The sequence below is a fragment of the Engelhardtia mirabilis genome (genome assembly GCF_007748095.1).
GTDB lineage: Bacteria > Planctomycetota > UBA1135 > UBA1135.
In genome coordinates, this window is record NZ_CP036287.1 from 2,825,236 (window position 1) to 2,882,906 (window position 57,671).

The following is a 57,671-nucleotide window of genomic DNA, read 5'->3' on the forward strand; positions in this document are numbered from 1 at the left end:
CACACCCGGACCATGCGGGGGAACCCGATCCTGGTGGTCCAACGCCACCTTCGGCTGGTGCCTTGATCGCCTCGGGGCGGCGCCGCTTGCGCGTCGTCCTTCGTGCGCCTACCTTGCCGCGATGGTCGACCTCGCCAGCCTGCCCGCCTTCGCGAGCCCACCCGTCGTCGAGGGTGGCTGGTCGGAGGTCGATTGGACGGCGCTGGGCCTGACCCTCTCGATCGCCGGCAGCTTCCTGCTCGCCAACGCCATCCTGCTGCGTCACCCGCGCGACCTGGTGGCCGAGCACTTCGGCCAGACCCGCCAACGGCTGGGGTCGATCCGCGGCTACGTGTTCCACCGCGTCCAGGTCGCCCTCGGCTTCGGGTTGCTCCTGGCCGGGTTCGGACTGCAGTTGGTGGGGCGCTACACCCCGGGGTCCGAGGGCGCGGTGGGTGCGGCGGTCGTCGGCGACGGCTCCGGTGAGTTCCCGATCGGTTGGGTCGGCTTGCTGGTGGTCGGTGTCGGGTTGTTGCAGCTCGGGGGGTGGTGGGTGTCCCAGCGGCTCTTCCGTCGCTACGTCCGCGACTACCTGGTCGAGCGCGAGTCCGATATCGAGACCGACTCGAAGCTGGCGCGTGAGGTGGGCGAGCTGTTCGGGCTGGAGATGCTGCCTGAAGACACGGTGCAGAGCTACGTGGCACGCCTGCGACAGCGGCTGAACCTGCCGCGTCGCGAGGCCCACAGCGCTGGCGGGCGCCGAGCAGCCACCGCGCGGACGGTCGCGGCTGCCGACGACTTCAGTTGAGCTGACCGCGCGGATTTTGCTCACAGGGATGTAACCGGCGCGCGTCCCACTCGTTCGTGGGGTGTGGGGACCTTGACCGCCATTCGAAGGCGCGGCGCGGAGCTCGGGCGGCAAACGCTGCGAGAGTTCGTGGACGTGCTCTACCCGCCACGCTGCCTGGTGTGTGGCAGGGCGACTGGGGGAAGGTCGAAGGGAGCGTTGGGGCCTGAGCTGAGCGGTGCAGGGGGAGGGCGCAGGGGGCGCGGCTTTGCCCTTGCGGGCGGTTTCGATCTGGACGGTTTCGATCAGGGTGATGTCTGCGCGGATCACCGGCTTCCGGATCCTCGGGGTTGGTCGAGCTGTGGACGCTGCGCGGCCGGACTGCCGCGCGCGGTGCCGGACGGCGAGTTGTGTTCGCCTTGCCGGCGGGGGGAGCGCTACCCCGCGCCCGTCGTGGCCCTGGGTGACTATTCGGACGAGGTGCTGCGCGAGTGGGTCCTGGGGCTCAAGCACGGTCGTAGACCTGACCTGGCCCGTCCGCTGGGGCTGCGCCTCGCGCGAGAGTTGAGCTACAGGAGGCGGCCGGAGATCGGGAGCGGTGCGGGCCTCGGCGCGGACCCGAACCGACAGGCAGGGCGTGGGCTCACCTCCCGGGCCGACGAACCGACGCCGAGCGTTGGCATCCTGTCGACCGGATACAGATGGCAGTCGGCCACTGGATCCGCAGTCGTGGTACCGATTCCGCTCCACCCCTTGCGACGGTTGGAGCGCGGCTACGACCAGGCGCGTCTTCTGGCGGATGGCGTCGCGGAAGGGCTGGGCCTCGAGTTCGCCGAACTCTTGCGTCGAACCCGGGCGACACCGCCGCAGGGATCACCGGGTGTAGCCAGTCGCGCCGCAAACACCAGGGGCGCCTTCGCCGGGCGGCGCGGAATCCCACCCTGGAGTGGAGCCGGCCGCTGGAGGGGTGCGGACGCGATCCTCATCGACGACGTCATGACCAGCGGCTCGACCCTACGGGAGGCGTCGCGAGCCCTACGTCGGATGGGGCTGCGGCCCGTGGTCCTCGCTGTCGTGGCCAGGGCAGGTCGACGTCGATGAGCGCGCAACTGGGGCTCTCGTCACTGTCGCCCCGGCATCTCGCCCGGCGCGCTCAGGTTCGTTCCCCTGCTCTCGACCCCATCCGCTCGGCGAGAGTCCCCGCCGGCGTGCGCTGGCTCAGAACGTCGGGACCGTGCGCGGCTTCTCGACCAGGTGCCGCACGAAGCGGTTGTCGCCGTCGACCAAGATGCAGCGGGGCTCGGAAGGCCGCTCGGCCAGGTTGTAAGTCATCAGAATGACCTCGTCGCCGGCCTTGACCAAATGGGCGGCGGCGCCGTTGATGCCGATCACGCCCGAGCCGCGCTCGCCCCGAATGGCGTAGGTCACCAGACGGGCGCCGTTGGTGTTGTCGACGATGTGGATCTGCTCGAACTCCTGGATATCGGCCAGCTCCATCAGCTCTTCGTCAATGGTGACGGAGCCGACGTAGTCGAGGTTGGCCTCGGTCACCCGGGCCTTGTGGATCTTGGAGTGCAGGTAGGTACGCATGGGATTCGCCCTGGAGGAGGAATAGGGCGACTCGAGGGCGAAGTGTAGCCCCTGTCCCCGAAGGGTCCATCGCCCGCCGCCGGAGCTGGGGCGATCGTCTCCGCCGTGGCGAGCAGGTCGGGGCCGCCGAGGGTGGGGGGCGGGCCAGAGGAAGGGCATCGGGGGGCCTCGCGACTCGGTCCGGCGAGGGGCCTCGGGCCGACCGCGCCCTGGGGCTGGATTGGGGGCGGAGCGCCTCGCGATGGCGTGTAGCATTGCCGCCCGACCAGTCCTCCCGGACCCACTCGCCATGCGCCAAGACCGACCCCTCGACCGCCTTCTCGTTCACTCTTCGCCCGCCTTGCTCCGCGCTACTGGGATCCGCGCAGCTGGGATCGGGGACGACGGCTCCTCCCGCTGCTTCCGCGCGAATCGCCCCGTCGACGGGGCGCGCGCGGCCAGGTGGGCCGGGCTGGCACTGATGGCGGGTCTGGGTCTGGTGACGTCCGCAAGTGCGTCAACCTCCGGTCCCGCCGGGGGCTCGTCGTCCTCGATCGCCGCAATTGGCTCCGTGTCCTTCAAGCAGGGGGCCTCCCAGGGGGGCTCGTCCACGACCGAAGGCGCCGAGTCTGAAACGGTGCGGCCGATCTTGCGCTACGTCCGCGCCCGCGAGGGCGGGGCCACGGCGCGCAACATCTACGACGTGAAGGGCGTACCGGTCATGGAAGTCTCCGGAGGGGGGCTCCTGTCGGTCTACGACGAGCGCGGTGGCTGGCTCAAGGTGGACATCCCCGGGGGCTTTCCCGCCTGGGTCTTCGGACGCTATCTACGGGCCACCTCGACTCCCGACGTCTTCGAGGTTACCGAGAACCAGATCCTGATGCGGCCCACGCCCGGCACTGGCGGCTATCCGCTCTCCGAGCGCTTGCAGGCTGGTGATCGGGTGACGGGGATCGAGACCGAGTCCGGTGCGAGCCTGAACGGAATCGACCTCTCGCGCACGTGGGTCAAGATCTGGAGCCCGCCGGGCGCCTGCGTCTGGGTCCAAGAATCGCGCACCGAGTCGCTCGGAGCCGACGAGGACGGCGCCGCCATGTGGCGCGCCGCAGAGGCCGCTCTGCTCGAGGCCGCGATTGCCCGCGGCGACACGAGCGCCCCGGTAGGGGCTCCGGCCTCCACTGCCGCATCGGGTGCCGATCCCCGTGCGACCGTGGCCGAGGGCGCGGCCCCCGTCGAGCCGCGGCCGTCCGTACGGGATGCGTCGCTAGCCGATCCGGATCGAGCCCGTGAGGCTCTCGCCGGTGCCCGTCGCTTGCTGTCGACCGAGCGCGAGAAGCCGGTCCCCGATTGGGGGGCCGTGCGACAGGCCCTGGAGGGCGTCTTGGCCCTTGGTCCCGATCCGGTGACCGAGACCGCCACTCGCAACGAGTTGGAGAAGGTCGATCTCCTGGCCGAGGTCGCGCGCCTCGACGGGCAGTTGGCCATGCGCGACCAACAGCAGCGCGAAGCCCTTCTGCGTCGCCAAGAGGATGTCTGGAGTCAGATCGAGGCCAACCATCCCTTCTACGGTCGATTCGAGCAGCGCGGGGTGTTGGAGCGGTTCCGTGCCGCGTCCGGCGATGTGAGCTACCGGGTCGTGCGCGCGGGTCAGATCCAAGCCGAGCTCGTCTCCCGGGCCGGTCGCTACGACCTCGACCTGTTCGTGGGCGCCGAGGTCGGCGTGCGCGGCGAGGGGCTGGGCAACGCCCGTCATGCCCCGGGCGTCGCCCAGGTCGACGCCACGCGGATCGAGGTCCTCGCAGCGCCCCGACGCTGATCGACGCCGCGACGCTGAGTCGCTCAGTCCGACGCGGGACGGCCAGCTCGCCGGTCGCGCCGACCTGACGAGCACCGACCGCACAGGCGGCCGAGCAGACGATCTGCTAGGCCGTCGTCCGTTGGATTGCGCCCAGGATCTCTTCGCGCAGGGCCACGAAGGTGCCGCCCTCGATCGCGGCGCGCATGCGCTCCATCATGCGATGGAAGTAGCGCACGTTGTGGATGCTGAGCAGCACCCCGGCCAGCATCTCGCCGGTCGTGCACAGATGTCGGATGTAGGCGCGGCTGAAGCGCTGGCACACGGGACAATCGCAGTCCCCGTCGAGGGGGGCTCCGTCCCTGGCCCAACGCTGGTTGCGGAGGTTGATCCGACCGATGGGGGTATAGGCCTGGTGGTTGCGGCCGTGGCGCGTGGGCGTCACGCAGTCGAACAGGTCGACCCCCTCGGAGACCGCCAGGAAGAAGTCCTGGGGGGTTCCGACTCCCATCAAGTAGCGCGGCTTGTCGGCTGGCAGGTGGGGCGCAGCAGCCGCCACGGCCGATCGCACGGACTCGCGATCCTCACCGACAGAAACACCGCCGATCGCGTATCCGGGCAGGTCGTGGGCCACGACGGCGTCCACGGACCGGCGCCGCAGGTCTTCGAAGGCACCCCCTTGGCAGATCCCGAACAGGGCCTGGGGACCGTGCGGGGAGTCCTGGCTGCGGAAGTGCTCGACGCAGCGATCGAGCCAGCGGTGGGTGCGGCCGGTCGCGGCCTCCACCTCCGCGCGGTTGGTCGGATCGGAGGGGCAGTGGTCGAAGGCCATGATCACGTCGGCGCCCAGGGCGCGCTCGATGTCGATCACCGATTCGGGGTTGAGCAGCACGGGATCGCCGTCGACCACCGAACGCAGGACGGCACCGTGCTCGGTGACCTTGGTCAGGTGCTTCAGGCTGAAGACCTGGAAGCCGCCGGAGTCGGTCAGGATCGGGCCGTTCCAGCCCATGAAGCGGTGCAGGCCGCCGAGCTCCGACACGACGTCCTCACCCGGACGCAGATGCAGGTGGTAGGTGTTGGCCAGCACCATCTGCGAGCCGATCACCTCGAGCACATCCGGCGTGATGCCCTTGACCGTGGCCTTGGTGCCGACCGGCATGAAGGCGGGTGTGTCGACCGGGCCGTGGGGCGTGTGAAAGCGACCGCGACGCGCGCCGGTCTCGGCGCAGGTGGCGATCAGCTCGTAGGAGAAGTCGTCGCTCAAGGTCAAAGGGGGTCCAAGGCCGACAGGTCGGCGATCGAAGCGCCGGCGTAGTAGTGGGCGAGGATGCGTCGCGAGGTCCAGCCATCGTCCGCCAGGTCGCGCGCGCCCCGTTGGCAGAGTCCGACCCCGTGCCCGGAGCCGAAGCCGTCGAGGCGCATGCCGCCGGTGATCGAGCTGCCGCTGCGCGGCCAGGTGGAGTGAATGCGACCGCTCTTGACCTTCGACCAGCCGATCTGGCGGCGCAGGTCGACCATCGACATCTCGCTGCGACCGCGGTCGCCGACCAGGGCTACGCCCAACCAGCGGCCCGTCGCGTCGACCCTGCTGGGCTCGAGGAAGCGCAGTTGCGCTCCGACGCCGGCCTTCGCGGCCAAGGCACCCAACTCCGCAGGCGTGGCGGTGTAGGCCCAGTAGAGGTCCGAGGTCCCCGGCGGAAGCTCGGCAGCGCCGCGCGACAAGGCGGCGATTGCCGCGGCGGCGTCGGTGGAGCAGCCGATGCAGGGCCGTGGAAGTTGGGCGGGGGCCACGGGAGCGCCGAAGACGTCTACGAAGGAAGCGGTGCTTCCGCCACAGGCTCCGTGGAACCGGGCGTCGACGACCCGGCGGGCCACGGACAGGACCTGGCCGCGCGTACTGTCGATGGCCGCGCGCAGACGCTGGTCGATGCCCCGGTTGCGGGCGGCGGCGTCGGGTTCGAAGGTGCCCCGGTAGGCCTGGTCGAGCACCCCGTCGATCAGCGTCGGGCGGCCCCGCCGCGCGCGGTCAGCGAGACTGGCAACGGCGTAGGAGCGCGCGGCGATGGCTTGGGCCTCGAGCAGTGCCGGCGGCGCGCTCCAGAGCACGACCTCGGCCGCCACGACGCCTTCGACGTAGTCCTCCAGGTCGAGCCACGCGGTGACGCGTAACCCACCGTTCGGCGCCGGCTCCACGCACAGGGGGCCCGGATAGAGGCGGCCGTTGATGCGCCATCCGTCGCTGCCGCGGGCGGGCTCGAGCACGTGGAAGGGCGCGCGACGCAGATCGCTGCCGTCGACGGCGGACCCCTGACGCCAGAGCTCGACGCGCTCGCCGCCCGACTCGAGGGCGACCGAGACTCGCCCGTCGAGGTCTGAGATCCTCAGGGGGACCCGACGCGTGCTGCTCCAGGGGTCCGGCGGGACGGCGGACTCCGCACGCACGATCGAGCCGACGCCGGGCGGGCTCAGGCTCCCGGCGATACACGCCCCGGTGGTCAGTCCTGCGAGCAGCACCAGCGCACTCGCGGCGATCGATCTGCGCTCGCTCACGGGGACGCGGTACCGCCCGACCCGGGCGCTTGGGTGTCAGGCTCGACACCAATGGCACGGCAGCCGTCCGCCGTCGCGACCCGACCGCGGGCCGTGCGGTGCAGGAACCCGAGCCTGAGCAGGTGGGGCTCGAAGACGTCCTCGATGGTGTCCTCGGCCTCGCCCACCGCCGCAGCCAGGGTCTTGAGGCCGATCGGAGTCGAGCCGTTGCGGGCCAGCACGTGGAGGATGCGCCGGTCGAGTTCCTCGAGCCCGTGGGCGTCGACCCCGATGCGGGTCATGGTCTCGTCGGCCAGGGTGGCGCTGAGTCGGCGCTCCTGGCGGACCTGGCCGAGGTCGCGCACGCGGCGCAGGAAGCGGTTCGCGACCCGCGGTGTGCCGCGTGCGCGGCTGGCCAAGAGGGTCGCTGCGTCTGGCTCGAGCTCGACGCCCAAGAGCCGCGCCGAGCGCTCGAGGATCCGAACCAGATCCTCGGTGGGGTAGGGGTCCAGGCGCTCGAGCAGGCCGAAGCGGGCCCGGAAGGGGCTGCTGAGCAGGCCCTCGCGGGTGGTTGCGCCGACCAGGGTGAAGCGCTCGACGGTGAGCGGGATGACCCGGGCGTGGGGCCCCTCGTTGAGGGTGAACTCGACCCGGAAGTCCTCCATCGCGCCGTAGAGGTACTCCTCCACGCCCGCCGGGACCCTGTGGATCTCGTCGATGAAGAGCAGGTCGCCCCGTTGCAGCTGGGTCAGGATCCCGACCAGGTCCTTGGGGCGTTCGAGGGCCGGCCCGCTGGTGGCGTGCAGGTGGGTCCCCAGCTCGGCCGCCAGGATCCGCGCCAGGCTGGTCTTGCCCAGCCCCGGGGGGCCGGCCAGGAGCAGGTGGTCGGGACTCTCACCCCGGCCTTTGGCGGCCTGCAGGGCCACGCGCAGGTTCTCGACGGCCCGCCGCTGACCCACGAATTCGTCCAGGCTGCGGGGCCGCAGGCCGAAGTCCTCCTCGCCCTCGCCGAGCAGCGTGGCCGGGTCGGTCCAATGCCCCTCGGGCGGGGAAGTGGCCTCACCCGCGGACCCCGCCGCGGGGGCCGGGGTCCACTCGCGGCGGTGCCCGCCGTCCTCGGTGCCCCTTGATTGGCTCATGGGGGGCGATCGTAGCCAGCGGATGGGCCGGCTCCTCGCCCCCGGACGCCATTTCGGCTCGGGCGGGGCCGGACGCCGATCGCAGCCGTCCGGGTGCCAGGGCGGATGCGAGAAACAGGAACTCGGGCGAGGGGTGACCGGGCCGGTCGCGGCAGCTAAACTCCGACCGCTCCGTCGCTTTGGTCCGGTGAGGTCTGGTGCGTTCGCGTCCTGACCCCGCTCGCGGACGTGCGACTACGCACACCCCACCTGTGCCCCTATGGGTTCTTCGGCCTCCCGCGCATCGCTGGCGGGAACGAAGCGACCCGGAAGGGTGCGACCCGTTCACTGAGAATCAACTCCAACTCCTTCCCCCAAAGGGAGTTGGGCACGCGTATCGGTCCTCGGCCCGCAATGGCCGCTGGGCTGGCACGCCCCTTGTCCTGTATCCAGCGACGGCCCCTTCTCCAGACCGGACCTCGGCACGAAGTCGGGGTTCGATCCACCTACCGGTGGAGCCCGCCGCTGGGTTCCGCTCCGAGTTCCCAATCCGATTCGCTTGGCCCCTCGATCCGACCGGGATCGAAGCCAAGACCCGGTCCTCGCGGTCCGCATCGTCACTCGCTGGCGATCGGCCACGGCGGCCGCGAATCGTGGTCGGGTGCGAGGGGTGCCCCGGACTCGCAACATCCCCACTTTCGACATGCGACTCGACCTGTATCGAGCACCCGTCATGAACGATCCCCACGTCGAGCTCTTCGGCGCGCCCGCGCGCTCCATTTCGCTGGCGGTCCTCGCCGGCTCGGCCGCCCTGTTCCTCGGGGCCTGCGGCGGCGGAAGCTCGTCCGGTTCGAGTGCGACCAAGGACATGCAGATCCTCGAGGTCAGCAACGGCTTCGGGCTCATGCTCCCGCACCGAGTGCTGAAACTCGAGAACGGCGTGCCCAGCCAGCAAGTCTTGGCGATCCGCTCGATCGGCGACCTGATGGCCAACGTCACGCCGACCAACCCGGTCATGCCGGTGACGGCCTGGGACGAGAACCCGGTCCTGCCGACGGGGGCTCCGGGCAACCACTTCATCTATGCCCGCTTCACCCAGCCGATCGACCTGAACTCGGTCTTCGCGCCGGGTTCGGCGATCACCTCGGACCTGAGCGGTAGCGTCTCGATCGTCGCCACCGACCCGGCTACGGCCACGTCGCAGTCGATCTCGGTGCGCGCATTCGTGGGCGGCATCACCGCCGACACGGGCGCCGGCGACGGTTCGCTCAGCTTCGTCAAGTGGGTCGGCAAGGACGCCGGCAAGCCGGTCGCTCTGGACGTCGAGGGCGAGCAGCCGGGCTTCGGCTTCCCCGGGACCGACGGCAGCTTCCCTGGCGACGTCGACCTGGTGCGCGCCGACACGCTGGTGATCGTGGCGGACTCGGACGACGACCTGTCGACCTACGAGACCTTCCCGGCGGGGCTGCAGATCGCCCTGACCCTCGGCGTCGGTGTGCGCAGCACGACCGGCAACGCCCTGCAGGCGACGGGCGTCGGCGTGGCCAGCGGCACGGTGGGCATCGACCAGATCCGGCCCGAGGTGGGCATCGACCTCTCCGGCGCGGGCTCCTTCCCGCAGATCACGCCGGGTGGCGGGGCGATCGAGGTCGATCCGCAGACCAGCATCAAGATCAAGCTCACCGAGGCGATCCAGCCGACCACGCTCGGTCCGCTCGACAACGGCCAGCCGGCCGGGGTCGGTTCCGCGGTCCTGGTGACCTTCGGTCCCGATGCTTCGAAGACCACGGTGCCCTTCACCGTGCGGCCCTTCAGCCCCTTCGACCTGACGACTTTCGAACTGATCCCGGGCTTCTCCTTCCCGGGCACCGGTCCGACGATCGCCTCCTGCGGCACGTTCAGTCGCGTCGACATCTCGATCACGACCCAGCAGATCGGTGACCTGACCGCGAACGTCAACGCCCAGGCGGCGAACACCTTCTTCGAGACAGGCCAGGGTCCGGGTCTGATCAACGCACCGGTGGCGCCCGACGTGGTCTACATCGGCCGCACGGGTTCGGTCCCCGGTATCTCGGTGATCGACCTCAACGGCTTCGGTGGTGGCACCGGAAACCCGACCTACGACGAGTTCAACCCGATCGTTCTGGGCAACTCGAACTTCCCGAACAACCCGAACGTCAAGACCCAGGGCAACCTGCTGCTGCCGCCGCTGCAGCCGGGGACCTGCACGTTCAACGGGGGCTCCCAGGGCGTCTTCACCCTGGCGCTCGACAGCTCGCTGAACGACAAGCTGATTCGCCCGCCGCTGATCGACTCGGTCGGCGACATGGCGATCGGCCAGCCCCTGGACGTGAACTTCAACAACGGGCCGCCGCCCTTCGGTTGCCAGGCCGGCTTCCCGAACGTCTGCGCCTCGAGTGGTCTCAAGCAGCCCACGCCGGTCGTCGGCAACTTCGGCTTGTCGCCGTCCCAGCCGGGTCAGTTCAGCTCGGTGCCCCCGGGCGCCGGCAACTTGATCGCCTGGGCTCCGCACCCCAACCCTCCGCCGCTGATCTTCCCGCCGCCGTGCATTTCGCCCTTCATCGGCGGACAAGAGCCGACGTCGGTCGAGGTCACGGGCTCGGGCGCCCTGGGTCTGACCCTCTCGAACCTGCTGCCGCCCCTGGGCGATCCCTTCGGTAACCCCGCGAACGGCATCCCGCCCAGCGGTCTGCTCGGCACCGAGCAGAACGCCTTCTTCGTCGGCCCCTCCCTGCCGGCTGCGTCGGTCTCGAGCTGCTCGGCCTACCAGATCCGTCAGCAGGTCGGCCACTTCCTCTACATGATCGATCGGGTCAGTAGCGAGGTCGTGGTGATCAACTCGAACCGCTTCACGGTCATCGACCGGATCTCGCTGCCGGATCCCACCAGCATGGCCATGTCGCCCAACGCCGACTTGCTGGCGGTGACCAACCGGACGGCGAACATCGTGTCGCTGATCGACATCGACCCGAAGTCGTCGGCGACCTTCCACAAGGTCGTGGCTTCGATCCCGGTCGGCAAGGGTCCGAGCGGCATCGCCTGGCAGCCGGACAACGAGGACATCCTCGTCTGCAACGAGCTGGGCAACTCGGTGTCGGTGATCAACACCTTCTCCCTGCAGGTCCGCAAGACTCTCAACACCTCCCTCAGCAGCCCCTTCGAGGTCTGCATCGGGCAGCGTCAGATCCCGGGCATCAGCATGTCGCGGGGGGTCTACTTCGCCTTCATCCTGATGCGGAACAACCGCGTCGCGGTGTACGAGTCGGGTCCCGACGGCATCAATGGCATCGGCGCGGACAACGTGGTCGGCCAGGTGCCCCTGGAGTTCAACGCTCCCAAGGGCATCTTCATCGACACGCCGCTGTTGACCGACGGCTTCTACGTGCTGCACGAAGGCAAGCTCGATCCGGTCACCGGTCAAGTGGTCGGATCCGGTGGTGCGCTGACGCAGATCAACCTGGAAGGTGCCATCGGTATCCTTCCGCTGGTCACCTCGCAGACGGCCGTGACGGTCCAGTCGCGCGACCTGGAATTCAAGGTCCGCGCTTCGGTCGGTGCCGGTGGTTCGGGGGGCATGACCGGCGTTCCGGTCGACCTGGCCTTCGACAACATGGTCAACCTGGGCGGCACTGCCGGCCTGACCACGACCTTCTCGCCGGGCATCGTGACGCCGGTCAACAGCAAGTCCGTTGTCAGTCTGGTCGGCGGGGGGCCGCGACGCTCGGTGAGCCCGCGCTTCGTCTTCCTCGCGATCCCCAACTCGAGCGAGGGCACCGGCGCGGTGGACGTGCTCGAGATCGGCAGCGGTCTGCAGCGCTTCGACGTGAACGCCTTCGAGCCCGGTACGCAGTCGATCCGCGCCTCGGGTGCGACCTTCCTCTGCGACTACTGGCGCCAGTAGGCACCTGGCGGGTCGGGCGGCTGGACCGGTTCTCCGGGTCGGTGAGGGCGCTTGATCGGCTCAGTTGAACCCAGCGGACGGCGAGCTTCCCTCGGGGGAAGTTCGCCGTTCTGCATTGGGGGAGGTGGGGCCGCGGAAGAGTTCCCACCGAACCCGCCATGATCGGCGGAGGCGGGGTCGAACCGCGGGCCATTGCGGCGCACACTAGGGCTCGGCGATCCGGTCCCAGATCCATGCCCGACCCCTCCCAAGTGCGTCCGATGTTCGGGCGCATCGCCCGTCACTACGACCTGTTGAACTGGCTTCTGACGGCCGGCATCGACCGGCGTTGGCGTGCAGCCGCGGTCGAGGCGGCAGGTCCCCTGGAGGGTGCGGTGGCGGTCGACGCCTGCTGTGGGACTGGCGATCTGACCCTGGCCCTGGCCGGGGCCGGGGCGCGGACCATCGGCGTCGACTTCACGCCCCAGATGCTCACGCGCGCGCGCACGAAGTGCAGCGAGCGCCGCTTCATGCAGGGCGATGCGCTGAAGCTGCCCGTGGCCGACGGCCGCGCCGACGTCTCGACGGTTGCCTTCGGCATCCGCAACGTGGCGGACCGGCTGGAGGGGCTGCGGGAAATGACTCGAGTGGTCAGGCCGGGTGGTCGGGTGGTGGTACTCGAGCTCTCGACGCCTCCCGGTGCCGTTCTTGGCGGGCTCTATCGGCTCTACTTCACTCGCATCCTGCCGCTGATCGGCAAGCTGATCTCCGGCGATGGGGGGGCCTACCGCTACCTGCCCGAGACGGTGCTGGCCTGGCCCAAGCCCGAGGAATTCGCGCGTGAGATGGCCCAGGCCGGCCTGGTCGACGTCGAGTACCGCCTGCTCACTCGGGGCATCTGCGCGCTCCACGTTGGACGTCGCCCTCAGATGGCAGAGGTGGTCCAAGCATGACGCCCCTCTTCTCCGTCCTGGCGGATGATGACGAGTTCGAGGAGGAGTACGACGAGCGTCCCTCGGCGTCGATCGCCCTCGGTCTGTTGGCCACGGTACCGCTGCTGCTCTGCTACGAGGCCGCAGTCGGGACGGCCGGAAGCCGGAGTCGCAACATCGCCGAGGTCGTCCTCTCGGCCCCTTTCACGATCCTCGCGCCCCACGAGCACCTCCTGCGCGTCCTGCTCTGGATGGCAGTCGCTGTGGCCGCGGCGGTGGCTGCCCATAGGCGGCTCGGCCACCTGGGTCCGCCCCTGATGCGGGTGGGGGTGGAGGGAGCCATCGGCGCCCTGGTCCTCGGTCCCGCCCTGATCCTCGCGGCGTCCCTGTTCGGAACGGCCGCGCCAGCCCTGCCCCTCAACGAGTGGTACCCCGATCGAGCTCCCGACCTGGCGGCCGTCGGCTTCCTGGCCGGGGGCGGCGCCTACGAGGAGCTCGTCTTCCGGCTGGGCGGCTTCAGCCTGGTATTCCTCGTCGTGCGTCACCTGATCAGCTTCTTCGGCGCGCCCTTGGTTGCTGCCCGATGGGTGGCTGAGGTCGCCGCCACAGTTGGCTCGGCCGTGCTCTTCGCCGCCTTCCACTTCGAGCTGGCGACCCGCTGGTTGGGCTGGCGCGGCGACGCCTTCGACGCGGGGAGGTTCTTCTGGTACGTGCTGGCCGGACTGCTGCTCTGCGCGCTGTTCCGCTGGCGCGGTCTGGGGGTGGCCGCCTGGACCCACGGCCTGTTCAACGCGGCGATGATTCTTGGCGCCGGCCCGGGTGTCCTGCGCGGGCACTGACCGTCCGCCTCTTCGCCAGCCCGTTCAAATGACCATGTCAGACTCGAAGGAACGAACCGATCGCCGCAGCGTCTTCGTAGGCCTCACCGGAGGGTCCGGTCACGCCTACGCCGAGCGTCTGATCGTCGAGCTGGTGCGACTGGGCTGCGACGTCTCCCTGTCGATCACGCCCGCCGGCGCGAAGGTCTTGCGCCACGAACTCGGCGTCGAGGCTGGCGTGGCCGGCGAACTCCTGCCGGCCGCCCTGGTGGGTTGGCTCGGCTCCGAGATCGCCCCGCACGTGCGCGCCTTCGCCTCCGAAGCGGTCGAAGCGCCGCCGTCGTCGGGCACCTCCCTGACCGGCGGGGTCGTGCTCTGTCCCTGCAGCATGGGCACCCTGGCTCGTGTCGCCGTCGGCTTCAGTTCGAACCTCGTCGAGCGCGCCGCCGACGTGGCCTTGAAGGAGCGCCGCAACCTGATCCTGGTGCCGCGCGAGACGCCCCTGTCCGAGGTGCACCTGGAGAACATGCTGCGCCTGGCGCGGATGGGTGCGACGATCCTGCCCGCCATGCCGGGCTTCTACCATCGCCCCCGCGACCTCGACGACCTGGTCGGGCACGTGGTCGGCAAGATCCTCGATCGACTCGGATTGGCCCACGGAGTCGGCGCTCGGTGGCGCGGACTTCCCGACGAACCCGCCGATCCCGCCGGCTTCGATCCGCCGGCGCCGCTGGAGTTCGGCGACGGGAGGCGACCGTGATAGCGGCGCTCTCCGACCACCTACGGCTGGTCAAGTTCAGCCACTCGATCTTCGCCCTGCCCTTCGCCCTGGCGAGCGCCTGGGTCGCGGCCGGCGGTCCGCCCAGCGCGCGGTTGGGTGCCTTGGTCGTGGTCTGCGCCGTTGCGGCCCGAACTGCAGCCATGGGCTTCAATCGGCTGGTGGATCGGCACATCGACGCCAAGAACCCGCGCACCATCGGACGCGAGCTACCCAGCGGCAAGCTCACCCCCGCGCAGGTCGGGGCCCTGGTGCTGATGAGTTGCGCCGTGTTCGTGATCGCCGCGATCGCCCTCAATCCCCTGGCGGGGCAGCTCTCCCCGGTGGTCCTCGCCGTGCTCTTGGGCTACTCGTTCGCGAAACGCTTCACTTGGGCCGTGCACCTATGGCTCGGGCTCTCGCTGGCGCTCGCACCCCTGGGAGCCTGGGTCGCCGTGCGCGGCAACCTGGAGGGCGATCTCCTCGCGCCCCTGGCCCTGGCGGGCGCGGTCCTGACTTGGGTCGCGGGCTTCGACCTGATCTACGCCTGCCAGGACGCGGCTTTCGACCGTGGTCAAGGTCTGCATTCGATCCCCGCGCGCTTTGGCGTGTCGCGTGCGCTGAGCCTCTCGTCTCTGCTCCACGTCGCCACCGCCCTGCTGCTCGTCGCCTTCGGGTGGAGCGCCGGACTCGGCATCGCCTTCGCTCTCGCGTTGCTGGTCACCGGTTCGCTGCTTGTCTGGCAGCACCGCTTGGTTCGGCCGGACGACTTGTCGCGAGTCGACATGGCCTTCTTCTCCCTCAACGGTTGGATCGGTCTGCTGCTCTTCGTGGGCGTGGCCGTCGACCTCGCCCTGGGCTCCGGCATCCAGGGAGTGCACTGATGGCCACCGCGAAGAAGCGAGAGTCCCCGCCCCACGTCCAAGTGGCGGCGTTCGAGAAGTCCCTGGCTGTCGCGTCGCAGCTCGCCGCCGGCTATTTGGTGCGCGGCGACGAGGGGTACTTCCGTCGCCGAGTCCTCGATGCCCTGCGTTCGCGGAGCGAGGCCTTGGACGTCGAAGTCGTCGTGCACGACGCCTCGGATCCGGACTTCGACCCCCAGGTCCTGCTCGGCGACCTGGCGACCCCGCCGATGTTCGCGAGCGCCCAGCTCATCATCGCCCGCGAGGTCGACGGCCTCTTGAAGAAGGTCGGCTCGAAGGATTCGCCCTTCGTGCGCGGGATCCTCTCGTTCCTCGAGCGCGCCGAGGCCGGCCGCTCGGTGGCGATCGCAGCCAACGCCATGCGAGCCGACCAGGCCATCGCCAAGCGCTTTGCGAAGCTCGAGCTCCCCAGCCTCTCCGTTCGGCGTCTGTGGGACTCGCCTCCGCCCTGGAACCCCGATCCGCGCCAGGTGGAGCTGGTGCAGTGGCTGGTGGCGCGCGCCCGCGAGCTCGGCGTGCGACTCGACCCGGACCAGGCCGTCTACGTGGTGGCAGCGACGGGCAACGACCTGGATGCGATCGAGGACCAGCTCGAGCGCCTGCGTCACGGCGGACAGCGTGCCCTGCAGGAGGTGATCCGTTGGCAGGCGGGGGGCTCGCCCTTCGCCGTGGCCGACCACCTGTGCCGCGGCGACCTGCCCCGCGCCGTGGACGCCATCGAATCCCTGTTCCAGGGCGGAATGACCGGGCGCGACGGCGGCAAGGTCGTCGACCGCGCGGCCCTGGGGGCCATCTTGATCGGCTCCCTCGCCCGCGGTGTTCGCCAGGGTCTGGCCGCGGCGCGGGACGTGGAGCGCGGTGTGCCCCCGGCGGGCGCCGCGGCCAAGGCCGGCGCCGGCGGGGAGCGGGCCAAGACCGAGCTATTGGAACGCCTGCGCCGCCGGCCCTCGGCGGCCGAGTGGGCGCGCATGCTCGAAGACCTCGCCGACGTGGACCGTCGCGCCAAGTCCGGCGCCGGGGTCGACGCTTCCGACTTCACCTCCCTGGCCCTGGCCTGGTCGGCTCCGGCCCAGCCCGGGCGGCGCTGATAGCATCCTCCCATGGCGACCGAGACCAACTCCGTGATCCGCGAGCTCCCTGAGGTCGTACGCAACCAGATCGCCGCGGGCGAAGTGGTCGAGCGCCCCGCGTCGGTGGTCAAGGAGCTGGTCGAGAACGCCCTCGACGCCGGCGCCCGGAACGTTCGGATCGACCTCGAAGAGGGCGGCGTGCGCCTGATCCGCGTCACCGACGATGGCTCGGGCATGGGGGCGACCGACCTGGCCCTGGCGCTCACGCCCCACGCGACCAGCAAGCTGCACGAGCTCGCCGACCTCGACCACATCGCTTCCCTGGGTTTCCGCGGTGAGGCCCTGGCCTCGATCGGCGCCGTGGCGCGGGTGCGGATCCTCAGTCGAACTGCGGACCTGTCGACGGGATTCGAGATCCGTGAGGAGGGCGGCAAGCGCAGTGAAGTTCACGAAGCCGGCGCGCCCCTGGGTACCTCGATCGAGGTGCGCGACCTGTTCTACAACACTCCCGCGCGACGTCGCTTCCTCAAGCGGACCCAGACCGAGCTCGGCCGCTGCCTCGACCTGATCCAACGCTTGGCCCTGGCCCACGTGGGCGTGGGCTTCGTCGCGACACACGACGGTAGGCGGCTCTACGACGTCGAGCCGGAGATGGACCTGCGCGACCGGGTCCGGCGCACCTTTGGCGCGGAGCTCGCGGACTCGCTGGTGCCGGTCGAGATCGTCGACGGGCCGATCCGACTCAGCGGCCTCGTCGCGCCGCCCCGCTTCGCTCGCCGGGACCAGTCGCGCCAGATGTGGTTCCTCAACGGGCGGCCCCTGCGCGACAAGGTGCTGACGAGGGTCGTCAAGGAGGGCTACCGGGGCTTCCTCGAGGAGGGGCGCCAACCGGCCGCGTTCCTGGCCCTCTCGATGCCCCCGGAGCGCGTCGACGTGAACGTGCACCCGATGAAGACCGAGGTGCGCTTCCGCGACGAGCGCCCCCTGTTCGGCTTCTTGGTCAACGCCCTACGCGCCGCGGTGGCGGAGACCGACATCGCGACTCCGGGCGAGAAGTTGTTGGGCTCCGCCGAGAAGCGCGGAGGCTGGACGCCCCCGACCGAGCATCCGGGCCAGCGTTGGCTACCGGCGTCGGGTGCGGTGGGTTGGTCCGGCGGTGGTTCTGGCGGTAGTTCTGGAAGCTCGAGCGGCGGATCTGGTGCCGGCGGACTGGCCCACCAACCCCCGCCCTTCCACCCTGGTGGACCGTCGTTCGAGCGCGGGGTTACACCTCAATCGCCGGATCGCTTGGAGGTCGTGGAGCTGCGGCCTCGCGAACAGGGAGCCGGTCCGGCTGTCTTGGGTCGCGCACCCCAGGCGGGGGGGCACGGGGCGAGTGGGTCGGACGGTTGGGCGCCGCGGGACGATTTCTCGGGGCCGTACTTGCAGGTGGCCAAGACTTACGTGGTGCGTGCGGTGCCGGAGGGCTTCGAGATCGTCGATCAGCATGCCTTGCACGAACGTCTGACCTACGAGGGTCTGCGCGAGGAGCTGCGACGCGGTTCGATCGCGGTTCAGCGGATGTTGGTGCCCGAAGTCGTCGAGTTAGGGGCGGACGAGGTCGCGCTGCTCGAGGAGCACTTGGAGGCCATCGCGCGCTTGGGGATCGAGTTGAGCGTCTTCGGGCCGGATGCGATTGCGGTCCAGGGACTACCGGCCCGACTGCGCAATCCTGATGCCGCGGGGATCGTGCGTGACCTGCTCGCGATCATGGGTACGCGCGGGAAGCTACCCGAGGCGGAGGACGTGCTCGAGGAGGTGTTGCACCGCACCGCCTGCCGCTCGTCGGTGATGGCCGGCGACGTGCTCGACCAGGGGCAGATGCGCGCCCTGCTCGAGCGGGCTGCGCAGCTCGAGACCGATCAGACCTGTCCACACGCCAGGCCGACACGGGTGCGGTTCACCATCGCCGACTTGGAACGGGCCTTCCACCGGCGGTAGCGCAGCATGGCGCGCAGCGCGCGGTCAGCACCCTCGCGCAGCACGCGACGACATCGATCAGCTCGACTCAGCGCCAAGGCGGCGGAATGAACTCGTGGCGCTCGAGGCCAGTGCTCAGGCGCGCATTGATCAGGTCGATCTCCTGGGCCGGCTGGTCGGAGTAGGCGCTGATCTCAGGCACGTGGGGCCAACGCTGGTAGACGTCCAGTCGCCACGGGACGTACAGCCCTGAATCGCGGCGAAACTCTCGCAGGCGGATGCAGTGCTCGACGACCTGCTCCGCGGGGTTGGCGGTGTCTGTGCCTCGAACTCCAGTGCCCGCTTCGTCCGTCTCGACGGCGCTCAGGACCAGCACCTCGGGCAGGTGGCTCTTGCGATCGATCCCGATCGCGACGCGGAACATCGGCTCTGCTTCCGCCTGCTCAGCGCTCGCGTCCGCCGGCGTTTGGGCGCCAGCCTCGGCTCCCGTCGGTCGGGAGGGGACCCGGCGCGGCGGCGTGCGGGGTGCCGGTTCGTCGTCGCCCTCGCGCCCGGGGGGCTCCGCCTGGAGCACGTTGAAGTCCGGCGTGACGACCTCGACCCAGTCGAGGAAGCGCGGGTTGAGTCCACGCACGTCGGGCAGGTTCGCGGGCGGCTCGGTGAGTTCAATCAGGCTCGCCAGGCGCACGCGATGGGGTGCGCTGAGGGCCAGGTAGTTCTTCGCCAGGGCGAGGGTCTGCTGCAGCATCCGTTGGTCGGAGGCGTACTCGCGACCGACCAGGCCCAGGAAGCTGCCGTCGCTCTCACGCAGCCAAGGACCGGCGGGGCCGATGCCGATGGCGCGCCTGGAGGGCAGCTCGAGGGCCAGGCAATCGGGCCGCAGGTAGCGCGCCTCGATTTGCAGGTCGTTGGTCTGCAGACCCGCGCGCGCGCGCAGGTCGAAGTGGATCTGGAAGCCCTCGATCGGCGTCGAGCGTCGCGCCGGCTCGCGCAGGGCATCAACCATGGCGCTCCACAGGGCCTGGGCCTCGGGGGGGCTGCCGGCGGGCAGGGCGCCGGGAACCAACTCCTGGGCGCCGGCTTCGGCGGCGGGTGCCTTGGCTTCGGAGGGGCTCTCTTGGGGCGGCGACTGCCCGACCAGAGCCAGGGCACAGCAGACGGCGGCGATCGACATGGCAAGCGAGGTTACGCGCGCCGGGATGAGACTGCGAGGCCGGATCGCATGCCAAGTGCTTGCCAAGGACGAGCCCCTCTCGGTCCCGTGCGCTCGAGCCCAGCGTGCTCATTCGGCGTCTTGCGCCCACCTATCGCCTCCGCGCGGCGCACGGTCGCGCGAACCGTCCTCCTCGCCGGGTCGAGGCCCGCCCGCGCAGAGAAGTCCGCCAGCGGCCGCTGGCGAGCGGGTCCGATGCACCGGCAGCGGCGCCAGGTTGCCGCTGGGGGCTCGACCGGGACGCTCGACGCTATCCGAGGGCCGTGCGCGGATCTCGATCGCCGCCGGCACCAGACCGCCAGTTGGACGCGCCCGGCGTGGATCCTGGCGACCGATTGAAGCTAGTGTCCTGGATCCGAAATTCGGCGTCACTGGCCGGAGGTCCGATCGATGCTGGCTAGGCGCGCCGACGACGCGTATCCGCTGCGATACTCGGAGGAGGCGCTGGCGACGCCAGCGGCGATCGGAGCCCGGGAAGTGACGCCGAATTTCGGATCCAGGACACTAGCGTGTGTGCGATGAACGCAGCCGCTCACGACCTCCTCGACGGACTGCGCGTGGACGCGGTGGTGGGGCCTACCGCGGCCGGCAAGACCGCCCTCTCCCTCGAACTGGCCGAGCGACTGGGCGCCGAGATCGTCTCCTTGGATTCGATGCTGGTCTACCGAGGCCTGGACATCGGCACGGCCAAGCCCAGCGCGCTCGAGCGCGCACGCGTGCCTCACCACCTGATCGACCTGGTCGATCCGCCCGAGCGCTACGACGTCCAGCGCTACCTGGACGACGTGGCGCAGGTAGTGGGGGATCTACGCCAGCGCGGCCGGCGTGCGTTCTTCGTCGGCGGGACCGGCTTCTACCTCAAGGCCCTCTGCCACGGCCTCTTCGACGTGCCGCGACCCGATCCGCAGTTGCGCGCGGCCCTCGCCGCGCGGGCCGAGACCGAAGGCGCCGCGACGCTCCACGGGGAGCTCGCGCGGTTGGATCCGCCCTCGGCGGCGCGCATCCATCCCAACGACACAAGGCGCGTGCAACGTGCCCTGGAGGTCATCGAGCAGACCGGCACTCCCCTCTCACAGCTCCAGCGCCAGTGGCGTGACGAGCAGGGGGCGCGATCGGACGGCCGGCCCCGCAGGTTGGTCGGGCTCCAGCCCGCCCCGGAGGTGCTCGAGCGTCGGATCGTCGACCGGACGCGGAAGATGCTTGCCGCCGGCTGGATCGAAGAGGTCCGCGCGATCCTGGCCTCAGGTGGGTTCGGCGAGACGTCCGGTCAGGCCCTCGGCTACCCGCAGATCCAGGCCCACCTGCGCGGCGAGCTCGCGCGCGAGGACCTGGAGCCCGAGATTGCCGTGCGCACGCGCCAGTTCGCGCGGCGGCAACGCACCTGGTACCGCCACTTCGACGACATCGTGTGGTTGGATCCCGACGCCCCGCACGCCCTCGAGCGGGCCCTCGCGGTCATCGAACCCTGAGCGCGGTCCCGGCGCGCCGACATCGGATCCCTCCGCGCACTGGCGCCGAACGGGCCGGAGCCGCGCGGCCTTCAGGCTGCGCGGCTCCGTGCTTCTGTCAGCGTCTGGCTCGTACCCCGATGCCGGGTATCCGACTCCCGGGGCTCCGACTCCGCAGTCTCTCAGTCGAAGACGCGACGGGGAGCGTCGGCGCTCTCGACCTCGAACTCGGACACCTTCGGCGGCTTGGGCGCCTTGTGGGTCTTGTACGTCGTGCTCCCCTGGAAGGGGTTCTCGGCGTTGTAGTTCAGGAAGTGGCGCCCCAGGGTGGTCCCGATCGAGCTGAGGTCCTTGCCGACGTGGTGGGCCAGGCTGCCGTCTTCGGGGCCGCGGTAACCGGTCAGCTGGTAGCTGATGCGGCCGGGCACCGACGCCAGGTTCCAGTGGTCTTCCTGGATCTCGTGGGTCGCGGTGCAGCCACTCAGGCCCGCGAGGGCGCCGGCGGCGGCGATAGCGAGGACGGTCTTCGCGTTCATCGGTAGTCGGGGGTGGGGAAACCGCCGGCGGGGATTGCGGCAGGTGGTCGATCGACGGACAACGTAGCTACACACGCTCCGTCGACCGGTTACGCGGGGGAGCTGGGGAGCCCCGTCCGCGGGGCCAGAGTCTAGCCGCCATCCCTCACCAGGATCCACGCCCAGCACGCCCAATTGGCGGCCTGGGGCCGGCGCTTCTCGCCCGCCAATGGAACCTTGCCCGGGAACCCATCCTGAGCGGGGCTCGAACCCCGCCGGCCGGTGGGGCGGTCCGCAGGGCGCCGGCAGCGGACGAGTTGGACGCGCCGGATCCGGATCCTGGTGACCGATGGCGGCCGTGGTGCCCTGGGGGGTAGGGCCAGCGCGCTAACATCCCGCGCGGTGACGACCTGTAAACCTGACGACGGCCGTGGGGCCGAGGCCCTGGCGGCCTACGCCAGCCTCTCGAACCAGGCCCGCGCCGCCCGGCGTCTGGGCCTCTTCGGCGGGTCCTTTGATCCGGTCCACCAGGGGCACCTGGACGTGGGCAAGGCGGCCCGCGAGGCCCTCGGCCTGGACCACGTGGTGTTCGTCCCGGCGGCCCTCTCGCCCCACAAGACCGGCCTGCCGCCGGAGCCCGGGTCGGCGCGGGTTGAGCTCCTACGCCGGGCGCTGGGATCGGTCGAGACGGCCTCCTGGGCCTCGATCTGGACGGTCGAACTCCTGCGCCGGCCGCCGTCCTACACCGTCCTGACCCTCGACGACCTGGGCGCCGCCCGCCCCGGTGCTGGACAGCCATGGCTGATCCTGGGTGAGGACAACCTCGCCGGGCTGCCCTCCTGGCGACGGGTGGGGGAACTCCTGGAGCGGTCCCGGCCGATCGTGGTCCAGCGCAGCCCAGGCACCGATCTGGTTGCTGCGGTCGAGGCCCTGGAACTCGATCCGCAGGCCGTGTCCAGGCTGCTCGAGGGCATGGTACCCCTGGAGCTGCCCTCGCCCTACAGCTCGACCGCGGTGCGCGAGGCCTTGGAGCTCGGCCGCGACCCCGGTTCGGCCCTGCCCCCCGGGGTCTGGGATGCCATCGTCGAGCTGGGCCTGTATGGCCAGGCGCGGGGACGCTGACGCCGTGCTGATGTCGATCCTGCTCGTGGCTCTCCTGGGCGCCCTGGGAACGGCGCTTCTATCAGCCCTCGCTCCGCACCTCGGGTGGCTCGATCCGCGGCCGGGTTCGATCCCCATGGAGCGCAAGTCCCAGGTGATTCCGGCGGCGCCGGTAGGGGGGGTGGTCCTGGTCACGATCGCCGCGCTGGGCCTGCCCACGGCCCTCGCGACAGAGCTCACGCTGCCCCCGCTCGGCGGACTGACCGGCCCGTCGCTGATCGCGGTGCTGGCGGCCTTCGTCCTGGGCTCCCTCGACGACTGGCTGCCGACCGGACTCTCGCCCTGGTCCAAGGTCTTCGGCCAGTTCGCGGCGAGCCTGCCACTGCTGGTCGACGGAGGGCCCTGGACGGTGGTCGTCGCCCTGGTGGCCATGAACGCGGTCAACACCTTCGACAACAGCGACGGCGCGGCGGCTTCGTTCGGCGCAGTCGCCCTGCTCTTGCCCGGCCCGGCCGCCGCTGGCGCGCTGCTCGGGTTCCTGCCTTGGAATCTGCGGCGCGGCGGCCCGGTTCTGCCCAAGGCCTACCTCGGCGACGCGGGCAGCCACGCCGTGGGCATGCTGGTGGCCGTGCACCCCGCGGCGTGGCCGGCCCTGGCCCTGCCGGTCATGGACCTCCTGCGCGTGCTGCGGCTGCGACGCCTCGCCGGCCAAGCTCCTTGGGTGGGAGATCGGCGGCACCTGCCCCAGGCCCTGGAGCGCGCCGGGCTCGGCGGCCCCGCGCGCTGCGCACTGATCGCGGCGATCGCCGCGCCGGCGGCCCTGGCGTCGGCCATCGTCGCCGACTCGTCCATGACCGACTCCGGCGCCGCCAACTCGTTCGCGGCGGTGGTGGGCGTCGTCCTCACGGGCGCGGCCTTCCTCGGCCTGTGCGCGCTGATCGCGCGCCGGACCGAGGAGGCCTGAACCCGCCTGGCGTCAGTCGCCGAGGCTGAACTCGCGGCTGACGTCGACGATCTTCTCGCCGGTGTAGCGGACCTCGACCGGCCCGCTACCGCGCACGATCCAGCGCAGCTCGAGCTCGCCCTTGCCGTCGATACCGTCCTCGCGCACGACGCGCTCGGGCGAGTGTTCCACCAGATCGAGTCGCTCCGGCCGCCAACGGTCGGTACGTCGCCCGGCGGCGAGCACCTCGATGCCGGCGCCAGCGAACTCGATCACGTCCGGTAGACCGACGTGCTTCTGCGCGGCCATGGCCGAGCGCGTGGGGATCACGGCCTCGTTGCGGAAGCGCAGATCCACGGCCCAGATCCCGTCGCCCAGGTCGGTCAGCTCGGGTTCGTCGATCGTCACCCGCGGCATGGCCTCGGCGTGGCGAATGCAGAACAGTGCGTTGCGGTGCAGCTCCTCCTCGATCAGGAACGAGGGCGGAACGCGCCCCACGTCCTTCGCGAAGCCGCCGATCTCGACCTCGCCGTAGAGCGGGTGGTCGTAGGGCGTCCAGTCCGTGAAGCCCGCACCCATCAGCAGGGTGTCGTCGAAGAAGTGCCTGTCCTCGGTGGAGTTGCCGAGGCGCTCGTCGGGGCTGTTGCGCTCACCGGCCCAGAGTTCGTTGGTGAAGCTGATGATGCCCAGGCCTTCGTAGGTCCAGTTCACGAAGCCGCCGAAGACCGAGTACAGGTCGCGCCAGATGATCCAGTAGTTGTAGAAGGGCAGCATCTTTTCGCCGTCCGCGCCGAGGGCGTCGTACACGGCCACGTCCGAACGCGGGTAGTTGCCGTAGTCCTCGAAGCCCGGGCCGCGCAGGATCATCCCGCCCGAGTTGTGGAACGACTGGGCCGCGGCGATGTTGGGACGCGCTGCGATGTACTCGGCCACGCTGCGCGTCTCCGGCCAGAACAGCGGGTAGGCGCCCGCGCCGCCCTGGACGTGCTCCGGTTGCCAGCCGCTGGGCCAGGCGCGGTTCATGTCGTAGCCGCCCGCGTCGTCCTCGTTGGCGCGGCCGTCGCCGTCATCGTCGATGCCCTCGCGACCGAGCATCAGCCAGTCGCCCGGCTCCTCGTCCGGGCCCAAGCGCACCATGATGCGCGGATCATTCGGGTCCAGGCGGTAGTTCCCGCGCCCGGGCGCGAACTTCCGCATCGACGTGATGTTCCCGTCGCCGTCGAGATCGTTGGGCGGATCCTCGTCGAACAACCCGTCCAGGTCGTCGTCGGTCGGCAGCTGTCCCGAGCGGAACATGCTCGCCGTGGCCGGCCCCTCGAACCAGGCGCCGCGACCGTCGGGGTTGATCGACGGCATCAGGTGGAACGAGGCGCGCTCGAGCAAGGCGTGCACGCGCTCGTTGCTGTCACGGTTCTCGAGCAGGTACCAGGCGGTGTAGAGCACCGTCTCGGAGGCTTGGACCTCGTTGCCGTGCACGTTGCCATCGATCCACATGGTCGGCTTGGAGCTGACCTGGCCCGTGGCCGGGTCGTTCAGGGTCCAGACCCTCAAGGTGCGGCCCAGGCTGCTGGTGCCGATCACCTCGGCGCTCAAGAGGTTCGGCCAACGGGCGGCGAGGCGCGCGAAATGCGCGTCGATCTCGTCCGGCCCGTAGAGTCGGTTCCAGGGAATCTCGACCTGGGGTGCGCGACCGGCAGCCAAGCCGGGGAAGCCGGCGGGCCGGCTGTCTTGCGCCGCTGACACGGGGGCTCCTGCGGAGGCTCCGGCCGCGGGCGGCTCGTTCGCAGGCGGTGTGGAGTTCACCACCGGCAGAGCGGACGCGGGCCAGGCGAGGGCACCGATGGTGCTGAACAGTGCGGTAGCGATCATCGGGACTCACCTCGCGAGACGGTGGCTTGGGCGCTCGCGCTGCCCGCATGGGTGCTGACCAGGTCGGCGGAGAGGGTCGTGACGTCGGCGGCGCGCACGATCCAGCGTTCCTCGTGGCTCTCGCCGCTGGCCAGGGTCGGCACCACGTTGATCGGGTCGCCCGCGATCAGGCTGGTGCCCTCCGGCAGGCGCAGGAAGAGTCGAGTGGGGCGCTGGATCCGCGCGCGGCGGGCCGCGTCGGATGAACTCGGCAGCCAGCCGTCGTTGCGCACGCGCGCCTCGAGTTGCCACACGCCCGCGGACAGCTCGGTGGCCTCGAACTGTTCCAACACGAGTCGCGCCGGAGTGTCGGCGAGGCCGTAGAGGAACTCGAGCTGGCCACTCGCGATCTTCTCCCATTCGCCGCGCGGAGGCAGGGCCATGGCGGCGGGGGTGAAGCCGCCGATCTCCACCGGTCCGAGATCAGGGTGTTCGAACGCGGTCCAGTCGGCGAAGCGCCAGGCCTCGCCGGTGGCGTCGATCCAGGCCAGGCGACCGGCGTCGTCGCTGGGCTTGCCGGGGAGCTTGACCTCGTCCTCGGCCTGGCTTTCCGTCGGTGCGTCTTCGGCGTTCGCCTCGACAACAGCGTCGGCTTCGATGCCCGCTTCGGATTCCGCGTCCACTGCGGCCGGGACCTCGACGGCCGGGACTCCAGGGGCCGACCCGTTCGTCGATTCCTCGGCCGGCGCCGGTTCGCTGGCGCCGTCCTCCCTGGCGGCCTCCTCGGCCTTGGGTGCCTCGGTGGGCATCGTCCACGGGCGGGCCGAGAGGGTCCACAGGCCGCGGTGGTCGTAGGCCCAGCGTTGGAAGGTCCCCGCGCCGTCCGCATTGTCGGCCTGCTTCACGCCGGTCGCCTCGCGGTAGCGCTCGCCCAGTTTGGTCAGGTACTCGAGGTCCTCCTCGGTGGGCCCGCTGGCCGGCACGCGTCCGCTGCCGCGACCGGCGGCCTTGGGCGGGGAGACGAGCACGTCCTGGGCTCCCAGGGCGACGACGACGACGAGATCTTCGTGGGCGACGACGAAGTCGCACAGGGCGCGCACCGCCGGGTCCTGGGTGGCCCAACCGCCGGCGCGCGGCTCGTGTTCGGGCCAGTCGGCGGGGAAGTTGGCCTCGAACAGTCGGTCGCCGGCCGGATCCTCCGCGATCTTGCCGTCACCGTCGGAGTCGCGGGCCTCGCGCTCGAGGCGGAAGCTGTGGGGCAGGTCGGCCAGGACGTCGGCCTCGACGTTGGCGCGCGGGTCGTGGGGATCGGCGGTCCAGCCCCCGTCGGGGTCGGGCACACGCATCCACAGAATGCGGCCGTCGCCGTCCACGTCGGCCCAGGGGTCCTCGCCGCGCCGGCCGTCGCGGTCGTCGTCCACGTCCGGGCCGTCGCCCACGTGGCTGCCGAGGGGGCTGGCGGCGGCCCGCGCGAGGCCGTCGGGGTTCGGCGCCGGAAGCGAGTAGATCGTGTAGGCGTCGAGCAGGGCCAGCGCGCGTGCGTCACCCTTGGCGTGGGCGACGAGCAGGCGCTCGCTCAGCTCGAACACCAGGTTGGCCTCGAAGCTGCGCTCGTGCTCCAGCCCGCCGATCAAGAGCAGTGCCGGCTTGGACGGATCGAGGGGCGTGGGCGCGATCCGCAGGGCGTGGATCTCGCTCCCGGCGGCGGAGGTCCCGACCGGTACGCGCTGGGCCAGGCCGGGGTACTGACCCTCGAGCCGGACGAGGCCCTGGGCCAGGGCCTGGGGCTCGGCGAGCTCGAACGGAGGGCCCTGCACGGGAGCCGTGATGGGCGCCCAGAGACTGAGGGTCAGGAGCAGCATGGGGGGATGGTTGGGGTTGGCTCCGTGCGCGCCAGGGGCGGCGCGCGGCGCGCGGGGGGATGCGGGCGTGATCGATGCGGCCCGCACGGGGGCGGAGGTCCGCCTCGGTCTCGATCAGTAGGTGCGGATCACCGCTTCGCCGAACAGGCGTGCGCGCAGGTCGCCGCGCTCTTTCCAGGAGGCCGGCTCGTCGGCCAGGGTCGACCTCAGCTCTTCGCGCACGTCGTCCAGGGACGTCGCCGTGCGCTCGGTGACTTCGATCAGGTGCAGCCCGGCGGTCGTCGCCACGGGCCCGGTGGGCACGCCGACCTGCGCGGCGCGCACGGCCGCGGCCATGGGCTCGCCGTAGCGGCGGTAGTTGTAGCCGGGGATCATTCCGCCGTTCTGCTGCACGGACAGGTCGTGGCTGTTGGCACGCGCCAGGGCCTCGAAGTCGGCCCCCGAGCGCAGTTGCTCGAGCAGCGAGGCGGCCTTCGACGCGAGGGCCGCCTCGACCTGCGCGGTGCCCAGGCTCGCCGGGTCGGCGCCCGAGCGAATCATGTCGGCCTTCAGGCGCGCCCGGTTCAGGAAGATGTGCCGGACCTCGACGCGCACGCCGTCGACCCCGAAGTCGCGCTCGAAGCGCTCGCGGATCATGTCCTCGGTGACCTCCCGCAGGACCAGGGCCTCGCGCGTCTCGAGCAGCGTGATGTGCTCCTTGACGCGCAGGGAGCGCCGGTAGGACTCGCTGGTGTAGCCGGCCTCGCCCAGCTCCGCCTCCAGGGCCTCCAGTCGACCCTGGTGGCGCACGGCGAGCAGTTGGTCGTAGACCGCCTGGACCGCGGCGTCGACCTCGGCCTCGGTGACCTCGATCGAGAGGGCGGCGGCCTCGCGCTCGAGCAGGCGCAGGTAGACGAGCTCCTCGAGGGGGCGTCGGCCGTAGATCTCCAGCAGGTAGGTCTTGTACTCGTCGAGGGTGATCGCGATCTCGTCGTCGATCAGCGCCGCGATGCCGTCGGGGGCCGGGACGGCCTCCGGTCGGGTCGAGCCCAGGGCCTCGTCGGCCACGGGGCCGACCTGGACCGAGCCCTCGGACGGCGGGGCGGTGGACTCCTGGGCGCGGGCGGCGCCGGGTCCGGCCAAGTGGCAGCTCGAGAGTGCAGCGCCGACGGTGGCCAGGGAGGTGATCAGAAGGGAGCGGAAGATCGTGCGGCGCATCGGTGTCGCGGTTGGCGGTCGGCTGGGTGGCGGGGCGCGTGGAGAACGGTCGTGGGGGGGCCGGGGCGCCCCTCGGAGGCGCGGCCAGGCGCCCCGGCGGGCGGCCCATGGTAGGGCGAGAGGCGGACGGGCGTCCCCGCGGCCTTGCCCCCGCCAGGGCCCGTCCGGATACTCGTCGCCTCACTTCGCCGGGGGGCGCGCGCGTCCCTGGGCCGATTCGGGCATCCCCTGGCTCCCGTGGACTATCCCCTCACCGCGATCATCTCCGACCTCCACAGCAATCTGCAGGCTTTGGAGACCGCGGTCGCCGACGCCCTCGGGCGCGGTGTCAGGCGGTTCGTTTGCCTGGGCGACATGATCGGCTACGGCGCCGATCCGGTGCCCTGCCTCGAGCGCGTGGTGGCCCTGACTTCCGGCGCGCCCGGGGCCGGTGGGGCGACCGAGCTGGTCCCCGGGCTGTGCTTGATGGGCAACCACGAGTACGCACTGATGAACTCCGCCGAGGACTTCAACCCGCGTGCCCGTGCCGCGATCGAGTGGACCCGTGCCGCGATCCGCGCCGGGCGCGACGGCGCCGGAGACGGTTCCGACTTCCTGTGGGACTTCCTCGGATCGCTCGAGCCCTCGGCCTGCGACGGTCCGGCCATGTTCGCCCACGGATCCCCGCGCGATCCGGTGCGCGAGTACGTGATCCCCAGCGACGCGCGCAATCCGCAGAAGCTGGAGGCCATGTTCGAGGCCTGCCTGCGACCGGTGTGCTTCGTGGGCCACAGCCACGTACCGGCGGTCTACTACGAGGACCAGCGCTTCTATCGCCCGCGCGACACCGAGGGGCCCTACGACCTGACCGTCTCCGACTCGATGCGGGCGATCGTCAACGTGGGGTCCGTCGGTCAACCTCGCGACGGCGACTCTCGCCTCTCCTACGTGCTGTTCGACGGGACGCGCGTGACCTTCGTTCGGCTGGCCTACGACGTGGAGCGCGCGCAAGCGGCGATTCGCAACGTGGGTGAGCTACCGGACGACCTCGCCGACCGACTCGCCTTGGGGCGTTGAGCGGCCCAGCGCCGCGACCCCACCTCGACCACCGCGCGCCCCGGGCGCCCGTCCCCTCCGACTCCCTCCAACTTTCGTGGAAAAGCGACTCCCGCTCGCGATCATCCTCTCGCTGCTGGTTCTGGTCCTGTGGCAGGTGATCAATCCGCCTCCGGTGGACAACTCCGGCTCGCGCGACGTCCAGACGGCGGTCGGCGGTGCCGAGCGCCCCGATGAGAACGCGAACAGCGCGCCAGGACCCGACGCTCCCGCGCCAGCCCCGAGCATGGGGACGGCCGAGGTCGAGGAGCCGCTGATCGCGGACTCCAAGCCGCGCGACCTGACGATCGAATTCGGTCGTCGCGGCGAGGTCGGCCACTTCCGCGCGACCTTCGAGAACCGGGGCGCGCAGCTCATCGACCTGCGCACCGGAACCTTCTATCGGCGCGTGGGGCTGACCGAAGAGGAGCGCGCGCGGCCCGAGAACTGGCTGCGTCTGATCGAGCCCTTCGAAGCCCTGAAGCCCACGGCCGCGCGGGGCGCCTTCGCCCTCGACGGCTTCGTCTCCGGCGAAGACATCACGCCCCGGCGCCTGTCGGAAGTGCTGTGGGAGATGAGCGAGCTGAAGGACTCCGATGGGACCGTACGCGGGGTCGAGTTCCGCTACGCCGGCAGCAACGGGGTGCTGTTCACCAAGCGCGTGGAGGCCGTGCCGGGGACCTGGGACCTGGGCCTGAGTCTGTCGATCCAGAGCCCCGAGATCCTTCCGGAAGACATCGCGCCGGGTCCGCGCAGCTTCGCGATGGTCGCCTCGGGCACCATCGGCGTGGAGGTCGTCGACAGTTTCTACAAGCAGCCCAAGGCCATGGCCGTGGGCCCGGTCAGTGGTCGCGACTACAAGCTCGACAGCCAGATCGCCGAGCTGGACCCGCGCAAGTCCTCCGGGGTCCTGGACGCCATCGGCCCCCTGGCCCTGGTGGGCGGGCACAACAAGTACTTCGCCGTGCTGCTGCGGGGACTCGACGACCAGGGGAAGGGCTCGATCGGGACCGCGACCTGGCGCATCTTGGCCGGCTTCGGCCCCCTGGATCCCGACCACCTGGCGGGCACCGACCCCAGCGCTTCCCTGGCGCCGCAGATCGAGCCCTACATCGTCGCCGAGGCACACCTGGATCTGGCCCTGCCCGAGCCTGGTCGGGTGGAGACCTGGAACTACCGGCTGTACGCGGGGCCGAAGGACCACAGCGGCTTCGTAGCGGCGTCGCCCGCGCACCGCGAGGTGCTCGACTCCGACCTGAACTGGTTCAGCGGCATCGGCAACTTCCTGATCGACGTGCTCGGTGTGCTGGAGCGCTTCACAGGCAACTGGGGGGTGGCGATCATCCTGTTGACCTTCTGTATCCGCCTGCTGCTGTTCCCGCTCAACCGGCGGTCACAGACGGCGATGGCGCGCTACCAGAAGAAGATGCAGCGCGTGCAGCCCAAGCTGACCGAGATCAAGGAGAAGTACGCCGACGATCTCCAGAAGCAGCGCGAAGCCCAGGCGCGGATCATGCAGGAAGAGGGCGCCTTCCCGCCCCTCGGCGGTTGCTTGCCGATCTTCCTGCAGATGCCGGTCTTCTTCGGACTGTTCGCGGCGTTGCGTACGAGCTTCGACCTGCGCCACGCGGGCTTCGCCGGTTGGATCCAGGACTTGTCACGCCCCGACCAGTTGCTCTATTTGGGCTGGAATGTGCCGTTCATCGACCTGGAGTACCTGAACCTCCTGCCCCCGTTGATGGTCGTGCTGTGGATTTGGCAGCAGCGCACCATGCCCCAGCCCACTGACGAGCAGGCCAAGAAGATGCAGCGCATCATGCTGTTCATGCCGGTGGTGATGGGCGTGTTCCTCTACAACTACGCCGCCGGCCTGTCGCTCTACATGATGACCCAGTCCGGACTGGGTGTCTTCGAGCAGAAGGTGATCAAGAAGCTCTGGCCCGTCGACGACACGGAGCCGGAGAAGAAGAAGTCGGGCTGCGCGCCGATGGCGGCCATGATGGAGCGGGCTGCGGAGCAGCAACGGCTGCAGCAGAAGAAGCTCGAGCAGTCCAAGCGCCAGCAGTCCGGTTCCAAGAAGAAGAAGCGCTGAACGCCGACACGATCGTCGCCATCGCCTCGCCGCCGGGCCGAGCCCTGCGCGGGATCCTGCGTGTCTCGGGGCCGCGCGCGCGGGCGCTCGTCGAGCCGCGTTGCGACCTCGAGGACGGTTGGCCGCAGGGCCGCGCCGCGCGCAGGGGGCGCTTCGACGACGGCGGTGGCAGCCAGCCGCTGCTGCTTCTGTGGATGCCCGGGCCGGCCAGCTACACCCGCGAGGACGTGTGCGAGCTGCACCTGCCGGGCAGTGTGCCGCTGCTCGAGCGGGCCCTCGACGCACTCCTGCGCGCGGGGGCCCGGCGCGCGGAGCCGGGCGAGTTCACGCGCCGCGCCTTCCACTCCGGCCGCCTGGACCTGACCCGCGCCGAGGGCGTGCTCGAGTTGGTGCGCGCCCGCAGCGAGGACGAGCGGCGGGCGGCGACGGCCCTGCTCGGCGGCGGCTTGGGCGAGCGCGTGGCGAGCCTGCGCGACAACCTCGACGGCCTGCGCGCCCTGTGCGAGGCCAGCCTGGACTTCGACGAGAGCGACACCGGCCACGTGGACGTCGAGGAGCTGCTGGCCGTCGGGGAGCGGGCGCGTGGCGCCCTGACCGAAGCCCTGGGCTGGGAGCAGGCACGCCCGCCGCGTGCCGGGCTGCCCCGAGTCGCCCTGGTGGGGGCGCCCAACGCCGGCAAGAGCTCCCTGTTCAACCGTCTCGGTCGCGGCGCCGCCGCCATCGTGAGCGACCTCGCGGGCACGACCCGCGACGCCCTGCAGGCCCGTTGGGGGCTGGACCCCGACGGCGGGGGCGATGTGGAGCTCCTCGACCTGGCCGGCCTCGACCGCCGCGACGCCCGTGGCGAGGACCCCGTCCCGCGCGGGGCCCAGGACCTCGCGCGCCGGTTCGTGGCTTCGGCCGACCTCGTGCTGTGGGTCGTGGACGGCTCCCGGGCCGACGCCGGCGGCCTGGCCGCGGAGTCCGAGGACCTCCCGGTGGGGGCCGACGTGTTGGTGGTCTGGAACCAGATCGATCGGATCGACGGCGCGGCCGAGCCCGCTCCGGCCCTGGCCGCAGTCCTGGGCCCCCGGCCACGGGTGGCCGTCTCGGCTGCTACCGGGGTCGGGATCGAGGCGCTGCGCGAGGCGGCACGGCGGGCGGTCGCCTCGCGGCCCCCGGCGGGATCCCTGGCCCGCGAGTTGGCCGGGCGGCACCGGATCGCCCTGGAGCGGGGTCTGGAGGCTTTGGGAGATGCGTTGGCCCTGCTCGAGGCGGGCGGCGAACTCGACCTGGTGGCCGGCGAGATGCGTCGCGCGGTCGCTGCCCTGGACGAGATCAGCGGTCGCACGAGCCCCGAGGACCTGCTCGACCGGATCTTCGCCCGCTTCTGCATCGGCAAGTGACCGGGGCCTGGCGCGCCCTGGTGCCGCCGACCCGGGACACAACTGCATGTTGGGTTCCAAGGCGGGTCGGCCCGATTGACACACAATATCTGGAGTGGTCTCCTAACTCTCGACGGTGCCCTCGAGACCCCCCGCCCGCCGCGGGGGACGACCCCGAGCCCCCCGATCCCGACCCTCCCGCCGCGCGCGTCGCGGCGCCTTGGGTTGGGTGTCGCCGGGCCTGGGCCGCTGACCCAAGGAGCACCCTTCCACGTGGCCGACCCCCCGGCCCACCTGGCTCGACCCCTCCCCGGCGCCCGCGTGGCACCGGCGTCCGTGACCCCGCTGGGGTCGCCTCGGGCGGTCGATCGGGCGGGCGGGGCAAGCAGGTCCGCGTTGGGTGGGGAGCATTCGCGGTGCAGGCGGCGAACGGTCGTCCGAGGCGCGCAACCCGTCGCAGCCATCGATGAAGTGCCCGCGCTGTGGAGCCAACAAGGACCGGGTGGTCGACTCGCGAGAGTCGGCCGAAGGAACGGTCATTCGTAGGCGCCGCGAATGCCTGAGCTGCTTCCTGCGCTTCACGACCTACGAGCGCATCGAGACCACGCCCCTGCGAGTGGTCAAGAAGAACGGCGAGCGCATGCGCTTCGACCGTGAGCGGATCCTGGCTGGGATGGTGCGGGCCTGCGAGAAGCTGAGCGTGCCGATCGAGGTGCTCGAGGAGGCCACCAGTCGGATCGAGGCCCACTGCCAGGAGGAGTACGACCGCGAGGTGCCCAGCGCGGTGATCGGCAACCTGGTGATGGACGAGCTCAAGCGCGTGGACCACGTGGCCTACGTGCGCTTCGCCAGCGTCTACCGCGAGTTCAAGGACGTGTCACAGTTCCTCGACGAGCTGCGCCCGATCCTCGACGTGCGGCGCGCGGCCGAGGAGGCCGGGGAGTGAGCCGCCATGGTTGATCGACGTGACCAGGAACGGCCCGAGCCCCTGCGTTTCGTGCGCAAGCGCGATGGGCGTGTCGTGGGTTTCGACCGCGGCAAAATCTCGGACGCCGTCCGGCGCGCGACGAGCGCGGCGGGCGAGGAGGACGCGGCCTTCGCCGACGACGTGGCGGCCGTGGTCGAGATGGCCCTGGCGCGCGGCGCCGGCCGCCAGGCGAACGGCGACGAGCACCGCATGGGTTCGGACGGCCCCCCGGTTCCGGAGATCGAGGCGATCCAGGACTGCGTCGAGCGCGCCCTGATCGAACTCGGCCGCGCCGCTGTGGCCAAGGCCTACATCCTCTATCGCGACCGACGCGCCCGCGCCCGCGAGGCCCTACGGGTGCGGCCGCCGACGAATGCCGCCCACGATGTCGAGGTGCTCGAGGCCGACCGCACCGCGGCCTGGAGCAAGTCGCGCATCGCGGCCGCGCTTGTGACCGAAGCCGAGTTGCCCCGCGACGTGGCCGAGACCGTCGCTACGCGGGTGGAAGAACGCGTCTTCGCGGCGGGTCTGGAGTCCATCTCCACGAGCCTGATCCGCGCCCTGGTCGACAACGAGCTGGTCGACCTGGGCCTGACCGCGGCCCTCGAACGCCAGGAGCCGGTGTCCCTGCCGCGCCACGACCTGCGCCTGTTGTTCGGCGGCGAGGGCGAGCGGTGTTGGTCCCCCTGGCTCGACCTGCGCGAGCGCGGCGACACCGGCCCGCCCGAGGCCCTCGAGCGCTCCGACCTGGAGCGCGCCCTGGCTGGCGAGGCCCTGCGGCGCTTCGCCCTGCGCGACGTGCTCGACGCGCGCGGTCGCGAGTTGCACCTGGGCGGCGACATGCACGTGGAGGACCTGCGCTCGCCGCACCTCTACCTGACCCTCGGCATCCCGGCCGAACTGGCCGCGGCCGGCAGCGCGGGATCCGACGGTCCCTTCGGCCTGCTCGCGTCCCTGCCCTCGCTCCTGGCCAGCACCGCCCGCGGCATCGCCCTGGAGGACACCGGCGCCCTGCTCGGAGACCTGGCCCGCGCCACTCGGCCGCGCTCGCCCCTGGGTCTGGGCGGCTGGCTGCGGGCCGTCGCTGCGGTGGCCGAGGCCTCCGGTCGGCGCGTCGACGTGCACTCGCCCGGAACGCGCCACGCCGCCGCGCGCGCGCGGCTGCTCGAGGAGTGGGTCGAACTGGACCAGGCGCCCCTCTCGCCGCGACTCCTCCTGGACGAGTCCGAGGTCGCCGAGTTGGCCGCCTCGTCGTCGGGGGAGCGCGCGCGCCTGTTGCGCCTGCTCGAGTCCGGCCGCGCCGTGGCCACCTTCGGTCGCGAGGGCGAGCAGTTCGCGGCCCCCGGTTGCCGCCGCCAGGCGCGCGAGCGTGGGCTGGTGGCCTGTGGCGGCGCGGTGGCCATCAACTTGCCGCGCCTGGCCCGGGCCGCCGGCCCCTGGCGCGAGGAGCGCATGATGGAGGACCTCTTCGGCCTTCTGTCCTGCGCCGTCGAGACCTGCCGCGCCCTGCAACGCTTCCAGAATTCCGCCGCCTCCGCGCGACCCCTGACCCTGCGTCCGCGCGTCGGCTACGCTCTGGTGCCGGTGGGCCTGCGCGAAGCACTGCGGGTGCTCGGCGACGGTCAGGTCGACGCCGAACAGGGCGCGCGCTTGCTCGGATTGATGGTCGAGGCCGCCAGTCGTTTCCCCGGACCCGGCGCGCCGGCGATGGTGGTCAGCCCCTTCTTCGGCGAGCGCGCGCGCCTGCGGTTGTTCGGCCTGGACGTGGAACGCAGCGGCGCGCCCGGCGTGCGCCAGGGCCTGCTGTTCGACGGCGCGGCCGACGTGCCCGGCGCAGACTGGGCCGAGGGTGCCGGACGGCGTCCCTACGGGCTGGGCTACGCCCTCGCGGTGCGCGGGCGACTGCGACCGGGCGAGGGTGAGGCGGAGCTGATGCGAACCCTGCCCAGTGGCGCGCTCTACCCCGCGCTCCCGGCGTCGGTCGACGAGCCCACGGCCCACGACCGCTTCCTGGCCGCTCGCGAGCGCCAGCGGGGCGTCGACCCGGGCGAGCTGTTGCCGCTGGAGGGCGAGCGTGCGCGGCTGCGGCTGCTCGGCGACGACGAACGCCTGGCCGAGGTGGTCGCCGCAGTGAGCGGAGCGCGTGACAACGATGCGACCAAGGTCGCCCCGAGTAGCGTCGGGATCGAGCAGGCGAAGACAGAGGATCCCCGCGAAGACCGCTGAGGAGCGGCGGGAACACAAGGAACATGCGTCTCAAACGACTCGAACTGTTCGGCTTCAAGTCCTTCGCGGACCGCACCGTGCTCGATTTTCCCCATGCCTTCACGGGCATCGTGGGGCCCAACGGCTGCGGTAAAAGCAACGTCGTGGACGCCGTGCGTTGGGTGTTGGGCGAGACGCGCCCGACGTCCATGCGCGGCGGCGAGATGACCGACGTGATCTTCAAGGGCTCGACCTCGCGCCCGGCGGTGTCGGTGGCAGAGGTCACGCTGGTCGTCGACAACACCTGCGGCACGATCCCGGCCCACGGGGCCGAGGTCGCCGTGACGCGGCGCGTGTTCCGCTCCGGCGAGGGCGAGTACGAGATCGACGGCAGCCGCGTGCGGCTCAAGGACGTGCGCGACCTCTTGTTCGACACGGGTCTGGGCAGTCGCGGCTACTCGGTGCTCGAGCAGGGCAAGATCGACGCGGTCCTGTCCGCCAACCCCCACGATCGCCGCGCGATCTTCGAGGAGGCGGCGGGCGTCAGCCGCTTCCGCCAGCGCCGCAAGGAGACCGAGAGTCGCCTCAAGCGCGTAGACCAGGACCTGGAGCGTCTGGACGACGTGGTCGGCGAGCTCGAGTCGCGGGTGCGCTCGCTCAAGGTCCAGGCCGGCCGCGCGCGGACTTGGGTCGAGGTGCGCGACGAGTGGCGCGAGCGCGGGGTCAAGTTGGCCCAGCACCAGCTCTTGACCCTCGACGGCGCCCTGTCGACCACGGACGAGGAGCTGCTCGAGGTCGACGCGGTGCTCGCGGGCCTGCGTGAGCAGCGCGAGAGCGCCGAGCACGACCTGGCCGAGCGCGAGGCCGAGCAGGCGCAGCTCGCCGGGCGGGTGGACGAGGCGGGAGCAGCCCTGAGCGAGGTCTCGGGCGAGCTCCTGACCCTCGACGAGCGCTCGCGGCAGCTCTCCGCGCGGGTCGACGCCTGGCGCGCCACGGCCGAGGCCGAGGCCCGTCGGGTGGACGAGTTGGGTGAGCGACTGGGCCTGCGTGGGGCCGAGCTCGAGGCCGCCCGGGCCGAACGCGAGCAGGCGACCAGCGACGCCGAGCGGGCGGAGTCGGCCCTCGAGGAGCTCGGTGGAGCCTTCCGTGAGGCGGCCCGTCGCTACCGCGAGGCGCGTCACCAGAGCGAAGAACAGTCCAAGCGCGTCAACGGACTGATCCACGACAAGGCCTCGGCCTACAACGCTGCGCGCCAGCTCGAGTCTTCCCTGGGTCCGCTCACCGAACGGGCCGAGCGCGCGGAAGTGCGCTTGACCGAGCTGCGCGAGCGGCTGGCGGCGGCGCGCCAGGAGTGGACCTCCGCCGAGGGCGCCCTGGCCGAGGCCGAGGGCGCGTGCACGGCGGCCCAGGAAGAGCACGCGGAGCTGACCGCCGGTCTGCAGCGCCTGCGCGAGACCGAATCGGGCTGCAAGGAGGAGCGCCGCCGGATCGAGGTCGAGCGCGCCGCCCTGCGCAGCCGCGTGGAGGCCCTGCTCGACTGGGAGCGCGAGCGCGAGAGTCTCGACGCGGGCGCGCGCAGCCTGCTCGAAGGCCAGGGGCCGATCGACGCAGACGTTCTCGGGGGCCTGTTGGCCGACCACGTACACACGACACCCGAGTACGCCCGCGCCCTGGACGCGGCCCTGGGTCTGTCGGCCGAGGCGATCGTGTTGCAGGACGAGTCGGAGGCTGCCGCAATCGGCGCCTGGCTCAAGGAACGCGAGATCGGCCAGGCACGCCTGGTCGTGCCCGGTGGCCTGAACCGCGGCAATTGCGAGCCGGTCATCCCGGAGGTCTCGATCGACCTGCGCGAGCACGTGCACGGGCTCTTGCTCGAGCACGTGCGCGTCTCGACCGAGCTGATCCCGGTGGCGCACCTGCTCCTGTGCGACTGCATCCTGGTCAGCGACCTCGAGTCCGCCCTGGCGTTGACCGAGGAGCTGCCCGGCTGGCGCTTGGTGACGCCCGAGGGCGATCTGGTCGACGCCACGGGAGTGCTCGCCGGCTACCGCGAGGTGCAGCAGGGCGCCGTGGGGCGCCGCGCCCAGGCGGCCGAGCTGGAGTCGGAGGCCGCGGCCTTGGACACCCGCCTGGACGAGCTGGCGGTTGAAGAGGAGCGTGCGCGCGCCGAGCGCGAGGCTCTGGAGGTTCGCCTGACCGCCGCCGCCGAGGCGGTCGAGCGCGCCCGCGCGGCCTACGCGTCGGCGACCAGCAGGCTGCGGACCGCCGAGGTTCGCACCGGGGACGCGGAGCGCGGTCTGGGTGACGCCGAGGCGGAGTCGGTGGGGCTGATCGACGAGCGCGCGCGCGCCGAGGAGCGGCTGGTCGAGCTGCGGCGCGAGCACGAGCACGCCGAGCGCGCCTTCGAGTTGGAGAACAGTCGACTCGAGGAGCTCGAGAAGAGTCGTCACGCGATCGAGGCCGAGCGTGACGAGACCGGCCGCGAGGAGCACCGCGCGCGGGTCGAGATGACCCGTGCCCGCGAGCAGGCCCAGGCCCTCGAACGGCGCCTGTCCGACCTCGGGCGCGTGGTCGAAGAGCTGCAGCTCGAGATCGAGCGGGCCCGGCGCCTGGCGCGCGAGAACGAGAGCCAGGCCGAGGAGGGCGGCGAGGAGTCCCAGGCCATCGGCGCGCGGCGGGCGGAGCTCGAGATCGAGCGCAGCGCCGCGGCGGAGGAACTCGAGCGTCGCCGCAACGAGGAGCGCTCCGGTCGCGAGCGGATCGACACGCTGCGGCGCGGTGCCGACGTGGTCACGCGCGAGCTGGAGGGCCTGATGGCCCGGCGAGGCGAGCGGCAGCTCGACCGCCAGCGGGCGGAGCTGTCGCGCGAGGAGCTGCTGCGGCGCTCCGAGGACGACTTCAAGTTGGACGCGGAGGCCCTGCGTGAGGACTTCGAGCCCAGCCCCGAGTTGCTCGAGGCGGAGCACCTCGAGGCCCTGGAGGTCGACGTGCTCGAGCTCAAGCGCAAGCTGGATCGACTCGGGCCGGTCAACCTCGAGGCGGTCGAAGAGCTCGAGGGCGTCGCCGAGCGACTGGAGTTCCTGACCACCCAGCGCTCCGACCTGATCGAGGCCAAGTCCGAGCTGGTCAGCACCCTCGAGACGATCAACTCCGAGAGCGAGCGCCTGTTCCTCGAGGCCTTCGAGGAGATCCGCGGCCACTTCCGCACGATCTTCCGTCAGCTCTTCGGCGGCGGTAAGGCCGACGTCGAGCTGGCCGAGGGCGAGCCGGTGCTGGAGGCGGGGATCGAGATCACCGCGCGTCCGCCCGGCCGCGAGACCCTGCCGATCGGCCTGCTCTCCGGTGGCCAGCGCACGATGACGGCCCTCGCACTGCTGTTTGCGGTGTTCAAGTCCCGCCCGAGCCCCTTCTGTGTGCTCGACGAGGTCGACGCCGCCCTCGACGACGCCAACGTGGGCCGCTTCCTGTCGATGCTCGACGGCTTCGTGGCGGACACCCAGTTCATCGTGGTGACCCACAACAAGGGCACCATGGCCGCCAGCGACATGCTCTACGGCGTGACCATGGAAACCAAGGGCGTCTCGCGCAACGTCTCCGTCGAGCTGTCCGACGTGGACAACTTCGTGCCCGAGGCCATCGGTGATGCCCGCGCCGCGGCCCAGAGCCACGCGGACACCTCCGCCGCCGCAGCCCAGGTGGGGGACGAGGACGCGGACGACGAGCCGGTGGTGGAGCTCGCGCCGCACGAACCGACGAGGGTCGACGTGCCCGAGAAGGTCGAGTCCCGCTAGGACTCGAATCGCGGGGTCCATCGGTCAGCGGGGCTTCTGGAGGGTCGTACGGTGCCGCGACCAATTGGCCCGTGCGGGTCGTACGGTGCCGCGGCACCAGAAGCCCCGCCGACGCTTGACCCCGCCGGCGTTCAGACCCCGTAACGCCCGTCACCTGCCGGTCATCCACCTGGGGACCTTCCGGCAGGGGCGAGTCGGAAAGGAGTTCGCACTTCGGGACGTTCCGGCTTCCCAACCGTGGAGCGGGTTTGCCTGTGCGAGTCCCGTCTCGAGCGCAGCAGCCCCACGCCACCTCAAGGCGCCGACGCGGTCATCCGAAACCGCAGAGGACGCCTTCAATACTCCCCGCGCGTGGGTGGACCTCCCCGACCCGTCGCGCGTGCAGCCGACGAGTCGGTGCTGCGACCTCTCATGAGCGAACAAGACCCCAGCCTCTACGACCTGGCCCTCGACCGCTTCCCCCGTGACGAGTACGCGGCGCTCGGCTGGGAGGGATCGCTGCGCGAGTACCTGGGGGTCGTCGAGCAGCGCCCGCTCGTGATTCGCAACGCCTGGCAGCGGCTGCTCGACATGGTCGAGAGCCACGGTTGCCACGCACCCGAGCGCAAGGGCGGTTGGAGGCGTTGGAAGCTGTTCGAGGATCCCTTCGACGGAGGGCGCGACGCGGTCTTCGGGCTGGACGAGCCCCTGGCGCGGTTGGTGCGCACGATCCGCGCGGGCGCCCTGGGCTACGGCCCGGAGAAGCGCATCCTGCTGCTGCACGGTCCCGTCGGCTCGGCCAAGAGCACCATCGCGCGCCTGCTCAAGCGCGGGCTCGAGAGCTACTCCAAGTCCGACGCCGGGGCGCTCTACACCTTCTCTTGGGTCATCGACGGGGAGACGATCCCCTCGCCCATGAACCAGGAGCCCCTGCTCCTGGTGCCCGAGGAGGCCCGGCGGGCCCTCGAAGAGCGCATCAACCGCCGTCACGACCGGGCCTATCGCCTGCGCGTGGATGGCGATCTGGATCCGGTCAGCCGCTACTACTTCCGCGTGCTGATGGAGCGCCACGACGGTGACTGGAACAAGGTCATGGACCACGTGCGCGTGCGCCGCCTAACCCTCTCCGAAGCCGACCGCGTGGGCATCGGGACGTTCCAGCCCAAGGACGAGAAGAACCAGGACTCGACCGAGCTGACCGGCGACGTCAACTACCGCCTGATCGCCAAGTACGGCTCGGACTCCGACCCGCGGGCCTTCAACTTCGACGGCGAGTTCAACGTGGCCAACCGCGGCCTGCTCGAGTTCGTCGAGGTGCTCAAGCTCGACGTGGCCTTCCTCTACGACCTCCTCGGCGCCAGCCAGGAACACTCGATCAAGCCCAAGAAGTTCGCCCAGACGTCGATCGACGAGGTGATCATCGGGCACACCAACGAGCCCGAGTACCGCAAGCTCCAGTCCAACGAGCTGATGGAGGCCTTCCGGGACCGCACGATCAAGATCGACGTGCCGTACAACCTGGCGACCTGCGACGAGGTCTCGATCTACGACCGCCAATTCGGCGGCGACCGCCTGCGCTCGAAGACCCTGGCGCCGCACACGCTCGAGATCGCGGCTCTGTGGTCGGTGATGACGCGCCTGGAGGACCCGACGCACCCGAACTTGACCCTGTTGCAGAAGGCCAAGCTCTACTCGGGCGAGGAGGTCCAGGGCTTCAGCGCCGAGAACGTGCGCGAGATGCGCGCCGCCTGCCCGCGCGAGGGCATGGACGGCATCAGCCCGCGCTACGTCCAGGACCGCATCGCCGCGGCTCTGGTGGTGGACGGCGACCACGTCAACCCGCTGCAGGTGCTGGAGTCCATGGCCGACGGCCTGGGGCACCACTCGCTGATCTCCAACGAGGAGACGCGCAAGCGCTACACCCAACTGATCGGCACGGCGCGCGAGGAGTACGACGAGATCGTCAAGCACGAGGTGCAGCTCGCGGTGGCTGCCGACGCGGAGGCCATCGACCGCCTGTGCGCCAAGTACGTGGACAACGTCAAGGCCTACACCACCCACGAGCTGATGCTGGACGACCACGGTCGCGAGCGGGAGCCCGACGAGCGCCTGATGCGCTCGATCGAGGAGAAGGCCGGGATCCCGGACGCGCGCAAGGACGACTTCCGCCACGAGATCATGAACTACATCGCGGCGCTGCACCTGGAGGGCAAGACCTTCGACTTCAGGAAGAACCAGCGCCTGCGCCGGGCCCTCGAGCTGAAGCTGTTCGAGGACCAGCGCGACGCGGTTCAGCTGACCAGCCTGATCTCGAGCGTGGTCGACCCGAACACCCAGTCGCGCATCGACGCGATCCGCGACCGGCTGGCGAATCGCTTCGGCTACACCCGCGACGCGGCGGAGGAAGTGCTGCGCTACGTGGCCGACCTCTTCGCCCGCGGCGAGGCCAAGGACGATCCCCGCGAAGTGGCCGCCTGACAGGAACTCCACGTGTCGACACCGCTCTACCGCATCGACGCCGACCACTCACGGTTCCGCGACATCGTCCGGGGCCGGATTCGGCGCGACCTGCGGCGCTTCCTGGCCAGCGGCGAGCTGATCGGGCGCTGTGGCGAGAAGGCGGTGTCGATCCCCCTGCCGCAGATCGAGCTGCCGCGCTTCCGCTTCGGTGACAACGACGGCGGCGAGGGGCAGGGCTCGGGCGAGGGTGAGTCCCAGCCCGGCCAGCCCGCGGACGGCGAGGGCGGCGGCGGCCAGGCCGGGGACGGCGAGGGCCAGCACATCCTCGAGGTCGAGGTGGACCTGGACGACCTGGCGGAGATGCTGGGCGAGGAGCTCGAGCTGCCCAACATCCAGCCCCGCGGCCGGCGGGAGATCGAGGCCGACGGCGCGCGCTACACGGGCGTCCGGACAGCTGGGCCGGACTCCCTGCGCCACTTCCGCCGCAGCTACAAGCGCGCCCTCCTGCGCGAGGTGGCCAGCGGCACCTGGGACGCGGACCAACCGATCATCGTGCCGGTGCGCGAGGACTTCCGCTTCCGCGCCCGCAAGCTCTCCAAGCAGCCGGACTCCTCGGCCGTGGTCTTCCACATGATGGACGTCTCCGGCTCGATGGGGCGCGAGCAGAAGGAGATCGTCCGCATCCAGGCCTTCTGGATCGACGCCTGGCTGCGCAAGCAGTACCGCAACCTCGAGGTGGTCTACATCGTCCACGACGCCGCCGCGCGCCAGGTCGACCAGCACACCTTCTTCCACCTGCGCGAGTCGGGCGGCACCAAGATTTCCTCCGCCTACGACCTGTGCCTGAAGCAGATCCTCGACCGCTACCGGCCCGAGGACTGGAACATCTACCCCTTCCACTACTCGGACGGCGACAACTGGTCGGCGCGCGACACCGACCTTTGCGTCTCCCTCTTGCGCGACGAGGTGCTGCCGCGCGCCAACCAGTTCTGCTACAGCCAGGTCAAGAGCGCCCACGGGTCCGGGCAGTTCAAGAAGGACCTGGACTCGCACTTCGAGGACGTGCCCGAGCTGGTCACGGTCAGCCTCGAGGACCGCAGCGGGATCCCCGAGAGCATCCGCGCCTTCCTCGGCGCCGGGAGGTGATCCCATGCGCCTGCGACACGACCTGCCGACCGCCCTCAAGTACCACGCCCTGGTGATCGAGAAGGCCGCCGCCGAGAGCGGGCTGGATCACTTCGACGTGTGCTTCGAGCTGCTCGACGCCCGCGACGTGAACGGCGTGGCGGCCTACGGCGGCTTCCCGGTGCGCTATCCCTCCTGGCGCTTCGGCATGGACTTCGAGCGCCTGCAGAAGGGCTACGACTGGGGCCTGTCGAAGATCTACGAGCTGGTCATCAACAACGACCCGACCATCGCCTACCTGGTGCGCTCCAACTCGCTGCTCGAGCAGAAGCTGGTGATGGCCCACGTCTTCGGCCACGCGGACTTCTTCAAGCACAACGCCTGCTTCGCGGGCACCGACCGGCACATGCTCGACACGATGGGGCGGCACTCGACCCAGGTGCGGCGCATCATCGACTCGGTCGGGCTCGAGAAGGTCGAGCGCAGCCTCGATCGCCTGCTCTCCCTGGACGGCCTGATCGACCCCTACCTGCACCGCCACACCCAGGCCGCGCGGCCCAAGCCGCGTCCAGCCATGTCGGAGCGCTCGTTCCAACTGCTCGAGCAGATGAGCGAGCCCCTGACCCGCGACAAGCCGGTGGCGGAGCTCTTGCCGGTGCCCGACGCGGACCTGCCGACCCTCGACATCCTGGGCTACCTCGAGAAGCACGCGCCCCTCTCGCAGTGGGAGCGCGAGCTCTTGCGGATCGTGCGCGCCGAGGCCTACTACTTCGCGCCGCAGCGCCTGACCAAGATCGCCAACGAGGGCTGGGCCTGCTACTGGCACAGCAAGATCCTCACGGGCGGCATCCTCGAGCCGTCGGAGGTGATCGACTTCGCCGACGTGCACTCCGGGGCGACGTCCGCGGCGCCCGGGCAGCTCAATCCCTACCGCCTCGGCCTGCGGCTGATGCGCTACGCCGAGTCGAAGGGGCACGACCTGTTCCTGCTGCGCAGCGTCCACAGCGACGTGAGCCTGATCGACGAGCTGGTCGACGAGCAGTTCGTGCTCGAGTACCTCGGGATCCGCAGGCGCGACCTGCAGGCGGCGCGCCAGGCCGGCCTCGACTGGGTCAAGTGGAAGGAGAAGCTGCTCGGCGACCTCGCCTGGGGCGGGCTGCCCAAGATCGAGTTGATCGCGCGCGACGCCCACACCGGCTGCTTGCGCCTGCGGCACCACCACGACGGCCGCGACCTGCAATTGGCCCAGGCCGGCGAGACGATCAAGAACCTCGCGGCGGTGTGGGGCGGTCCGGTCGAGATCGAGACCCTGGTCGAGTCCTCGCCGCGGATCCTGCGCGCCGCCGACGGACAGTTCGAGCTGGTCGATCTGGACGAGCCCCCCTGCGACACGCAGACCCCGCCCGCGGGCCCCGACCTGCCCGCCGCCCGCGCGAGCTGAGCGCGCGCTTGCGACGGCCGCCGTCGCAACCGAGACTCGTGCGCGATGGCATTCGCACACGAGCTCTCATGGTCCGTCTCCCGCAGCGGCACCTTCGCCACCTGCCGGCGCTCCTACTACCACAACTACTACCTGTCCTGGCTGGGCTGGTCGTGGGACGCGCCGCCCCAGCGCAAGCTGGCCTACAAGCTCAAGAAGCTCACGCGCCTGCCCATGTGGGCCGGGGACTGCCTGCACGAGGCCCTGGCGGCCTGGTTCGAGGAGAAGGCCGGCGGTCGCGAGCGCGACGCCGCCTGGGTCGAGGCCCACGCCCTCAAGGCCCTGCGCGACGGCTACAAGCAGTCGCGCGACGAGGCCGCCGCCTGGGAGAAGCGCCCGGCGAAGAACATCCGCCTGGCCGAGCACTACTACGGCGAGCCCAGCGTCGACGAGTCCAACGACAACGCCAAGGAGTACGGCACCCGCTACGTCGAGCGCATCCGCGAGGGCACCCGCGCCTTCTTCGAGGCCCCCGAGCTCGAGCGCGTGCGCGCCGCCTCGCCCGAGGACTACCTGGCCTGCGAGGAGCTCGGCACCATCGAGCTGAACGGGACCAAGGTCTTCGCCATCCCCGACTTCGCCTTCCGCGAGGGCGACGACGTCTGGATCTACGACTGGAAGACGGGTTCGCCGCGCGAGCAGGACCTGTTCCAGCTCGCCATGTACTGCCTCTACGCCGAGCAGAAGTGGGGCGTGGATCCCTCGGCGGTGCGCTGCGTCGACGCCTACCTACCCAGCGGCCAGTACGTGGAGAAGACCTTCACGATCGCCGACCTCGACGCGACCCTCGCCCGCGCCACCGAGTCCATGGCCGCCATGCGCGCCGTCCACTTCGACGCCGACGCCGGCATGGGCGACCCCGCCGACTTCCCCCAGATCCCGGCGGACTCTCCCGAGGCCCGCGAATGCCGCACCTGCCACTTCCGGGAGTTGTGCGACCGGGTGTGAGCGAGGCCATGGCTGCGACGCCCGCCGCTCCTTGCCTCAACTGCGGTCAGTCCCTGCACGGCGTGTTCTGCAGCCAGTGCGGCTAGGCGGCCTCCGTGGGTCGTCCGTCCCTGGCCTCCTGGCTGTGGGAGGTCCTTTGCGCGGTCTTCTCCCTGGAGTCGCGACTGCCCCGGACCGTCGTGGGTCTGACCCTCGATCCCGGCGGCTTCGCCCGGGCCCATGCGGCCGGCCGTCGGGTGGTCTCGGTCGCACCCCTGCACTACGCCTTGGCCACGAGTGGCCTGTGGTTTCTGGCGATCGCCTTCGTTCACCCCGGCGGCACAGATTCACTCGACGCCGACCAGGGTGAGCTGGTCGAGTTCATCGTCAGCCATGGTCAAGCGCTGAACCTCGTGCTCTTGCCGGTGATCGCCGGCGCCTTCCAGCTCTGCTTCCTGGGCACGCGCACCCGCTACGTCGAGCACCTGTGGCTGACCCTGTACTTCGCCGGCCACATCTTCCTCTGGCGCGCGCTGCTCGTCTTGGCTGCCGGCCTCGCCGGCGGTCCGGAAGAGCTCTTCGTCCTCGCCGACCAGATCGTGTTCCTGGTCTACCTTTGTTGGGCCCTGTGGGGCTTCCACTCGGGCACGTCAGGTCGGGTCAGCCGCGCGATCCGCATCGTCGCGAGCATCCTCTGCGTGTCGGTCGTCTCGGGGCTCGCGACGGCCCTCGTGCTGGGCTTGATGGGCATCGACCCGCTTGACCTCGGCGCCGATTCCGGCGCGCCGGCGCTCGGAGGAGCCGCCAACTCCACGCCAGCGCCGACCGCCGCCGGTCCGATCAACTCGGGCGCGACCGGCGCGCGTTGAACCAGATCAGGCCGCCGATCAGCGCGATGCCGAGCGCGGCGAGGCACTGACCGACGATCTCAGCCGCGCTCGCAACACGTGTCGCAATCAACTCGGGCGCCATGTCCGGCGACACGCTGCTGATGAGCGCTCCGACGGTCGCGCCCAGGCCGTGCTCGGTCCACGCGGCCGGGTCCAATCCGGGTGCGGCGAGCAGGACGATGCCGAGCAGCAGCTCGAACGCGGCGGCGCCGGTGATCAGGCCCGCGGCGGTCAGGATCGCTCGGCCCTGGGGGGCGCCCGACTCGCTCGTTCCGCCGCCGCTGCCGAGCAGGCGGAAGATGGCTCCGATCAGGATGCCGACGCCGAGGACCGCGGGCAGGTAGATGCCCACGGCCAGGGCCATGGCCGGCAACTGCAGGCCGCGGCGGGCGCCGAGGATCTCGCCCAGCACCGCGACGAGCCCGAGCCCGATGCCGATCGCGATCGGGTACCAGGGCAGGTCGCGCTCCAGCAGCAGACCGTCGACCAGGGTCGCGAACATGGCGCCCTGGGGGGCGGGCAGGTCGGCGCTCCCGAGTTGGTAGGCCTCGTGGGCGACGTAGATGGCGAAGGGCACGGCGAGGGCTCCGGCCAAGAGGCCGAGGCCCTGGGCGAGCAGGCCGTCCTTCACCGGCAGGCCGCAGAGCTGCAGGGTCTTGTAGTCCTGGCTCGAGTCGTTGGCGGTAGCGACCGCCACGCACGCTGCGACGAGCAGGGGCGTGATCAACGTCACGTCGACCAGCGACCGGCGCCCGACGAACAACGCCGTCGCGCACAGCACGAGCGTCGTGACGAAGACCGTCCCCGAGACCGGCGAGGCGGAGCTGCCGATCTGCAGCGAGAGCAGCGCGCCGAGGGTCACCATCACCGCCGCGCAGGCGAGGACGGCCGCGCCCATGCTCAAGCTGAAGGGCGTCGGGCCGTCCACGGCGAAGAGCCAGCCCACGACCATCGTCACGCCCAGGGCGGTGCAGGCGCCCAGGGCCACGCGCCAGTTGCGGGGCAGGTCGATCGAGCCTTCGCCCGGCGCGGGGTCGTACTTGGGCCGCTTGTCCCGCCCGACCTCCGCGAAGCGCGCCAGGGACCACAGCACGGCCACGGTCATCGCCCCGCCGCCGACCCAGCGCATGGTGTTGGCGGGGAACTGCGCCGCCCAGGCCGAGTCCGCCTCGATTGCACCCAAGGCCGCGTTGCCGAGCAGGTTCACGAAGCTGCCGCCGAAGACCAACAGGGCCACCGACGCACTGAGCAGCGCGCCGATGCCCAGGTAGATCGGGTTGAAGGGCAGGTCCAGGTTCACCGGCCCCGGGTCCTCCGCGTCGCGGGGGGGCCAGATCCGCAGGCTCTCGCGGGCCAGGTCGAGGCGCACCAGGAAGGGCGCGATGAAGCCGAACAGGGCCGAGAGGCCCAGGGACGCGGCCAGGGGCGGGCGCTCGGACTTGGCCGAGGCCGCCGCCGTGATCAGGGTCGTGCAGGCGTGGGCCTCGGGCGCCGGCAGGCTCGGGTCGCCGAGGAACTTGCGCGTGCCCAGGCCCACGAAGCCGAAGCCGATCAGGGCTCCGGCCAGGTTCATCCAGATCAGCGTCGGGATGTCGATCGGCGGGGCCTCGAGGCCGCGCTGCTCGAACAGGATCGGCACCAGGGGCACGGTGAAGCAGGCGCCCACGGCGACCGCCATGCCGGCCGAGCCGGCCACCTGGGCGATGTTCAGGAAGCGCCGCCCGCCGCCCTGGCCCACGCGCCGGGCGAACAGGCCCCAGGCGAAGAGCACCACCAGGGGGCTGACGCCGGGAAAGATGCCCGCCTTGAGGCCGGCGATGGTCAGGGTGCCGGAGAGCACCAGGGCGATCAGGAGCCCGAGGGCCAGGGGCAGGCGGTCGGCGGCCATGGGGGGGAGATTAGCCGGCAGCGGTCGTCGGGATCCACGGCCAGTGCGCCGGACCGGCGGTCACCCATCGCTCGCGAGCGGCGGCGCGCGGACCGAGAGGTCCTCGGTGGGGCGCTCCTCGCTGCGCGGCCAACGGACCAGGCCGCCGCGATACCGCGGATCCCGTGACGCGCGGCCCGGGGCCGCCGATCGAGTGGGGGACCGTATCCGGACCCCGGCGGCGGTCGGCCGCGAAGGCAATCGACCCCCCTCGGTCGAAAAGACTGGGCCGCGCCCGCGTAGAAAGTCGCAAGCTGCACCCGCCCCCCCGCCCATGCCCGCCCCCCTCGTCTCCATCGTCCTGCCGACCCTCAATGGTCGCGCGGACCTCGAACGCCTGCTGCCGCGCCTGGCGGAGCAGGAGCTGGAGGGCGGCTTCGAGCTCCTGGCAGTGGACTCGTCGTCCAGCGACGGCAGCGTCGAGCTGCTCGAGCAGGCCGGCGCCGACGTGCGCCGCATCCGCCGCGAGGACTTCTCCCACGGCGGCACCCGCACCGAGCGCGCCGCCGACGCCAAGGGCGAGTTCCTGGTCTTCCTGAGCCAGGACGCCCTGCCCTCGGACTCCCACTTCCTCGCGCGGCTGATCGAGCCCTTCGCCGATCCGCGGGTGGCCGGGGCCTACGCCCGCGTGCTACCAAACCCCGGCGACGACCTGCTCACCGCGCGCACGGTGTTGGACCTGCCCGAGGCCTCGCCCGAGCCCGGCGTGCGCGATCTCGACCAGGTCGCGGGCCTGTGGGAGCTGCCGCCGATCCAGCGCGTGGCCCACATCCGCTTCAACAACGTGGCGAGCGCGATCCGTCGCTCGGCCTTCGCAGAGATCCCGTTCCCCACGATCGACTTCGGCGAGGACGTGGCCTGGGCCGCCCGCGCCCTGACCAGCGGCTGGCGCCTGGCCTACGCGCCGGCGGCGGTGGCCTACCACGCCCACCGCTACTCCGCCCGCAAGGCCTTCGCGCGCTACCGCCAGGACGCGCGCTTCCACCGCGCCGCCCACGACTGGGCCATGCGCCCGACCCTGGGCTCGGCGGCGCGGGGCTGGTGCTTCGAGCTGGCCTCGGACCTGCGCGAGGTGCGGCGCGCCGGGGTCCTGCGGCACCTGGGCGACCTCCTGCGCGCGCCGGTCCTGCGCGGCGCCCAGATCCTCGGTCAGTACGTCGGCAGTCGCGGAACAGGTGGACGGCTGCGGCCGCCGATGCCGATAACGATCCCGCCCGGTCCGACCGCGGCCGAGGATCTGCGCGCCTGAGTCGGCGGGTCTTCGCACGCCCAGGGCCGCCCGGGGCCGCGACATCGGCCCGCGGGCCCCGTATCCTGGCCCCCCCGAGGACCCCCCCGACCCTTGACGTCCCAACCCCGAAGCGGCGGCGAAGTGCTGCCGGCGGCCACCAGGCCCCTGCGCTCCGTGTCCGTCCTGATGCCCACCTGGCAGGGGGCGGAGTTCCTGGAGCGGGTGCTGGGCGTCCTGGCGCGGCAGGATCTGGAGCTGGACTGGGACTTCCTGGCCATCGATTCGGGCTCCTCCGACGGCACGCTCGAGATCCTCCAGCGCGCGCGGGCCCGCTTCCCGGTGCCGCTCGAGGTCGAGCGCATCCACCAGGAGGAGTTCGACCACGGCGACACGCGGAACCTCTTGGCGGCGCGCTCGCGGGGCGACCTCTTGGTCTACCTGACCCAGGACGCGATCCCGGTGGGGGACGACTGGCTGACCCGCGTGGTGGCCAATTTCGCCGACCCCCAGGTGGCCGCGGTCACCTGCCGCAACGTGCCGCGGCCCGACTGCGACGACGTCACGCGGGTGGTCAGCGCCACCGACCCGGGCTATTCCGACCAGCGCCGCGAGACGCGCCTGCCGCCCTGGGAGGAGTACCTGGCCATGACGCCGGAGGCGCGGCGGCAGCTGTGCCTGTTCAACGACGTGGCCTCGGCCATTCGCCGCGAGCTGTGGGAGCTGCACCCCTTCCCGCGCACCAGCTTCGGCGAGGACATGCTGATGGCGCGGGCCCTGCTCGAGGCCGGCTACACGGTGGTCTACGACGCCGACGCCGTGGTGGAGCACAGCCACGACTACACCCCGGCGGAGTCGAGGTCGCGGGCTGTGATCGACGGGCGCTTCAACGTCGAGTGGCTCGACCGCCTCTGCATCCCGACGGTGCAGCTCGGTCGCGCGGTGGCCAAGCGCGCTGCGGCAGCCGACGCGGAGACGATCCGCGAGCTGGGCTTCGAGGGCACTCGCGCGCGCGAGCTGCAGCGCGAGGCCGCGGCCCTGCGCGATGCGACCTTCGACGGACTCTACGAGGGCGGTCAGAAGTCGCGCGGCCGGCGCGAGAAGTCGCGGCTCTTGAAGAGCGCGCACTTGAACGTGCTGCTCGTGGTGCACGGCTTCCCGCCCGACACCTGGGCCGGCACCGAGATCTACACCCTGACCCTGGCCAAGGCCCTGGTCGAGCGCGGGCATCGCGTCACCGTGCTCGCGCGGGTGCCGGACGGGCGCAGCGAGGCGCAGGGCGGCGCGCCCGAGTTCTCCGTGGTCGAGCGCGAGTTCGAGGGCCTGCGCGTGCTGGCCCTGACCCACCGCTTGCAGCACCGCAACCTGGCCGACAGCTACTCGCGCGAGCAGATAGAGTCGGCCTTCCGCAAGGTGCTGATCGACGAGCAGCCGGACCTGGTGCACTTCCAGCACCTGATCCACCTCTCGGCCAAACTCGTCGGCATCGCCAAGGAGCTCGGCTTCCCGACCATCGTCCACTGCCACGACTACTGGGCCGTGTGCGCACGGGTGCAGTTGATCCGGCCCGACGGCGAGCGCTGCGAAGAGAACATGGGCGCCGGCTGCCTGCTCTGCGTCAAGGAGCGGCACCTGGACCAGATTCCGCGCATGAAGCGCCTGGGGCGCGTCTTCGGCGGGGCCCTGGACGCCTTCGCGGAGCGCGCCACCCGCGGCAAGCTGGGGGACCGCTCCCTGCGCCGTTGGGAGGGCTACCAGGACCTGCGTCGGCGGCCCGAGGTGGTGCTCGGCGCCTACGCCTGTGCGGACCTGTTGGTCTCGCCGAGTCGGTTCCTGCGCGCCAAGCTGCTCGAGACCGGCGCCTTCGACAAGGATCGCTTCGTCTACAGCGACAACGGCCTACGCACGGACCACGTCGAGGCCCTGAAGAAGCAGCCCGATCCCCAGGGGCGCGTGCGCTTCGGCTTCGTCGGGACGCTGGTCTGGTACAAGGGCGGCGAGACGCTGGTGCGGGCCATGTCGCACCTCTCTGGCGCGGCCGCGACCCTCAACGTCTACGGCGGCTTCGACCCCGAGCACGACGAGCACCACGCCCAGCTCCAGGCCCTGGCCGGCGACAACGTCCACTTCCACGGGCGCTTCGACAACTCGAAGTTGAGCGAGGTCTACGCCGAGATCGACGTGCTGATCGTGCCCTCGGTGTGGTTCGAGAACTCGCCGATCACGATCCACGAGGCCTTCCTGACCAAGACGCCGGTGATCGCCAGCGACATCGGCGGAATGGCCGAGTACGTGCGCGACGGGGTCGACGGGCTGCACTTCAAGACCGGCGACGACGTGGACCTGGCGCGCATCATGCGGCGCTTCGTCGACGAGCCCGGCCTGGCCGGCCAGCTCTCGGGCGACTGGATGCGGATCAAGACCATCGCCGAGAACGCAGCTGAGACCGAGTTCCGTTACCGGGCCCTGGTGGCCGGGCGGGATCGCTCCAAGGCGGCGGTGGTGGCCGAGTACGTGGGCATCGAAGCGGCCAAGCGCATCGGGCCCGTGGACCAGCAGGGCACCGACATGCTGCTGCTCCGTCCCGGCGGCGCGGCGGTGCTCTTCGACCTACCCGTGCGTCGCCCGGGGCGACACGAGGTGACGGTGCAGATCTACGCCCTGGCGGCGGAGAAGGACACGCAGCTCGGTGGACGCCTGCTGGCCGGCGAGCGGCAGTTCGGCGACATCGAGCCCTTCGTGGCCGAGGGCGACACGGACTTCCTGCGCAGCTTCAGCTTCGAGGTCGAGCTCGAGGGGCCGCAGACCCTGCGGATCGATGGAGCACGGGGCCACGGGGTGCCGGACTGCTTCCTGCGGCTCGCGACCGTGACCGTGCGGGAGCTCGATGGAGAGCGCGTCTGATGGGTAAGGGACGCGGAAAGCACGGGGCCGGAAAGCGCGGCGGGAACAAGGCCGGCGCGGACAAGAGCCGTGCCGACAAGGACGGCACGAGCGAGGCCCGGGCTGTGAAGCGCGGTTCACAGACGGGCGATTCAGGCAAGGTGAAGGGCGGCGCCGCTTCGAAGGCTTCCTTCCCGGCCAAGTCCTTGACCACGGTCCTCGACCCCGGTCCGCCCCTCTCCGACGGCGACCTGCCCAAGGTCGCCATTGTGATCCTCAACTACAACGGCCTGCACCACCTCGAAGGCTGCTTCGAGAGCCTGCGCGCCATGGACTACCCGCGCGAGCTGGTCGAGGTCGTGCTGGTGGACAACGGCTCGTCCGACGACAGCGTCGAGACCGTGCGCCGACGCTGGCCCTGGGTCAACCTCGTGGCCAACCCGCGCAACGTGGGCTTCTCAGCCGGTTGCAACCAGGGCGCCCAGGCGGCCGACGACCCGGCGCTGTACGTCTTCCTGAACAACGACATGCGCGTGGAGCCGACCTGGTTGCGCGAGCTGGTCGGTCCGGTGGTGCGCGGCGAGTGCGTGGCGGCCACGGCCAAGATGCTGTCCTGGGACGGCAAGTTGATGAACTCCGCCGGCGGGGGCATGAACTTCCACGGCATCGGCATCCAGAAGGGCTACTTGGTCAAGCCCGGGCCGGAGCACGACGTGCCCACGCGGACCCTCTTCGCCTGCGGGGGAGCCATGGCCGTGGATGCCGACGTCTTTCGCGAAGTGGGCGGCTTCGACGAGGAATTCTTCGCCTACTACGAGGACGTCGACCTGGGCTGGCGCATGTGGGTCCAGGGGCACGAGGTGCACTACGCGCCGCGCGCCGTGTGCTACCACCACCACTCGAGCACCTCGCGCACCTTCCCGATCGAGACCGTGCGCCTGTTGCAGACGCGCAACCCGGTCCTGGCCTGCTTCAAGAACTACGACGACGACCACCTGCGCCAGGTCATGCCGGCCATGTTCGGTCTGTTCCTGCGACGCATGCTGGTGGTGGCCGGGATCGAGGACTCCGGGCCCTACCGCATCGAGCGGGCCGAGCCGCGCTCCCACGGGGTGGTCGGCCGGTTGTTCGACCGCGCCCGCCACGCAGTCCAGGACACCCAGGGCGTGCGGCGGGTCTGCGCGGCGGACCTGATCGGCATCAACGACTTCCTGGGCAACTGGGACCACTGGATGGCCCGGCGTACCGAGGTCCAGGCCAAGCGCCGCCGGCCGGACGCCGAGATCTTCACTCTGTTCCACAAGCCGGGCTGGTGTATCGAGGACGAGCCGGGCTACCGCCAGCTCCACGAGGGGCTGGCGCAGTTCATGGGCCTCGACCGCCTGTTCGACGGCCTCGAGGCCGAAGGTGCCGAGCCGCACCGCTGATTCAGCTGTCCGTCACCGCCGAAATCGAATCCAGGATCGATCCGCGCCGGCCGGAACACCGATACTGCCCGCCCCCCGAAGGCCCCGCTGCCCCCGCCCAAGACATGAAGCTCTCCATCGTCATCCCGGTCTACAACGAGGAAACGACCCTCGAGGAGATCGTGGAGCGCGTCCAGCAGGCGCCCTACGAGAAGGAACTGATCCTCGTCGACGACTGCTCGAAGGACTCGACGCCCGAGATCATGGCGAAGCTCGAGCAGCAGTACGACAACGTGCGCTGCTTCCGGCACGAGGTCAACAAGGGCAAGGGCGGCGCCCTGGCCACGGGCTTCAGCAAGGTCTCGGGCGACGTGGTCCTGATCCAGGACGCGGACCTCGAGTACGACCCGGCCGACTACCCCGTGCTCTTGCGCCCGATCGAGGAGGCCGGCGCCGACGTTGTCTACGGCAGCCGCTTCCTGGGTGGCCCCTACGTGCGCGTGCACCTGTTCTACCACTACCTCGGGAACCGCTTCCTGACGTTGATGTCGAACTGCTTCACCAACCTCAACCTGACCGACATGGAGACCTGCTACAAGGTCTTCCGGCGCGAGGTGGCGGACAAGATCGACATCCAGTCGAGCACCTTCGCGGTGGAGCCCGAGATCACCGCCAAGGTCGCGCGCCTGCGCTGCCGGATCTACGAGGTCCCGATCAGCTACGCCGGCCGCGACTACTCCGAGGGCAAGAAGATCGGGCCCAAGGACGCGGTCATCGCCCTGTGGGCCATCGTGCGCTGGAGCCCGCTGTTCTTCAGGGGCTGAGCTCCCGAAGGGGTGATGCCGAGCGCGACCGAGTCCCGGTGGACTCGGTCCGGCCGCCGCGATCCCCGGCCCCGCCGATGCCTGCGCATCGGCGGGGCCGGGCGTCGATCGCCGCGCGCCCCGAGGTCCTCAGGACTCGCTCGGCGGGAGCTGGCGCAGGAACCAGACGAAGCCGGTGCCGTCCTCGTGGAGGATCTCTCCGCGGGCGTCCCAGAGGGCTTGGTAGTCGGCCGTGAGCTCGTCGGTCCACTCGGACCCGGCCGCCTGGAAGCGCTCCATGAACTCTGCCTCGCGCAGGTCCCAGGCGTCGAGCCGCTCGCGGGCGGCGGCCTCGTCGAGGCCCTCGCCCGGCGTGGTGACCTGCGCGCAGTCGCCGACGAGCAGGTCGAAGCGGCCGTCGCCGTCGACGTCGTCGACCCACACCCGCAGGGAGCCCTGGGGACCGTCGATGTGCCCCTCGCCGAAGACGATCTGGCCGGACATGACCGCGCGGCTCACCGGGACGTCGAACAGCTCGACGGGCTCGGCGAAGTCCGCCGGCCCCGCGCCGGTGTGCTCGAAGAGGTCGATGCCGCGCACCGATCCGCTGACCAGGTCCAAGTCGCCGTCCCCGTCCCAGTCGAAGAAGACCGGGTCGCTGTGGTGCTCCACGACCAAGGGCTCGCCCCCGCGGGTCAGTTGTACCGAGTCCGGGGCGAAGGCTCCGTTCCCCGCGCCGCGGAACAGGTGGAAGGTGCCCTCGAAGTTGCCGGAGACGATGTCCAGGTGCCCGTCGCCGTCGAAGTCGACCGCGGTGGGGCGGGTGCAGATCTTGCCGATGGACTCGTCCACGCCGCTGATGATGAGCGGCTCGCCGTCGGTCCCGAGCAGGGTCTCGGGCTCACCGAAGCCGCCGCCCTCGAGCCCGGGCAGGACCCAGAAGAGGCCGGCCATGTCCTCCTCCATCCGAGAGTAGGAGCCCGAGAGCAGGTCGATGCGTCCGTCGCCGTTGACATCCACGAACTGTGGAGTCGAGGAAGTGCATCACCAGACGCCGGGCACCTCGACCACGTCGCCCGCCGCGCGCAGCCAATCGCCGGCGCCGAACCGCCCCTGGCCGAGGCCCGGATAGACCATCATCTTCCCGCCCTTGAACTGCCCGACGACCAGGTCTGCGTGGCCGTCGCCGTCCAGGTCGTGGAGGGCCGGCGCGGCGTAGCCGGGCGCCTCGGTGCGGATCACCGCCCCGGCGGCCTGCAGGCGCACCGGCGGGGCGAACTGGACGGACTTCGCCGATCGGTTCGGCTGGGCGGCTCGAATCGGGGCGACCCCGGCCGCGTCGGGCCCTTGGGCCAGGGCGGCGGCCAACATCACGATCAACATGCTTGCCTCACTTCGGAATCAGAGGGTCGAGGGTCGTTCCGGGCCAGTCGGCGCCGGTGGTCAGTGGGGTCCGCCCGCGTCGGGGCCCGGGGACGCGGGGGCTCGGCGAGTGGGCTGCGCGGGGCGCTGCAGGTACATCCAGACGAACCCGGCGCCGCTTCCTTCCACGATCTCCGCGCGCTCCGCCCACAGGGCGTCCCAGGCCGCCTGGAATGCCTCCTGGGTCAGCTCCGGCGTCACGGTGCGCCGCTGGAGCGCCTGGCTGCGGGCGTTCCATTGGGCGAGCCGGGTCGCGGCCGTGGCCTCGTCCAGGCCTTCGGCCGGGTAGGTCACCGTCGCCTTGTCGCCGACCAGGAGGTCCACCAGGCCGTCCCCGTCGAGGTCGCCCGCCCACACGCGCAGGTTCTGCTCGGGGGCGCGGAGGTGGGCGTCGCCGAAGCGCGGTGGGTCGGGGGAGTGCTCGGGCAGGACCCCCTCGACCAGGGTGCGGGGCTGGCCGAAGACCGGAGCGTGGACGTCGCCCTCGTTCAGGAACAGGTAGACGCCCCGCGAGGAGCCGCTGACCAGGTCCTGGTCGCCGTCGCCGTCCCAATCGATGAAGAACGGGTCGCTCTTGGACGAGACCGCCACGCGGGATCCACCAGTCCGGCGCAGCTCGTGGCTGCGCGGCGAGAAGCGGCCAGGACCCTCGCCGGCGAAGACGTGGAACGTCCCGGCGGAGTTGCCGCTGACAATGTCCGGCCAGCCGTCGCCGTTCAGGTCGACGGCGGTGGGCCGGGTGCAGCTTCGCTCCGAGCTGGTGGCGTCGGGGGAGCCGATCACGAGCGGCTGGCCGTCGGACCCCTCGAGCACCTCGGGGGCGCGGAAGCCGCCACCCTCGACCCCGGCCATGACCCAGAACAGGCCGAAGCGGTGGTCGCCCTCGCGCTGTCGGAAGGAGCCCGAGAGCAGGTCGACCAGCCCGTCACCGTTGACGTCCACGAACTGTGGAGTCGCGCTGGTGCATCACCAGACCCCGGGCACCTGGGCGATCTCCCCGCCGGCCATGAGCCACTCACCCTCGGCGAAGCGGCCCTCGGCCAGGGCCGGGTAGACCTTGATCCGTCCATCCTTGAAATGTCCGACCACCAGGTCGCGCAGACCGTCGCCGGTCAGATCGAAGAGGGTCGGCGTGGCGTAGCCGGGCGGGGGAGTGCGTACCGGCTGGCCCGCGGCGACGAGGCGACGGGGAGCGCTGAAGTTGATCCGCTCGAGCGGTGGACGCTCGGCCTGGGCCGGCGCGCGCGGCGACTCGACCAGTTGGCCCGTGGCAACCGACAGCAACAGGGTCAGCATGGGAGGCTCCTCGGCTCGACGTTCGAAGGGGCGCCGGGCGAGTCGCCGGCGGTCGGGCGATCCTACCAGCGGCCCCGGCCGGACT

43 protein-coding genes (1 of these 43 running past the window's edge) are annotated in these 57,671 nt (G+C 71.0%); 29 read left to right on the forward strand and 14 right to left on the reverse strand.

Annotated features, from left to right (window positions below):
- From Pla133_RS10320 to Pla133_RS26160, 3 genes are all read left to right on the forward strand, one after another.
- On the forward strand, nt 1–66 hold the end of the coding sequence (locus Pla133_RS10320; RefSeq protein ID WP_419192338.1) for a class I SAM-dependent methyltransferase. It extends 576 nt beyond the left edge of the window; 66 of the gene's 642 nt are visible here — the last part of the coding sequence; its start codon lies off the left edge, out of view; its stop codon occupies nt 64–66.
- 55 nt (nt 67–121) lie between these two features.
- Nucleotides 122–787 carry a hypothetical protein gene (locus tag Pla133_RS10325; protein ID WP_145064854.1) on the forward strand — a complete coding sequence of 222 codons (666 nt, stop codon included), beginning with the start codon at nt 122–124 and terminating at the stop codon, nt 785–787.
- A gap of 708 nt (nt 788–1,495) precedes the next feature.
- A complete protein-coding gene (locus tag Pla133_RS26160) occupies nt 1,496–1,867 on the forward strand; it encodes a ComF family protein (protein ID WP_419192442.1) in 372 nt (123 codons plus the stop codon).
- A gap of 117 nt (nt 1,868–1,984) precedes the next feature.
- On the opposite strand, the gene panD is transcribed toward Pla133_RS26160, so the two are convergent.
- Entirely contained in the window at nt 1,985–2,356 is a 372-nt protein-coding gene (panD, locus tag Pla133_RS10335; protein WP_145064858.1) for an aspartate 1-decarboxylase, read from the reverse strand.
- A gap of 550 nt (nt 2,357–2,906) precedes the next feature.
- Between panD and Pla133_RS10340 the strand changes: the two genes are divergently transcribed.
- On the forward strand, nt 2,907–4,151 hold the full coding sequence (locus tag Pla133_RS10340; RefSeq protein WP_145064860.1) for an SH3 domain-containing protein: 1,245 nt from the start codon (nt 2,907–2,909) through the stop codon (nt 4,149–4,151).
- A gap of 106 nt (nt 4,152–4,257) precedes the next feature.
- Here the strand turns inward: Pla133_RS10340 and tgt are convergent, their stop codons facing one another.
- Genes tgt through ruvB form a run of 3 tightly spaced genes read right to left on the reverse strand, consistent with a single transcriptional unit; the run spans nt 4,258 to nt 7,801 of the window.
- Nucleotides 4,258–5,397 carry a tRNA guanosine(34) transglycosylase Tgt gene (tgt, locus tag Pla133_RS10345; protein ID WP_145064862.1) on the reverse strand — a complete coding sequence of 380 codons (1,140 nt, stop codon included), beginning with the start codon at nt 5,395–5,397 and terminating at the stop codon, nt 4,258–4,260.
- A gap of 2 nt (nt 5,398–5,399) precedes the next feature.
- Nucleotides 5,400–6,683: a SpoIID/LytB domain-containing protein gene (locus Pla133_RS10350; protein WP_145064864.1), complete on the reverse strand. Its 1,284-nt coding sequence runs from the start codon at nt 6,681–6,683 to the stop codon at nt 5,400–5,402.
- A complete protein-coding gene (gene ruvB / locus Pla133_RS10355) occupies nt 6,680–7,801 on the reverse strand; it encodes a Holliday junction branch migration DNA helicase RuvB (protein ID WP_145064866.1) in 1,122 nt (373 codons plus the stop codon). The genes Pla133_RS10350 and ruvB overlap by 4 nt, the downstream gene beginning before the upstream one ends.
- 712 nt (nt 7,802–8,513) lie before the next feature.
- On the opposite strand from ruvB, the gene Pla133_RS10360 reads away from it, so the two are divergent.
- From Pla133_RS10360 to mutL, 7 genes are all read left to right on the forward strand, one after another.
- On the forward strand, nt 8,514–11,702 hold the full coding sequence (locus Pla133_RS10360; protein ID WP_145064868.1) for a YncE family protein: 3,189 nt from the start codon (nt 8,514–8,516) through the stop codon (nt 11,700–11,702).
- 233 nt (nt 11,703–11,935) lie between these two features.
- Nucleotides 11,936–12,634, forward strand: a complete 699-nt coding sequence (locus tag Pla133_RS10365; protein WP_419192339.1) for a ubiquinone/menaquinone biosynthesis methyltransferase — start codon at nt 11,936–11,938, stop codon at nt 12,632–12,634.
- Nucleotides 12,631–13,452 (forward strand): CPBP family glutamic-type intramembrane protease, encoded by an 822-nt coding sequence (locus Pla133_RS10370; protein WP_145064870.1) that lies wholly within the window; start codon nt 12,631–12,633, stop codon nt 13,450–13,452. Before Pla133_RS10365 ends, Pla133_RS10370 begins: the two co-directional genes overlap by 4 nt.
- A gap of 34 nt (nt 13,453–13,486) precedes the next feature.
- Nucleotides 13,487–14,191: a UbiX family flavin prenyltransferase gene (locus Pla133_RS10375; RefSeq protein ID WP_145064872.1), complete on the forward strand. Its 705-nt coding sequence runs from the start codon at nt 13,487–13,489 to the stop codon at nt 14,189–14,191.
- Nucleotides 14,188–15,072 carry a UbiA-like polyprenyltransferase gene (locus tag Pla133_RS10380; protein WP_419192340.1) on the forward strand — a complete coding sequence of 295 codons (885 nt, stop codon included), beginning with the start codon at nt 14,188–14,190 and terminating at the stop codon, nt 15,070–15,072. Before Pla133_RS10375 ends, Pla133_RS10380 begins: the two co-directional genes overlap by 4 nt.
- Nucleotides 15,072–16,199 carry a DNA polymerase III subunit delta gene (gene holA / locus Pla133_RS10385; RefSeq protein ID WP_145064874.1) on the forward strand — a complete coding sequence of 376 codons (1,128 nt, stop codon included), beginning with the start codon at nt 15,072–15,074 and terminating at the stop codon, nt 16,197–16,199. The genes Pla133_RS10380 and holA overlap by 1 nt, the downstream gene beginning before the upstream one ends.
- Nucleotides 16,200–16,211: 12 nt before the next feature.
- Complete coding sequence (gene mutL, locus Pla133_RS10390) at nt 16,212–18,161, forward strand: DNA mismatch repair endonuclease MutL (protein WP_145064876.1); 1,950 nt, start codon at nt 16,212–16,214, stop codon at nt 18,159–18,161.
- 67 nt (nt 18,162–18,228) lie between these two features.
- On the opposite strand, the gene Pla133_RS10395 is transcribed toward mutL, so the two are convergent.
- Nucleotides 18,229–19,314, reverse strand: coding sequence for a hypothetical protein (locus tag Pla133_RS10395; protein ID WP_145064878.1), 1,086 nt, complete (start codon nt 19,312–19,314; stop codon nt 18,229–18,231).
- 557 nt (nt 19,315–19,871) lie between these two features.
- Here Pla133_RS10395 and miaA point away from each other — a divergent pair.
- Entirely contained in the window at nt 19,872–20,822 is a 951-nt protein-coding gene (miaA, locus tag Pla133_RS10400; protein WP_145064879.1) for a tRNA (adenosine(37)-N6)-dimethylallyltransferase MiaA, read from the forward strand.
- A gap of 161 nt (nt 20,823–20,983) precedes the next feature.
- Here miaA and Pla133_RS10405 read toward each other — a convergent pair whose 3' ends face one another.
- On the reverse strand, nt 20,984–21,337 hold the full coding sequence (locus tag Pla133_RS10405) for a hypothetical protein (protein WP_145064881.1): 354 nt from the start codon (nt 21,335–21,337) through the stop codon (nt 20,984–20,986).
- Nucleotides 21,338–21,718: 381 nt separating this feature from the next.
- On the opposite strand from Pla133_RS10405, the gene Pla133_RS10410 reads away from it, so the two are divergent.
- Both Pla133_RS10410 and Pla133_RS10415 read left to right on the forward strand, forming a co-directional pair.
- Complete coding sequence (locus Pla133_RS10410; protein ID WP_419192341.1) at nt 21,719–22,438, forward strand: nicotinate-nicotinamide nucleotide adenylyltransferase; 720 nt, start codon at nt 21,719–21,721, stop codon at nt 22,436–22,438.
- Between the two features lie 4 nt (nt 22,439–22,442).
- Complete coding sequence (locus tag Pla133_RS10415) at nt 22,443–23,381, forward strand: hypothetical protein (protein ID WP_145064885.1); 939 nt, start codon at nt 22,443–22,445, stop codon at nt 23,379–23,381.
- A gap of 12 nt (nt 23,382–23,393) precedes the next feature.
- On the opposite strand, the gene Pla133_RS10420 is transcribed toward Pla133_RS10415, so the two are convergent.
- The 3 genes from Pla133_RS10420 to Pla133_RS10430 form a co-directional block, all read right to left on the reverse strand.
- A complete protein-coding gene (locus Pla133_RS10420) occupies nt 23,394–25,229 on the reverse strand; it encodes a M14 family metallopeptidase (RefSeq protein ID WP_145064887.1) in 1,836 nt (611 codons plus the stop codon).
- Nucleotides 25,226–27,070: a M14 family zinc carboxypeptidase gene (locus Pla133_RS10425; RefSeq protein WP_145064889.1), complete on the reverse strand. Its 1,845-nt coding sequence runs from the start codon at nt 27,068–27,070 to the stop codon at nt 25,226–25,228. The genes Pla133_RS10420 and Pla133_RS10425 overlap by 4 nt, the downstream gene beginning before the upstream one ends.
- A gap of 114 nt (nt 27,071–27,184) precedes the next feature.
- A complete protein-coding gene (locus Pla133_RS10430; protein WP_145064891.1) occupies nt 27,185–28,267 on the reverse strand; it encodes a peptidylprolyl isomerase in 1,083 nt (360 codons plus the stop codon).
- A gap of 237 nt (nt 28,268–28,504) precedes the next feature.
- Between Pla133_RS10430 and Pla133_RS10435 the strand changes: the two genes are divergently transcribed.
- The 11 genes from Pla133_RS10435 to Pla133_RS10485 all read left to right on the forward strand — a co-directional run bounded on the left by Pla133_RS10435 (nt 28,505) and on the right by Pla133_RS10485 (nt 46,600).
- The gene (locus Pla133_RS10435) at nt 28,505–29,323 is read left to right on the forward strand and encodes a metallophosphoesterase family protein (protein ID WP_419192342.1); all 819 of its coding nucleotides are present in this window, start codon (nt 28,505–28,507) and stop codon (nt 29,321–29,323) included.
- Between the two features lie 76 nt (nt 29,324–29,399).
- On the forward strand, nt 29,400–31,433 hold the full coding sequence (gene yidC / locus Pla133_RS10440) for a membrane protein insertase YidC (RefSeq protein WP_145064895.1): 2,034 nt from the start codon (nt 29,400–29,402) through the stop codon (nt 31,431–31,433).
- Nucleotides 31,434–31,453: 20 nt separating this feature from the next.
- Nucleotides 31,454–32,818, forward strand: a complete 1,365-nt coding sequence (locus Pla133_RS10445; RefSeq protein WP_419192443.1) for a tRNA modification GTPase — start codon at nt 31,454–31,456, stop codon at nt 32,816–32,818.
- A 445-nt stretch (nt 32,819–33,263) separates the two neighbouring features.
- Nucleotides 33,264–33,743 carry a transcriptional regulator NrdR gene (gene nrdR / locus Pla133_RS10450; protein ID WP_145064899.1) on the forward strand — a complete coding sequence of 160 codons (480 nt, stop codon included), beginning with the start codon at nt 33,264–33,266 and terminating at the stop codon, nt 33,741–33,743.
- Between the two features lie 6 nt (nt 33,744–33,749).
- The gene (locus Pla133_RS10455) at nt 33,750–35,990 is read left to right on the forward strand and encodes an ATP cone domain-containing protein (RefSeq protein ID WP_145064901.1); all 2,241 of its coding nucleotides are present in this window, start codon (nt 33,750–33,752) and stop codon (nt 35,988–35,990) included.
- Nucleotides 35,991–36,013: 23 nt separating this feature from the next.
- Entirely contained in the window at nt 36,014–39,760 is a 3,747-nt protein-coding gene (smc, locus tag Pla133_RS10460) for a chromosome segregation protein SMC (protein WP_145064903.1), read from the forward strand.
- Between the two features lie 411 nt (nt 39,761–40,171).
- Complete coding sequence (locus Pla133_RS10465) at nt 40,172–42,217, forward strand: PrkA family serine protein kinase (RefSeq protein WP_145064905.1); 2,046 nt, start codon at nt 40,172–40,174, stop codon at nt 42,215–42,217.
- A 12-nt stretch (nt 42,218–42,229) separates the two neighbouring features.
- Entirely contained in the window at nt 42,230–43,345 is a 1,116-nt protein-coding gene (locus tag Pla133_RS10470) for a DUF444 family protein (RefSeq protein WP_145064907.1), read from the forward strand.
- Nucleotides 43,346–43,349: 4 nt separating this feature from the next.
- Nucleotides 43,350–44,765 (forward strand): SpoVR family protein, encoded by a 1,416-nt coding sequence (locus Pla133_RS10475; protein ID WP_145064909.1) that lies wholly within the window; start codon nt 43,350–43,352, stop codon nt 44,763–44,765.
- Nucleotides 44,766–44,810: 45 nt separating this feature from the next.
- Nucleotides 44,811–45,752 carry a PD-(D/E)XK nuclease family protein gene (locus tag Pla133_RS10480; protein ID WP_145064911.1) on the forward strand — a complete coding sequence of 314 codons (942 nt, stop codon included), beginning with the start codon at nt 44,811–44,813 and terminating at the stop codon, nt 45,750–45,752.
- A gap of 95 nt (nt 45,753–45,847) precedes the next feature.
- The gene (locus Pla133_RS10485) at nt 45,848–46,600 is read left to right on the forward strand and encodes a hypothetical protein (RefSeq protein ID WP_145064913.1); all 753 of its coding nucleotides are present in this window, start codon (nt 45,848–45,850) and stop codon (nt 46,598–46,600) included.
- On the opposite strand, the gene Pla133_RS10490 is transcribed toward Pla133_RS10485, so the two are convergent.
- Nucleotides 46,572–48,509 (reverse strand): OPT/YSL family transporter, encoded by a 1,938-nt coding sequence (locus Pla133_RS10490; protein ID WP_145064915.1) that lies wholly within the window; start codon nt 48,507–48,509, stop codon nt 46,572–46,574. The two genes, Pla133_RS10485 and Pla133_RS10490, sit on opposite strands and share 29 nt — an antisense overlap.
- A gap of 313 nt (nt 48,510–48,822) precedes the next feature.
- Between Pla133_RS10490 and Pla133_RS10495 the strand changes: the two genes are divergently transcribed.
- The 4 genes from Pla133_RS10495 (at nt 48,823) to Pla133_RS10510 (ending at nt 54,889) form a co-directional block, all read left to right on the forward strand.
- Nucleotides 48,823–49,797 carry a glycosyltransferase family 2 protein gene (locus Pla133_RS10495; RefSeq protein ID WP_419192343.1) on the forward strand — a complete coding sequence of 325 codons (975 nt, stop codon included), beginning with the start codon at nt 48,823–48,825 and terminating at the stop codon, nt 49,795–49,797.
- Between the two features lie 93 nt (nt 49,798–49,890).
- Entirely contained in the window at nt 49,891–52,680 is a 2,790-nt protein-coding gene (locus Pla133_RS10500) for a glycosyltransferase (protein ID WP_145064919.1), read from the forward strand.
- Nucleotides 52,680–54,086: a glycosyltransferase family 2 protein gene (locus Pla133_RS10505; RefSeq protein WP_145064921.1), complete on the forward strand. Its 1,407-nt coding sequence runs from the start codon at nt 52,680–52,682 to the stop codon at nt 54,084–54,086. The genes Pla133_RS10500 and Pla133_RS10505 overlap by 1 nt, the downstream gene beginning before the upstream one ends.
- Nucleotides 54,087–54,190: 104 nt before the next feature.
- A complete protein-coding gene (locus tag Pla133_RS10510) occupies nt 54,191–54,889 on the forward strand; it encodes a glycosyltransferase family 2 protein (RefSeq protein ID WP_145064923.1) in 699 nt (232 codons plus the stop codon).
- Nucleotides 54,890–55,018: 129 nt separating this feature from the next.
- Here the strand turns inward: Pla133_RS10510 and Pla133_RS10515 are convergent, their stop codons facing one another.
- Genes Pla133_RS10515 through Pla133_RS10530 form a run of 4 tightly spaced genes read right to left on the reverse strand, consistent with a single transcriptional unit; the run spans nt 55,019 to nt 57,586 of the window.
- The gene (locus tag Pla133_RS10515; protein WP_145064925.1) at nt 55,019–55,888 is read right to left on the reverse strand and encodes an FG-GAP repeat domain-containing protein; all 870 of its coding nucleotides are present in this window, start codon (nt 55,886–55,888) and stop codon (nt 55,019–55,021) included.
- Nucleotides 55,889–55,912: 24 nt separating this feature from the next.
- Nucleotides 55,913–56,251 carry an FG-GAP repeat domain-containing protein gene (locus Pla133_RS10520; RefSeq protein WP_145064927.1) on the reverse strand — a complete coding sequence of 113 codons (339 nt, stop codon included), beginning with the start codon at nt 56,249–56,251 and terminating at the stop codon, nt 55,913–55,915.
- 60 nt (nt 56,252–56,311) lie between these two features.
- Nucleotides 56,312–57,232 (reverse strand): FG-GAP repeat domain-containing protein, encoded by a 921-nt coding sequence (locus tag Pla133_RS10525; protein WP_145064929.1) that lies wholly within the window; start codon nt 57,230–57,232, stop codon nt 56,312–56,314.
- Between the two features lie 24 nt (nt 57,233–57,256).
- Complete coding sequence (locus Pla133_RS10530) at nt 57,257–57,586, reverse strand: hypothetical protein (protein ID WP_145064931.1); 330 nt, start codon at nt 57,584–57,586, stop codon at nt 57,257–57,259.
- Nucleotides 57,587–57,671: the final 85 nt, after the last annotated feature.

What these genes read in the sequence shown, in the direction of transcription:
- Pla133_RS10325 (WP_145064854.1), top strand. Translation starts at nt 122, where the DNA reads ATGGTCGACCTCGCCAGCCTGCCCGCCTTCGCGAGCCCACCCGTCGTC.
- panD (WP_145064858.1), bottom strand. Translation starts at nt 2,356, where the DNA reads ATGCGTACCTACCTGCACTCCAAGATCCACAAGGCCCGGGTGACCGAG.
- ruvB (WP_145064866.1), bottom strand. Translation starts at nt 7,801, where the DNA reads ATGAGCCAATCAAGGGGCACCGAGGACGGCGGGCACCGCCGCGAGTGG.
- Pla133_RS10360 (WP_145064868.1), top strand. Translation starts at nt 8,514, where the DNA reads ATGAACGATCCCCACGTCGAGCTCTTCGGCGCGCCCGCGCGCTCCATT.
- Pla133_RS10365 (WP_419192339.1), top strand. Translation starts at nt 11,936, where the DNA reads ATGCCCGACCCCTCCCAAGTGCGTCCGATGTTCGGGCGCATCGCCCGT.
- Pla133_RS10370 (WP_145064870.1), top strand. Translation starts at nt 12,631, where the DNA reads ATGACGCCCCTCTTCTCCGTCCTGGCGGATGATGACGAGTTCGAGGAG.
- Pla133_RS10375 (WP_145064872.1), top strand. Translation starts at nt 13,487, where the DNA reads ATGTCAGACTCGAAGGAACGAACCGATCGCCGCAGCGTCTTCGTAGGC.
- holA (WP_145064874.1), top strand. Translation starts at nt 15,072, where the DNA reads ATGGCCACCGCGAAGAAGCGAGAGTCCCCGCCCCACGTCCAAGTGGCG.
- mutL (WP_145064876.1), top strand. Translation starts at nt 16,212, where the DNA reads ATGGCGACCGAGACCAACTCCGTGATCCGCGAGCTCCCTGAGGTCGTA.
- Pla133_RS10395 (WP_145064878.1), bottom strand. Translation starts at nt 19,314, where the DNA reads ATGTCGATCGCCGCCGTCTGCTGTGCCCTGGCTCTGGTCGGGCAGTCG.
- miaA (WP_145064879.1), top strand. Translation starts at nt 19,872, where the DNA reads ATGAACGCAGCCGCTCACGACCTCCTCGACGGACTGCGCGTGGACGCG.
- Pla133_RS10405 (WP_145064881.1), bottom strand. Translation starts at nt 21,337, where the DNA reads ATGAACGCGAAGACCGTCCTCGCTATCGCCGCCGCCGGCGCCCTCGCG.
- Pla133_RS10420 (WP_145064887.1), bottom strand. Translation starts at nt 25,229, where the DNA reads ATGATCGCTACCGCACTGTTCAGCACCATCGGTGCCCTCGCCTGGCCC.
- Pla133_RS10425 (WP_145064889.1), bottom strand. Translation starts at nt 27,070, where the DNA reads ATGCTGCTCCTGACCCTCAGTCTCTGGGCGCCCATCACGGCTCCCGTG.
- Pla133_RS10430 (WP_145064891.1), bottom strand. Translation starts at nt 28,267, where the DNA reads ATGCGCCGCACGATCTTCCGCTCCCTTCTGATCACCTCCCTGGCCACC.
- nrdR (WP_145064899.1), top strand. Translation starts at nt 33,264, where the DNA reads ATGAAGTGCCCGCGCTGTGGAGCCAACAAGGACCGGGTGGTCGACTCG.
- Pla133_RS10455 (WP_145064901.1), top strand. Translation starts at nt 33,750, where the DNA reads ATGGTTGATCGACGTGACCAGGAACGGCCCGAGCCCCTGCGTTTCGTG.
- smc (WP_145064903.1), top strand. Translation starts at nt 36,014, where the DNA reads ATGCGTCTCAAACGACTCGAACTGTTCGGCTTCAAGTCCTTCGCGGAC.
- Pla133_RS10465 (WP_145064905.1), top strand. Translation starts at nt 40,172, where the DNA reads ATGAGCGAACAAGACCCCAGCCTCTACGACCTGGCCCTCGACCGCTTC.
- Pla133_RS10475 (WP_145064909.1), top strand. Translation starts at nt 43,350, where the DNA reads ATGCGCCTGCGACACGACCTGCCGACCGCCCTCAAGTACCACGCCCTG.
- Pla133_RS10480 (WP_145064911.1), top strand. Translation starts at nt 44,811, where the DNA reads ATGGCATTCGCACACGAGCTCTCATGGTCCGTCTCCCGCAGCGGCACC.
- Pla133_RS10490 (WP_145064915.1), bottom strand. Translation starts at nt 48,509, where the DNA reads ATGGCCGCCGACCGCCTGCCCCTGGCCCTCGGGCTCCTGATCGCCCTG.
- Pla133_RS10495 (WP_419192343.1), top strand. Translation starts at nt 48,823, where the DNA reads ATGCCCGCCCCCCTCGTCTCCATCGTCCTGCCGACCCTCAATGGTCGC.
- Pla133_RS10505 (WP_145064921.1), top strand. Translation starts at nt 52,680, where the DNA reads ATGGGTAAGGGACGCGGAAAGCACGGGGCCGGAAAGCGCGGCGGGAAC.
- Pla133_RS10510 (WP_145064923.1), top strand. Translation starts at nt 54,191, where the DNA reads ATGAAGCTCTCCATCGTCATCCCGGTCTACAACGAGGAAACGACCCTC.
- Pla133_RS10520 (WP_145064927.1), bottom strand. Translation starts at nt 56,251, where the DNA reads ATGTTGATCGTGATGTTGGCCGCCGCCCTGGCCCAAGGGCCCGACGCG.
- Pla133_RS10530 (WP_145064931.1), bottom strand. Translation starts at nt 57,586, where the DNA reads ATGCTGACCCTGTTGCTGTCGGTTGCCACGGGCCAACTGGTCGAGTCG.